This window comes from Gammaproteobacteria bacterium (genome assembly GCA_013816845.1).
In the GTDB taxonomy this organism is placed as follows: domain Bacteria; phylum Pseudomonadota; class Gammaproteobacteria; order DSM-16500; family DSM-16500; genus Aquicella.
Window position 1 is genome coordinate 1 of the sequence record JACDDU010000004.1, and the last position, 57,671, is coordinate 57,671.

The following is a 57,671-nucleotide window of genomic DNA, read 5'->3' on the forward strand; positions in this document are numbered from 1 at the left end:
AGCATCCTGCGATAAAGATCATAACTTAAACGCTGCCATTCAAGATTCACAATTTTACGAAGCTATCATTGACGCCTGGTCGATGCGTCATTTTAAAAGAGGAATGGAGACAGGACACGATCACTTTTTTAATAGTTTTAAAAAATTTCATGCCATTACCTCCATTCATCGAGGTGAAGCGCTAGCAGATATTGTTGCCCGTTCTGCTCTACAAAATGAAGTCTACCTCGAATTAATGATTCACACCGATGTTACTTTGACTGCGCAAAAGCTTCTACTAATGGCATGGAACAATGATTTTGAATCGATGTATCAGAAAATTTTAGCTGCTGATATGAGCGATGTCGTGAAACAACTATCACTGAAATTAGATACGCAAGAAACACAAATGCAAGAAATTTTAGCGTGCAACAGTGTACAAGCGCATATCGGATGTAAATTACCCGTGCGTTATATTTACCAAGTCGCGCGAGAAAATACGCCCCTCCTTGTATTTGGACAAATGGTTGCCGGTTTTGAATTCGCTAATCATGATAAACGAGTGGTTGCCATCAATCTGGTACAACCTGAAGATGGCTTAATAGCGATGCGTGACTATCGTTTACATATGGAAATGATTGCATTTTTACGCAAAAAATATCCCAACATTAAATTGACGCTGCATGCAGGGGAATTATCAGAAGCAACAGTTAATCGCGAGGATTTAAAAACGCACATCACAGATGCTGTACGCATTGCAAATGCTGATCGCATTGGTCATGGGGTTGATATTTTATTTGAAGATAATGCAACCAGTCTACTTAAAGAAATGGCCCATAAAAAAGTTTTAGTCGAAGTAAATTTAAGTAGTAATCAATTTATTCTTGATGTCAGTGGTCCCCATCATCCTCTGCTTCATTATTTAAACCATGGTGTGCCTATCGCGCTTTCAACAGATGATGAAGGGATATCTCGCAGTGATTTAACCCAAGAATTCCAACTTGCAACGGTTACTTATGATCTAACCTATCCGATCATTAAAACCATGGTACGAAATAGCCTTACTTATGCGTTTTTACCGGGTGAGAGTCTGTGGCAGGAAGGATTGGTTCATCGTTATCATTCCGCATGTAGTCAAGATGTTCCAGAGACAAAACAACTCTCGCCTCAATGTCAGGCTTTTCTATCACGAAGTGAAAAAGCAACCCTGCAATGGGAATTGGAAAAACGTTTTACGATATTTGAACATAGCTTGCGAGGATAGAATTAGCTAGAAAGTTTATCTTCTTTATCGCGCTTTAAAAAAGTGTGTAAACGTTTTAAGTCCGCAAGCTGGGCTTAATATCGTCCAGCACACCCTGAGGTTAACTTGCTCTGCAAGCTAACCTTTTCCTTTCTGTTGTTCAAACTGTCGGCTTATTGTCAATCAAGTTGATAATGCCTGAAAAATCTTTTTCGCCATTGCCTTGGTTGATATATAACTCATATAATTCGGTTGCAACTGAGCCGAGTGGCGTCATGGCTTCAACGGATTCCGCAGCATATTGACTAAGCTGTAAATCTTTCAACATCATTTTAGCCATAAAGCCTGGTTCATAATGATGGTTGGAAGGAACATTTTCCAAAATGTTGGGGACCGGACAATAACTTGTCATTGCCCAGCATTGGCCAGAGGCGTGTGAAGAAATTTCATAAAACTTTTTTGGCTCAAGTCCTAACTTACTGGCAAGCGTGAAAGCCTCTGACACGCCAATCATGCTAATACCCAATAACAAATTATTACAAATTTTAGCAGCTTGTCCACGGCCACCGGGACCTGCATGGATTACTTTTTTTCCAAGATGTTGTAAGAATGGTTCTGCACGTTTGAAATCTTTCTCATCTCCACCAGCCATAATCGTCAAGGTGGCATTGACAGCGCCTGCTACTCCACCCGAGACAGGTGCATCGAGCATGCTAACTTGGTGTTTAATCGCTTCACGATGGAGTTGCATTGTCGTTAAAATATCAATCGATGAGCAATCAATGTAGAGTACACCAGACTTAGCATTTGGAAAAAGACCGCCTTGCGACAGGCAAATTTCACTCACTTGCTTTCCGGTTTGAACGCTTGTAAAAATGACATCGCAAAGACTAGCCATCTCTTTTAATGAATGGACAGTCCGTGCGCCTTTGGCCACTAAGTCTTCCAAAGCTTGCGCATTGGTATCATAAACATAAAGCGTATAATTCGCTGACAATAAATGCAGCGCCATCGGAGCGCCCATATGTCCTAAACCAATAAATCCTATCGTAGACATTCCCTATTCCTTAGGAAACCATCGTGTGGTAACCGTTTTAAGTTTTGTATAAAAACGCACGCCTTCATCACCATACATACCGATATCAGAAAAAATGGAACGCTTCCATCCACCGAAACTATGATACGCAACTGGCACGGGCACTGGCACATTAATGCCGACCATGCCTACTTGAACTTGATCAGCAAATTGTCGTGCAGTATAGCCATCGCGTGTAAAAATAGCGGTACCATTCCCATATTCATGTTCACTGATTAAATGGATTGCTTCATCAAGATCGGCAACGGTCATAACTGAAAGAACGGGGCCAAAAATTTCTTCCTGATAAATTCGCATTTGCGGAGTGACTTCGTTAAAAACGCTCGCTCCCATAAAAAATCCAGCTTGTTTGGCTAATGATTCTAAATTGCGGCCATCCAGGATGAGTTTAGCCCCTTCACTGATACCGAGATCGATATAATCCATGACGCGTTGATGATGTTCTTTTGTAATTAAAGGGCCAATATCGACATGAGCCTGATTGCCAGGACCATATTGTAATTTGGCAATTAACGGACGCATAACAGATAAGAGTTCATCCGCAGTTTTTTCACCAACTGCCACAATGACTGAGATAGCCATACAACGTTCGCCTGCCGAACCAAATGCTGCTTCAACTATCATTTTTGCAGCTTCAGCAAAATCTGCATCAGGCATGATGACACAATGATTTTTGGCGCCACCAAAAGCTTGCACGCGTTTGTGTGCCGCAGTTGCCATTTGATAAACTTGTTCGGCCACTGGAGTAGAACCCACGAAACTTACCGCCTTAATATCACGATGTTGCACTAAAGCCGTAACCGTTTCTCGATTCCCCTGTAAAACATTAACCACGCCATTCGGTAATTCTGCTTCTTTAGCAAGTTCGATTAATTTGATTGAACAAGAAGGATCTTTCTCGGATGGTTTCAAAATAAAAGTATTGCCACATGCAATGCTTAAGGGAAACATCCATAAGGGAATCATGGCTGGAAAATTAAAAGGTGTAATGCCAACACATACTCCTAATGGTTGTCTTAGACCATAGCAATCGACACCTGTTGCAACTTCTTCCGCAAAATCTCCTTTTAAATGACTGGAAATACCACAGGCAAAATCCAGCACATCAATACCCCGTTGAATAGAACCATGCGCTTCAACAAGCGTCTTACCATGTTCCTGAGTTACGAGTGTCGCAAGTTCATTTCGATGTTGATCGAGAAGCGCTTTATAACGAAATAGAAATTTAGCACGAAAGGCGGGGGATGTTTTAGACCAAGTTTGGAACGCAACCTTAGCTGATTCCACAGCCTGATTGACTAAATTGATATCCGCCACATCTAACTCACCGGCAATTTCGCTCGTGGCTGGATTAAAAATCTGAAGTTTTTCGCCTGATCCATAGATAAAACTTCCGTCTATAAAATGGGGAACTTTGTAAACCATTTTATTGTGCCTCCCTGGTTTTTAGGGGGTTCATGATAGCGCAAGTTATCACGATGATGAAGCAATCTTTCCGTTAACTATCTTGAAATAGCTTGGATTTGTTAAGATTACCTTAAGGTAGGGCCTATACCATTTGCAGGGTCTCAAATGGAAAGGTTTTAATAAGGAAAATACAAATGGCTATCAATGCAACACCAAAGATCGTAGATGATGTTCTCGCCCCAACCCCCACAAAGAATGTTAATGATACATTAACAAATCCAATCCACGCTAATGTGCCCGTCAACCCGGTAACTGTTAATAATAATCGCTCCCTTCCGCACAACAGAGCACCGCAAACTATATTTGAGTGGATATTACAAGTTCGTGACCCAATTCAAGTTCATGATTATTTAAAGCAATTGAGAAAAGAAAATTATGCGAGCAAATTTAAACATACTGGGCCGCTCGGCACAGTTTTGCATGCTTTAACTACAAATAAAATTCAAGATGTTAATCTTAGAGAGTTAAATGCAGCCAAAGAAAACCTGGAAGCTTTAAATGCAATCCCAGCTGATGCCATCATTCAAATGATCATCCTGGCCATTACATTAATTATTAAGATTCTTGAAGCATCTTCGATGTGCAAGAAAAAAACCGAAAGAGATCAAGCGAAGGCTGAATTCATTAACTTAGTTAAAAGTATGCCTTTAATGAATTATGACAATGTATTTATCAATTTGCCCCATATGCGACTGGATAATGCAGATTTAAGTATTAAGTTAATTGATAATAATACTTGCGGTCCAAATTTAGAGTATGCGAACTTGGAAGGCGCGAGGTTAACGAAAGTAACTCTCTGTCAAGCTAACCTTAACAAGGCAAACTTACGTGGCAGCCAGTGGATAGACTCTAATTTACTCTATGCTAATACTCAAAATGCAGATATTCGTTGGGCTGACTTAAGTACGTCACAAATTAGCACACCACCCATCGGTAGCATTGCTCTTAAAACATTTTTAATGACAACATATCCAGCTCAAGTTGGCGTGCCACTCCCAAATGTTGCTCAACTTAAAGCAGCGCTTTCTTTTATTGAAGCCGATTTGACCGCTGAAAGATTATTAGGTAAAACAAACGGTTGGAATGGAAGTGCTGTAGAACATAACCATCATGCCAGAGTAACGAATAATCTTCTTCGCCTCACCAAATACCATCCGGAAGCTCGAAAAGAATTATTACTTGAAGCGGCACAACATCCTTACTTTACGCAGGAAAAAAGTGCACAAGCTATGCAAGTGGTTAACAAATGTCTTGTGGATGTAAATAAATTATTTCATCACCATCAAGGACAAACATTGGTTACAGGTTCAAGCCATCAGCGTAAGTTAATAAATGAAGCTTATCGTGAGCAACCAAGGTTAGCGCTTAAAACGTTATAAAGTTACTTCTCCGAACAGCAAGTCTTAATCGGCTTGCTGTTTTTTTTAGGTAACCTTAATTTTCATATGAAATGGTATACATACAGGATCTTTAATTTTTAATAGCGTTGCACCATCTAAATCTCGGTTCCTTGAAAAACAATAACGAAAGAGGATGATAATAATTATATTGTATTTAACAAATATTCCCCCAAGAGAATTACATCGTCAAAAATAAAAATTACGTTTCCGAAAATATTGATACAAACCCATCACAAAAAAGTTTACGACTAAATACAGTAAGCCGGCTACCATATACCATTCTATGGCTTGATAACTTTCTGTTATCAATTGTTGTGTTACACCCATGATATCAAGAATCGTTATCGTGCTTGCAAGAGAGGTATTTTTGACAATCATAATGACTTCATTCGAATAGGCGGGTGCCACAACCTGTAAAGCGCGTGGCAATACTATTGTTTTGAATGCTTGCCATTTAGTGAAACCTAAAGCGTATGCTGCGGTCACTTCATTTTTAGGTAATGAACGAATGGCACCTAAAAATAAAACAGTCGAATAACAAGCGGTATTTAGTGTCAGTGCGATGATTGCACAAGCAAAAGGATACTGAAGCACTGACCAGAGTAAGGAGTTTCGGACCCATTCAAACTGCGCCACACCAAAATAAAGTAGAAAAATTTGAACTAAAAGTGGCGTACCACAAATAAACCAAATCATTAAATCAATCAACTTACGAAACAGAGGCGGTCCGAGCTCTTTACCTATCGTAAAAATTAGCGTCAAGATCATTCCCAATATCATCGAGCCTAATGTAAGCAATAAAGTAATGCCGATGCCTTGCAAGATTTTAGGAAGATATTGCCAATATTCAATCATGACGTTGACCTTGCGACAAATGCTTGCCGTAAAGGGAAAACATAGTCTGTGAAATCGTGGTAATTAGAAGATAGATGCAAGCTGCAATGAAATAAAAAGTAAAAGGGTCTTGCGTGCTTGCCGCTGCCATTCTTGCTTGATTCATTAAATCAGACAAACCGATTAAAGTAACAATAGCGGTATCTTTGATTAAAACTAACCATAAATTTCCTAAGCCTGGCAGCGCATGGCGAAAAGCTTGGGGAATTTTAATTTTTAAAAAAACTTGTGCAGTTGTAAAACCAAAAGCCTGCGCTGCATGAAGCTGTCCTTCATGAATACTGAGAAAAGCACTTCTAAATACTTGCGATGCATAGGCACTAAAAATTAAACTAAGCGTTGAACAGCCGGCAATAAATGGACTGATATTAATATAGCCCTGTGATATTTCACTCAGTCCCGTCGTTAAGCCAAAATAGATAAAGAATAAAATTAAAATTTCAGGTAAAGCTCGCAAGATAAAAATAAAAAAACTAGTCAATCTGCGTAAAAATCGATTAGATGACGCTTCTAAAAAAGCAGCAAAAAGACCTAACAATGAGCCAATTACAAAGGCTGATAATGCTAACTGCAAAGTTAGCACCGTTCCCAAAAGCATTTGCCATAGATAACCATTCATTACATGATGCTCATTGAGATTTTATGGGTTTACCGAAATACTTTTTATATAAAGTATCATAAGTACCATTGGCTTTAATTATTTCTAATCCACTATTTAATTCTGATAATAGAGCGTTTTGATTCTTTGCCACAGCAATTGCAAATCCTTCACCGAAATATTTCGCATTGCTAATGGATTCGATAAGAGAAAAAGAAGCATGTTTAACTGATAACAACCATTGATTAGCAATGGCAGTATCTGCAAGTACAAGATCAAGACGACCGACTGATAAATCTAAAAAAGCATCTTGAACGCTTATGTAAGTGCGAATGGTAGCCTTGTCTTGGTAAACCTTACGTAGATACTGCGCGAACGTCGTACCCTCTTGCACACCTATTTTAAAAGGAATGCCTTGCGTTTGTTTTTCTTCATATTGAGACAGACGACCTACAAAGCTTCCGGTGGGAATATAATAACTTTGTGTGAAAGCTACTTGCTTAGCACGCTCAGGAGTCACCCCAATTGCTGCAATAAGTGCATCAAATTTTCCCATTATTAAGCTGGGTAACAAACTATTAAAAGCTTGATTAGCAAAAGTACATTCTGCTTTGATGGCATTACAAATCGCTTTGGCAATATCAATATCAAAACCTTGAAGTTTGCCTTGTTGATCAATGAATTCAAAAGGGGGATAAGATCCTTCGGTTGCAAAACGGATGACTTGTTGCGGCGCTGCACTTAATGTATTACAAAAAAAAACGATCCCAAGAAGGAGAAGTTTTATGATCAGCGTCAAATGAAGGGTTAGTCTATTCATAACGCGGATTCATTGCTTGAAGAAAACGTTGAAACCGCACTGTAGCTGGCTTTGCAAATACTTCAGTCGATAAGCCCTGCTCAATAATACGACCTTCATCCAGAAAAATAACGCGATTTGAAACTTGCCTTGCAAAATTTAATTCATGGGTTGCAACCAACATCGTCATGCCTGATTGGGCCAATTGTTGCATCACTAACAAAACTTCTGAAACCATTTCAGGGTCTAATGCTGAAGTAGGCTCATCAAATAACATAATATCCGGCTTCATCATTAGGGCTCGCGCAATCGCTACACGCTGTTGTTGCCCCCCAGATAACTCACTGGGGTAGGCGTATAATTTTTCGGATAATCCCATCCGAGCGAGTAATTTTTCGGCTTCGACCTTAGCTTCAGCTTTACTTTGTTTTAAAACCAGTACAGGGGCGGCAATTAAGTTTTCCAAGACATTCATATGGACCCATAAATTAAATTGCTGAAAGACCATACCTATTTTTTTTCTAAGCGCGATTACTTCATCGGCTGATTGCTCGAAATTGCCCTGTTCGAAATTGAGAATGTGATGACCAAATTTTAACGTTCCTTGATCGGGTAAATTAAGCAGATTTAAACATCTTAAAAGTGTACTTTTACCTGAACCGCTGCTACCAAGTAAGGCCAGCACATCGCCTTTATTAGCAGTAAGATCAATGCCTTGCAAAACCTTTTGCTGCTTAAATGATTTATGTAGGTTACTTACTTGCAACATCATATTCAAACGACTCGTTTTGTATAATTATACATATTTATGTATATTTAAACATAAAACCAGCCTTTTGAAAAGGTCTTTAGCTAACGTGGTAAATCGACTTGTACTGATAAAAGCGGAATTTCTTCTTCCAGTTGGCAACGCGCAAGAATCTGGCTTGTAATCGGTGCACGATTCTTTATAGCGAGGTATAAAATAATCAGGCTAAAAATACCGATGATTAAAAAATCCCAGCCAAACGGAATGACGTTTTTACCGCCAAAAGCACCTAAATACGAAATGAGAACCAACCCCGATAAATAAGGTCCCACCCAAAGTGATGATCGCAAACCTAAATTCGGTGTAGTAATACGGCCCCGTAAACTTGCGATGATAAAGAAAAGAATGCCTATACCCAAGGCGATAGATAATTTGTAAATGGTGTCCCATCCTGTCCAATAGCTCAACAAATTACAAAAATAAAAAGCGAGTGGGCAAATTAGGGTTGCGAAAGGCAGACGAAATGCTCTTTTTTTATGAGGCAATTCAAGACGCATGCATAAAAGTGCGATGGGCCCCATGGCATATGAAAGCACCATGCCCGAAACTAAAAAACTCACCATAGCTTGCCAACCCGGTAGGGGTAAAAACAAAAACATGCCAAGGACAAAATTCAATAAAATTGCAGCGACCGGAAATTTTTGTTTATTGAGATAGGAAAGCCATTTAGGTAAATAACCAATCTGGCTCATCGCATATAAAATACGCGCCGTTGATGTAACATAAATAAGTCCAGCGCCAGCGGGTGAAACCGTGGCATCAATATAGAGTAACTTGACGAGCCAGGCTAAACCTAAACCTGCGGCAAGTCCCGCGAAGGGCCCAACATCGCCAATAAAGGATAAATTTTGCCATCCGGAACTTAAACTAGAGGGTGCGATCGCACCAATGAACGCAACTTGTAGCCCAATATAAAGTAGTAAGCAACAAAGCACCGAACCGACAATAGCAAGGGGTATAGCCACAGCTTGACGTTTCGTTTCCCCAGCAAGTTCTACACCGTGCTTAAATCCAGTAAAGGCAAAAGCAACGCCTCCCGTTGCAACGGCAGTTAAAATAGCTTGCCAACCCGTCTTAGAGAAAACAGCCGTGCTAAGTCCGACAAAATTTTGCGTATAAAATTGCGTTTTAATGAGTGTGCCAATGACTAGCAAGATCACAATAACTTTAAAAGTGAATAAGAGAAAATTAAACCGGATCAGACCTTTATAACTCGCAATATTAATAATACAAAAAATAATCATTAAGAAGGCAGCCCACCCTAATCCGATCTGGGTGAGGACAGGTGCGCCATTTTCAAAATGCATGAGTGAAGTAAAGTAAGTTGACGCATATTGTAAAATCGCTTGTACTTCAATGGGGGCCATAGTTAATGCAGAGAGCCAAGCAATCCAGCTGACGATAAAACTCGTCAATGTACCATGACTTAATTGGGGAATTTGTGCGCTGCCCCCTGCGACTGGAAATAAGACTGAAAGCTCAGCAAAAGTTAATGCAATCAGTGCCGTTCCTAAACCACCAACAAGCCAAGCGATGAGCGCCCCTGCGCCTGCTATTTTAGCAGCATATAGCGGTGCAAAAAGCCACGCAGAACCGACCATGCCATTGATACTGATCATCAATAAGCTTAATGGCGTAAAACGGCGATTTAAACTCATTATTTATTTTCCTCTACCAATTCTGTAATCATGACCCTATCGAAGTGAATAAGCATTGCACCCAATAATATAACTAATATACCGATCATTTGAGTTAACGATATCGATTCATGAAGCAAAAGGAAACCTAAGATAAGGGTCACAATAGGTTCAAATACAGATAAAATACCTGCTTTCAGAGGTGATAGCCATTTCAGCCCTTCTAATAATAATTGCATTGGAATTGCAGTTCCGACAATTCCAATAGCGAAAATATTAAACCAGGTAGACAGCGTTTGAGGAAATTGAAAAGAGTGGGTCAACATCGCAACGACAAAAAATAAAATGACATTCCCTAGACAGATAAAAAAAGTTTGCCATTTAGCATCCATCAATTGCACGGTATATTTTCCCATAAACACGTAAATGGCATAGCTTAGTGCCGCTATTAACGCCAAGATGATACCTAACAATTTAAACACACCTTGCTGAGGATGCTCTAATAAGAGTAACCCAACAGTTACTGCAACAAGTGCACTAAAAGCATAGCGATTAAAACGCCAACTGCTAAAACAAAAAGCAAACAGTGCAATAAAAATGGGATAGAAGAAAAATATAACCATTGCAACACCGGTGCCCACTTCTTCGCTTGCTAAAAAATAAAAAGCACTGGAACCACTATAGGCAATAATGGCTAACATAAACGTTATGATCACAGAACTGAGTGGTTTCGTGGTGAGCCTTATGGTGTTGTTTTTGGAGAGACTTAGAAAAAGCAGAATCCATATTGAGGCAAGGCTAAAACGCCAAAACAACATCGTCTGGACGCTCATGCCAGTCCGCATGATTTCGGTGCCAAAATAACCAATCCCACCGTAAGTGATAGCCGACAATGTGACTAAACAAGTACCTTTAAGTGTGGTTGCGTTCACTCTTGAAAAATGCTGCATCATTTCTTTTCACATCACCTTAAGTTGAAGCATTGAGCATATTAAAATCAGCATTAAACTTTTTTATTTTTAGGACAATACGCTACTGCACAAGATTTTAAACTAAAATATATAATTGGTGAAAAGATTTCAAATCTTCCCCTGAAAATTGATTTACCTTCGTCCTGCTCCCTAAAAGTTTGAATTTGGTGATAAAGGGTCTTAACAAGAAAACAATTTTATTGAATTGAAGAACATAAATCGTTTAAGTTAGGTTAAGAGCTACTTGTCATCTTAATGAATCACAGTATAATGTTAAGATTAACCGAGGCACCCTCCGATGAACTCAACAGCATTTATTCGCTAACTAATCTCCAAACCAGTTTGTCTTAAGTTTTTCAAATTTTGCGAGTTACCTGATATGTCTCACACTAATCCACCACACTCTATTAAGGGTGAAATTAAAAATACGTTATCGCTTAGCATCCCGCTTGTTTCTTCCCAGCTTATTTATGCAAGTAGTGGTTTTATTGGGACTGCAATGATTGCGCGCTTAGGGGAAGATGCACTTGCTGCTAGTGTTTTAGTGTCCACGATTTGGATGAGTCTATCGGTTTTATTTTTTGGTCTTTTAAATTCAGTCAGCGTACTCGTTTCTCATAACTATGGTGCAAAAAATGATAAAGCCATTAGTGAAATCATGGGACAATCGTTTATTTTAGGCGTAATCGTCACGATTCTTATTGTCACTTTATTATTAAGTACTGGCGTTTTATTACGCTTAACAATTAAATCGCCCGCTGTATTAGAACTTGCTGTTCAATACATGCATTCGCTTATCTGGACAACGCCTGGTCTCATTCTTTTAATTATTTACGAGCAATTTTTAGCAGGTATTAACCGAGCCAAAATGGTTTTGCGCATCAGTTTATTAGTTGTGCCCGTTGAAATTCCAATTATTTATGTGCTCATCTTTGGGGTAGGCGGACTACCTAAGTTCGGAGTTGCAGGAATTGGTTATGGCTTCGCCATTACTTATACGCTAACCGCCATTGCCTTAACATGGTTCTTTTTAAATTCTAAGTTTTACGGCCGGTTTAATCTCTTTAAACATTTAAAAACAATTAATTGGCACTACCTTAAAGAATTAGTACGTATTGGCCTTCCAATGGGCTGTATGCATGTGATCGAAGTAAGCACTTTCACGATTGCCTCTTTTTGGATTGCTGAATTTGGTACAACTTTGCTTGCAGCACATCAAATTGTAATGCAGTACCTGGGATTTGTGATCACCCTCATTTTCGCAATGTCTCAAGCCGTGACGATACGGGTCGGTCATGCTGTCGGTCAGTTTGATTTATTAGGTATTCGTTATGCAACTTATGTAGGGATGATGCTCAATTTTCTTTGCATGATCGTAATAGGGATTGCTTTTTATGTCATCCCTGACTTCTTCCTCAGCCTCGATATCAAAACAGATAGCCCTGCTAATTACGACTTGATGCGCGATGCCTCCATGCTTTTAACGATCAGTGGCGTTTTAATGATATTTGATAATTTTAGAATTATTGGTTTTGGCGCATTACGTGGATTGAAAGATACGCAATTTCCAATGTATGTTTCACTCTTTTCATTCTGGGCGGTTGGACTGACTGCTGCGTATCTTCTTGGCTTTACTTTTAATTACCAAGGCGCCGGCATTTGGTGGGGTTTAACTTTCGGCATTGCTGTCGGCTCTCTTATCGTATTTTTACGATTGCAATGGGTGTTAAAACGTATTGACTTAAAGAAAATTTTATAAAATAGGTAATTTTTAAACTGAGCGGTGGACTTCCAAACAATCCACCGCTTATAAGTCAGTTAAACTTTTACATCTTGTTTCTTGGCTAACTGAAATAAAATATCACGTCCTAAATTTACAATATCCTGATTACCCACATACTTATTCGTTAAAATGACAATTCCAGATTGTTTGTTGGGGAGAACTGCTATGTAGGCTCGAAATCCTTGTGTTGCACCGGTTTTATCAATTAGAGCGTTGCCATCAAAATAGGGTCTTGTTTCAATTTCGGCAACTTTTTGCGGTGCGAGGATATTAAAATTTTTATCTGTTAAGACTTTATCGTGTTTGGTCAGCGGATGAATTTGCCATCCTAATCCTTGCGCCCAAGAAGGAAGTTTCACATAAACTGATTGAGTCATCCGCATTGGATAAAGAATACGCGTTGGCGTATTGGGTAATCCAATACTTGCGCCTAAGAAACGCTGCATGTCAGCTGGTGAAAGCTTAACATTTGCAGCTTGAAATAAGCCCGCTTCAGTTGCTTTGGCAGGGCGGTTATTTTTATCATACCCTTGTGCAAATTGAGCTTTTAAACGATTGGAAAGTCGTAAGGGAACATCATGCATACCAAGAGGATTTAAAATATGGTTACGATAAAGTTGGTTAAAATCCTTTTGGGTTTGATTTTCTAAGGCAAGACTTAGCATGCCTACCCCAAAGTTTGAATATTGCCACTGTTTATTCGTATTTAATGCAGTCCCTTTTTCGTTTAAATATTTATCAAGCTCTGCACGGTTAGTGATCGATTTTGGCACATCGATTGGAAAACCTGAAGTGTGCGTGGCCAACATCCCGAGCGTTATATGATCCATAGATAGTGGTAATTCAGGCAAAACTTGTTTCAAAGGCGTATCAAGTTGCACTTTTGCAAAATCGACCTCTTGTGCAAGCAACAAACTTGTCATTAACTTTGCAATAGATCCAACCTCAAAAATAGTATGCGCAGAAACGGGGATTTTTTTCTCTCGATTAGCATAACCAAAATAATACGAACTGGGTTCACCGCCACGATAAACTTCCACGGCGACACCAGGAATATGATGTTTTTCCATAAAAGCATTGACTGCTGTCGTTATAAGATTGTCTTGGTCTTTAGCAGCATGCGCCATCATGCTGATGATCAATAAACTTAACGTGACGACAACTTTAGGTGCAAAATATTTCATAGTGATCCTCTTTTTCATCTGAATGGACTTTAAAGATCTGTGACCATGACCGTCACAGGATGATCATCATACTCATCATGCGCAATCGTTTGAAATCCTAATTTTTCATACCAAAAAGGAAGGGTTTGATCAAAAGCAAATAAATGTAAGTTAGAATAACTTAAAAATTTCGCCTGCTGTTTAATTAAAACAACTAAAGCTTCCCCAACCTTTTTTTTTCGATAACGTGGATCGACAATTAAACTGCCTAACCAAGGAGTTAAATCCTCGCGAATCCCATCATTTTCCCGCAAAGAAGCCATGCCAATGACTTCAGCTTTATGAAGGGCTACCCATGTTAGAGGTAATGTTTCTCGATTTAAATGTTGCAGGAAAGTTTTTCTGGCACGCTCAATATTAGGATTGGCGATCCAAGGCTTTCCGATTTCGTTGTACCAAAGCTCACATAATCTTTCCATATGCTTGGGACAATCTATCAATAACTTAGTTTCATAATCAAAATGATTTGAATGAGTCGGCGCCAACATCTTAATCCTTTTTAATATAAGAACATCGTTCAGTAATTAATTTATCAACAACGGTTGCATCAGCCAAGGTTGACAAATCACCTAAATCATCCGTTTCTTGGTTGGCAATCTTACGCAACAATCTTCGCATTATTTTACCCGAACGCGTTTTTGGCAGCATTTCAACCCATTGAATACATTGCGGCACAGCGATCGCACCAATTTTTGCTCTTATCAATTTGATGAGTTCTTCTCGTAATTGCAGAGAAGGTTGCACTCCTAATTTCAACGTAACAAAAGCATAAATCACTTGTCCTTTAATGGCGTCTGTCAGACCCACAACGGCCGCCTCCGCAATTGAAGGATGACTCACCAATGCATTTTCCACTTCTTGCGTACCAATTCGATGACCTGAAACTTTAATAACATCATCGCTTCGTCCTGAAATCCAAAAATAGCCATCTTGATCTCGATAAGCTTGATCACCTGTAAAATAGCTACCCGGGAAATCGCTAAAATAATTTTGAAAGCGTGCGTGATCGCCGTTAACCGTTAACATCATACTTGGCCAAGATTGAGTTATAACTAGCTTTCCCATTTCATTTGGAGCAGTTATTGCGCCTTGATCATTAACTACTTCTGGCACAATTCCAAAGAAAGGCCAAGATGCAGAGCCTGGCTTAAGCGGCGTCACACCGGGTAAAGGTGCAATCATGATCCCACCTGTTTCGGTTTGCCACCACGTATCAACAATAGGGCAACGGTGTTCGCCAACCACACGATAATACCATTCCCAAGCTTCTGGATTAATTAATTCTCCTACTGTGCCCAACAATCGCAAAGAATGGCGTTTACTCTTTTGGACCCACTGATCACCTTCTCTTCTGAGTGCTCGAATCGCAGTAGGTGCCGTATAGAAAATATTTACTTTATACTTATCTACAATCTCCCAGTAACGTGCCGGGGTGGGATACTGAGGTACCCCTTCAAAAATAATTGTAGTTGCTCCATTCAAAAGGGGTCCGTAAACGCAATAAGAATGACCTGTGATCCAACCAACATCTGCAGTACACCAAAATATTTCAGGATGTCGATAGTCAAAGACATACTTAAATGTCATTGCAGTATAAACAAGATAACCCCCGGTGCCATGCAGAATTCCTTTCGGGGTGCCAGTGGAACCTGAAGTGTATAAAATAAAGAGTGGATCTTGCGCATCCATTATTTCTGGCGGACATTCAGCTGTGACTTTAGTTACTTCATCATGATACCAATAATCTCGTTTTGCCTCCCAAACAACCGCATCATCGCTGCGTTTCACGACCAAAACATGATTAACCTTAGGGCATTCTAAGAGGGCCATATCAACATTTTGTTTAAGTGGAATTACTTTTTTTTGACGAAAACCAACATTAGCGGTGATAACAAGACGACAATCAGCATCCAAAATACGTGTCTTAAGACTCTCGGCCGAAAATCCTGCAAAGACGACAGAATGGACCGCACCTATACGAGCACAAGCGAGCATGGCAATAACACTTTCTACAATCATCGGTAAATAAATACAAACACGCTCACCGCGTTTAATACCAAAACGTTTTAAAACATTACTCATTCTACAAACGCGTTCATACAATTCAGCGTAGGTTAACGTGTCTGATTGATTAGGATCATCCCCTTCCCAAATAATTGCAATTTGATTTTTACGCGTGGCGAGGTGACGATCCAGACAATTATAGGCTGCATTAAGTTGTGCTCCCTCAAACCATTTCGTTTTAAATTGTTCGGGGGGGCTAGAACAAACACGTTGCCACGGTGAATACCAATCTAATGCTTCGAGCGCTCGCGTTCCCCAAAATTGTTCAGGCTGATTAATCGATTGCCGGTACCACGTCTGATATTGTTCTATTGATAAGTGAGAATGCTGCATGGCTGCATCCATCACAGAATAAGTTTGATCCATCTTGTATTTCCTTAAATTGGCGTAACGCCTACCTGATCACCCATTAAATTTCTTTCGAGAAAAACTGTATTTTAGAGCTGAATGTAGAAAAATTCTCGTTAAAACTGAATTTTTTGAAACGAATAATACTCGATAAAATGATTATTATTAACTTAGTTAATAGCAATTCAGTCAGGGCAAGAATTCAAATCTTCTAAATATAATTTTCTAGGGAAGAGAAGGAATAGAAAAATTGTAGGATAGTTAGTTACTTATAAGCTTGTGACGCTTATAAAATAAAAAAGCGGTTGGTTTGCAACCGCTTAATGAAAACAATAAGTAATATTATTTTGTTACTTTAGGAGCTACTGTAATCACGGTCCCCGTTTTGATTTTTGTCCCAGCTTTTGAAGGTAACGTTGTAACAGGGGCTGGTACAGCTTGTACATTCCTAGCTGAAGTGGGCATGCCGGTCGGATTAGTAGTAGTAGCAGGTGTTATCGTGCCAGCCGGGGTAACATCGGTTGCAATTCCTATGGTGCCTCCACTAGTAGTTTGGGTATTAACAGGAATGGAACCCGTCCCTGACGTAGTCGAATTAATACCTATCCCGCCTGCCGTAGGTTGGGAGGAAATACCTATCGTGCCTGTCGATGCAGGTGTTGTGGAGTTAACATTTATACCACCGGTCGAACCAGTAGGTTGGGAGGAAATTCCTATCGTACCAGTTGATGCAGGTGTTGTGGAGTTAACATTTATACCACCGGTCGAACCAGTAGGTTGCGAAGAAATTCCTATCGTACCAGTTGATGCAGGTGTAGAAGAGTTAATGACCATGGTGCCATTAGTTGGCGTTGCGCTTGAGGTTGTTTGGGTACTAACCGTAAGCCCACCATCGCCGGTCGCCACCGCTGCATAGACTTGTCCTATACTCGTTACTAAAAAAGTCGCAAATAAAATTTTAATGAAATGTTTTGACGTCATATTACTAAGCCTCCAGATTTAAGGTTAAAACGGTCAACTTTCATTAACCGTACTCACATTGCTTACAACAAACTCCGTGAAACACACCCCTATAAAAGCGGGCTCCAGATTCACTTTTTTACTCAAGGACAATTTAGTTGTTAACAAACTTAACCATAAAAACTAAAGGGTCTAATTTATTTTCTCAAACTTAAAGTTTTCTTATACTTCTATTATAGCCAAGTTTTCTGAATTGCAACAAAATTTATACAATTTATTTGTAGAACCAAAAGATTACAACGCATAGTTAAAATGCTTATTAATCAATAGATTAGTCTTATGTGACTGGATGTATTACTAAACCACCTAACTCTTATAGTGAGTTTTAAATTTATAAAGAGTAAATGAATACCAAAAACAAGATCAGACGGAAATGATGAGCCAATTGCTCGAATTATTGAGGGTGATCAAAAATTTACTCAGGCGGTGGATACCCTCCCACCTCATCTCCTAACCTAGAAAGCTAGATTGGAAAACCTTATTGAGAACGTTAGAAATAAAATGCACCATTTGTCGATATAAAGAACCATTCGCTAAATAAGGGATCTGTGCGCAATAGAGATATCACGTAAACGGGCGAGAAAAAATAGAGAAGTCAAAATAAAAAATTAATGATTGAAAAGGAATTTAAATTAATTATTGCGCAGTTTAATTCAATTAGTAATCTAAAAGCGCATGAAAACAGAATTTTTTATCCATAGCCAGGGACTTATCCAAAATTCATCGTGTTCAGTTTATTATCTGCAAAGTCTCATCTCATAACGTCAATTTTAAAAAGATATCCACAATTTCTGGGGATAAGTTGTGGAACAACCTGTGAGCGAGCCGGTATTAATTTAATAATGGCTTTAACGAAAAATCTGACGCCAGTTGGTGACAGGGTTTGAGCCGGGAAGCACAAGACTTATGGCATTGATTTGGTTATTAGTCCCTGTACCTATATTTGACCAAACAGTTCCATCCCAATGATAAGCCGAGCCACTCGCTCCAGCTGCCCATGCATCATCTGGAGAAAAAATGCCAACAGCTAGAAAATTCGTGTTACCAAAATCAGTGAAAGTCCATGAAGTTCCATTATATATAAAGAGTCTTCCGCTAGATCCGGCAGCTACACCAAAGTTAGCAAGACCATCGTTATCTGTATCAAGCATGCTAATCGCGTTAATATCAGTTGAAACAGGCGAAGTAAATAAACTCCAGCTTCCAGTGTATTTCAGAATGACGCCATTTACTCCCACTGCCCATGCTTCACTAGCAGATACTACGTACACGCCTTTTAGATGTTGCGTCGTTGGACTGGTTGCACGTGTCCAACTTGTCCCATTATAAGTTAAGATATGCCCAGCATTTCCAACTGCAAATCCGATGTTGCCTAAACCATCCCCATTAGTATCGATCACATGGACTGCATTTAAATTTTGATTAGTTGAAGCATCTGCAGGAATAGTTGGCGCGACTGAAGGTGTTAAAGCTACCCAATTCGAACCATTCCAACGCAAAATTGTATAGCGATAGTTTCCACTTGAGGCACATGCAGGGCGATATCGACTCCCTACTGCAAAACCTTGCTGGTTTGAAACGAGAGAGACGGCAAGTAAGTGTTGGTTACTGCAAGCCCCCGCTTGTGCATTCAAAACCCATGCTGTTCCATTCCAACGCAAGAAAGTAAAATTTGTTCCGACTGCTCCTCCAACCGCAAAGCCAAACGCATTTGAAAGCATACTTACGCCTTCTAAGTTACTAGCGCTAGACCCGCCTGCCAGAGAACTATTGTTCCAATCTACGCCCGCCGGATAGTTCCAACGCATCAAACTAAAATTGTTACTTTGCTTATCCCCGACAAGCCATCCATCCTGTAATTGAACCTGCGCTTGAACGTTACGTTGATATTTGGGTGCTGCGATGCTAGGAATTCCAGCTTTTGAATCTACAGTACATTGATACTGACTTACAGGCGCTCCGACCGCATGACTTCTTACCCTACTTCCACCTGCGCCTCGCGTAACATTAATAAAATTTGTGCCCGAAACAGCTTCATAATCAATTAATTCATCTTCCACGTGAAGACGGCCATTGCCAGCAAAATTGGTAAAACTAGTAACAGCTATCGTGGATCCTGTAAAAGTGAGTGCACTGCTCAATGTCGTTACAGCGACCACCGGTGTGCCAACGGCACTTAAGGTAAAAGTCCCATTTAAGAGACTTGCATTCGTAACCGTGCTTGTACCCGTCAAAGCGCTACATACCACTCTTGCTCCAGTTCCTGTAAAAGTTGACGTAGTTAATAGCCTCGACGCAATTTCCAAACCCGATTCTGCTAGGTAAAAAGCCCGAAGACCGCCGAGTTGATTAGCACTCGTTTGGGCACGGGTCGCAAACAAGTTGACGATGACTGAACCCATCAATCCCATCACCAATATTAATACCACTGCCAATAGCGCAAAATAACCTTGCTGTGCCCGGCTTCTCGGCAATGAAAACTTCTGCCGCACCGTGTGGTTCATGGCATTGTCCTTAATCCAGCAAGACCGATAAAATTGGCACTCATATTGCTCTCGGTTAAGGTGAGCGACATTGAAATATAACGAACAGAAGAAGCAATAGCCGTAATAGCACCATTTCGGTCAAGATAACTGAGAGCAAAATTTTGGACATTATCTGCTAAGGTTTGCCCATTACGGGTTAAAGTGGCGCCGCTTAGCGCATATTGCACCGTTGTGCCACTCGTATTAACCATCGTCATTTGCGAGGCACCCATCGTGGTTAGAGTAGAAGCTGCGCGGATGGTATGAATATCATTCGTAATTCTTTCAATAGCCAGAAATCCTTGCCAATCAATGTCCGTGGTATTTTGTGCTGTTAAAAAAGTTGTATAAGATGATAATAAAACACGACCCACTACCACACTGATTAGACCAATTAAAACAGTAGTCATAACTAATTCAATAAGAGTAAAGCCCATTTGCTTACGCAATATTAGTAATTCCCGACTTGTGTAGAAAGTGAGGTTGATGAAAGACCCGTCACATTAACCGTAATAGTTTTATAATTCGTATCAGTATTCCAAGTTTTACACGCGATGCTTGCGGTCACGGTATAACCCACCGGTTTAATACAATTGGTTGTAGCAGGGGTAGTAGGGCACGCATAAGTGTCATACCCTTTCATTTTTTTTTGTTGTAAAAACCAATCCATGCATGATCTGGCAACTTCATTAGCTACCCATTGTTGGTGCAAAGATGGGGAATTTTGTAAAGCAAAATTACTTCCCAAAAGAAGGGTAGTCATGAGCATACTTGAAACGACAATAAAAATTAAAACTTCTATTAAGGTAAAACCGTGATTCAGACGATGCATCATGGTATTAAACCAAATCCAGTTTGAGGAGTAATTTGCAATGTCACCGTTTGACTTCCATTCGTGATCGGAATTGTACCTGTGACGCCGAGCGCTAAACCTGGAAGCGTCGTATCAGAATAAGGTACACCCAATGCACTAAAGGCAATAAGATCATTTGGTAAATTTCCGAATGTTCCAAAAACTATTCCAGTTGCGAATGTGGTAGAGGTTCCTCCATTGGGGAGCACAATAGGTGTCCCGTCTTCCTCAGTGATACGGTAGGTGGTACTTGAAACTTTTGCTAAACGATATCGCTCGCCAGTCGTGAGACTCAAGCTTTGAGCATAGCGTATATCATTTAAGAGGTGTCTTGCTTCAAAATTTAAGTTTGTACTGGTAGCAAGCCATTTCGGCATCACCATAACACTTAAGATGCCCACTAATGCAATCACGATGGTGAGCTCTAGAATCGTGAAACCGAATGAACTCTTCATTAACGTCCGTGTTTATCGTAGGATAATGTTTGAGACCAGGGTTCCATTTGATAAGGATTGAATGGAACTGTCAATAGATAGCAAGGAATCGTTATGCAAATTAAGGAGTGGCTGAGGAAGACAGGTGAGTGGGGAAAGCATTTTTTGGATCGAAAAGAAGAAATCTTTGATCCTAGCTATCAACTTAGTATCTTTTTGTCTTCGCAAACCGTTTCTCTTGTCCTTATTAAACAAGATGGCTTCAACGCTACGCTGATACAAACCGAATACCATGCCATTAATGATACCAACCAAGCAGTCAAAATCATTCAAGATTTCACTATCAAAAATCAAGTTGTCGGCGTAACGACCACATGGTTACTTGGATTTGAAGATTATCAACTCTTTTTAATTGAATCGCTTCCCGTGCCGAAAGATGAATTTCAAGAGGCGCTCCAATGGCGCATCCGAAGCTTAATCACTTTCCCCTTAGAAGAGGCAACTCTTGATTATTTTACCTTACCTTCTAAAAAAAATGCGCCAGAAAATCCTATGATAGCTGCAATTATCAGTAAATCAAGTCAACTTTTAAAGGGTATCGAACTAATCAAAAAAAGTAACATAAGATTAGATAAAATTGATATTCCTGAATTGGCTATGCGAAATTTGACCGCGTTTTTTGAAAATGATGAAAAAAGCTCAGCATTTATTTATTTTTCAGATGGCACGTTGATCTTAAACATTACTAGACAAAAAACACTTTATTTTACCCGAAGAATTACATGGTCCAATCCCGACACCCCGACAGTCCAAGATTATGAACAAATCGGATTAGATATTTTAAGATATTTTGATTACTTCCAAAGTCAATGGCGATTCCCAAGCCCTAATCGCGTTTTTTTAGCAAGTAGTAAAATTATTGCGGCTGATGCTGCACGAACACTTTCGGAATATTTAGCACTTTCTGTTGAGTTATTTCCATTTGAAAAGTTAGGTTTGGGTAAAAAAGAAAATGAAATTGAAATGTCAGTTTTGCTGAATATTGGCTGCCTGTTAAAGGAGAAAGACAATGTTACAGCAGGAAGTTAACCTTTTTCGATTTTTTAAAACCGCTTCAGCAAAGCATACCTTATTAGATTGGCGATCTTTATGGTTATTAAATGGGATTTTCTTATTTTTTTGTATATTACTGTATGGCTATTATATTTGGCAAAATCACCGTTTAGAAAATAAAAAAAGCGAACAGTTAGTAATCGTTAGTAATTTTGAGAAACAGTTTTATGAAGCCAAAGCCAAATTTCCCGAATTCTTTTTTACCCAAGATGTTTCCCAATCCATTGAAAAATTGCAACTCGAATTAGTTTCGCAGGAAAAATTATTAATATCGATTACTAATCAAAAAATATTTTCACAAATTTTGTTTGCATTCTCACGTACAATCGTTCCTAACGTATGGTTAACTCGCATGGTAATAAGTAAAGGTGGCAATGAGATCGCGTTAAAAGGCAATGGTTTTTCTATGACTGAAGTACAAGTTTTTCTAAACAATTTAGTTAAAGAGAAACTTTTTACTGACTATATTCTAAATATTAAAAATATTGAAAATACGGTCAAAGATAAAACCATCAATAACCTATCTTTTGAAGTGACGCTTAGTCGAAAATTATGAATGAATATCTCTTAAAAGCGCGAATATGGTTTGAAACACGCTCTATACGTGAAAAATTATTTGTCCTACTCCTTTCATGGGCATTAATCTATGCCTTCACTAACTTTCTCTTTATAAACGTAGAAGAACATCGCACTGCCGTATTACGGGCAGAAATCAAAGAAATCGAACATCGAATTAATGCCTGGAAAACTCAAATTAATGCACTTAATAAATTAGCTGAAAGTGATCTTTACAAAAAATGGTTGCTTCAGCATCAGGCATTTTCTTCACTGAGAGGCCAATATAAATTTTTGCAAAATGCATCGCCTACTAAACAATGGCAAGATGTCATACGGGCTGTTTTACAATCTCAAAATAATATTACCTTACTCAAAATTAAAAATTTTCCAGAATCAAGCTATACCACGTCCTCCACAGGCCCAACAGAACCCGCAGCGCCTGCTGCTAAACCTTCTTCAACGAACAATATTTTTCAACAACGACTATTACTCGCGGTGAGCAGTGATTATTTTGGAACTTTAAACTACTTAAAACGTTTGGAAGATTTGTTACCCAATATCCGCTGGGATCTTTTAAGTTATGAAGTTTTTCAGTATCCCTTTGCGAAAGTTGAAATGGAGTTTTCCATTCTTTATGAAAAAAATGAATAGCAGGGTCAAACGCTTTATCTTTTTTGTGGCGTTACTGCCGCTCTTATCAGCCGTTGTGGCTCCGCCCCTTGTTGATCCGACTAGGCCTCCTGATGGGCTTAACCCTTCACAAAACACAGCAACGGGCCCTCTTACAGTTTCTGCTATCTATATTTTCCCTACTTATCGTTTTGCCATGATTAACAATTTGCCGGTAAAAGTAGGAGATCGCATTGGCGGGTTTACTATTACCAATATAACCTCCTATACTGTAGAACTATTTGGAACCCAGAATGAAAAGTTAGTGTTAGAACTTGTTACGTCGATCAAACACGCGCGCTAAAGGATATGGTGCATGGATCAAGGAAGATCAAAGCTTTATTACGGCCGGTTCTTATTAGGATGGGGGCTCTGCACCTTTTTAATCAGTTGTCATACAATTTACCCAACCCATCAAACTTCAATTCAACAGACGCAATCTACTTTGGACGAAAGCATCTGTACGAATAAACATTGTGTTAAAGGCGCTTTACCGCGTCGTTACGTGCGCACGACACAAATCGATTCAACTTTATTGCCACCTTTATCCCACTATGTTCATCCCAGTCATGAGGAAGAACCACGATTTGATGTCACAGCAAATAAAATACCTGCCAAAGAATTTTTTATGGGCCTTGTAGCGGGCACGAAATACAACATGGTCATTAATCCTAATGTAGATGGGACCATCTCACTGGATTTAAAAAATGTGACACTACGGCAAACGATGGTTGCTATGCGAGATATGTACGGGTACGAATATCATAAAACATCTTATGGTTATGAAATTTCTGCCCCAAAACTACAAACCCAAATATTTTATGTTAATTACCTAGATGTCCAACGTACGGGACGATCTTTTACACAATTAACAACGGGACAAATCAGTAATAAAATCGGGACCGTTAGCGTCGGGGGCAGTGCCTATAGCAACCCGGTTACCCTACAAAATCCTGGCCAAACTGCACCAGATGCGACAGGAACCATTAGCAGCATTGAAACGAGATCAGAAGCTCAATTCTGGAAAGATTTAGAAAAAACTATTTTAGGCATGATGCCTAAAGATGATAACCATCGTGTTACAGTCAACGCTCAAGCTGGTGTCATTGCAGTACGTGCTTATCCACGGGAATTACATCATATTGGGAATTATCTAGCCAAGATACAAAATAGCTTAAATCGACAAGTGATTCTCGAAGCCAAGATTCTCGAAGTTACTCTTAATGACAATTTCCAATCCGGCATTGATTGGAATGTATTCGGGCAACCGTTTGCGCTTGATCCTGTAACGGGCCTCTCTAAAGAAGAAGGCGGCTTAGGCCAGGGGGGGAACTTTCTAAATGTCCCCGGTACAGACATCACACAATTTAATGGTATTTTTGCACTCCGCATAAATGGGAACTTTGGAGCATTTATTAATTTGTTACAAGCTCAAGGTAATGTGCAAGTCTTATCAAGCCCACATATCGCAACCGTTAATAATCAGAAAGCGGTCATTAAGGTAGGACAGGATGAATTTTTCGTAACAGGCGTATCAACCACCAATTCGGTTGTGGGTTTAAATACGCTACCTTCGCAAGATGTCTCTCTTACGCCTTTCTTTTCAGGAATTACTTTAGATGTTACACCGGAAATAAGTAGTGAAAAGGATGTGGTTTTGCATATCCATCCCAGCGTCTCTCGTGTTACTCAACAAACCAAAACCATTGGCCTTGGCTCAAATGCTAACGGTACAGCTAACAATCTTGTTTTACCCCTCGCATTCAGCACCATTCGAGAATCGGATAATATTGTTCGGGCCAAAAATGGACAAGTCATTGTTATCGGCGGTTTAATGCAAAATAACACGATAGAAACTATTGCAGGAACGCCTTGGATCAGTAAAGTGCCTTTTCTGGGATGGTTTTTCCGTCGGACACATCAAGATTCCGTAAAATCCGAATTAGTCATTTTGCTCAAACCTATGATTGCCAATAACAAAACTTTCACTGAAAAAATGGAAAATGAAAAGAGAGTCTTTACGATATTTAAACGACCCTTCCATGCCGGTGGATTATCGAAAGTATTTGGCAATGAAGCGGAACGAGAAGATCGTAATACTTAAAAGAGGTGCTTAGATGTACCAAGAATTCTTTCAATTGCAAGCGATGCCATTTAATTTAACCCCTAACCCGAATTTTTTTTGCCAACTCAAAGGCCATCAAGATGCACTAGAAACCCTATTGTTTTGTATTCAAAGTGGTGAAGGCTTTATCAAAATCGTCGGTGAAGTGGGTGCGGGTAAGACTTTATTATGCCGAAAGCTGTTAGAAAGCTTAGATTCAAATTATGTTACGGCCTACATTCCTAATCCGGATTTAACGCCTCTCGAACTACGGAAAGCTTTTGCTCGTGAATTATCTTTGGATCCGAATGCTTGGCAAGGCCAACATGAATTATTAACAGCAATCAATCAACATTTAATTGAATTATTTGCAAATAATAAAAAAGTTGTATTACTAGTTGATGAAGCACAAGCCTTAAGCGATGAGAGTCTTGAAACCATTCGTTTACTGACTAATCTTGAGACTGAGAATGCGAAATTATTACAAGTTGTTTTATTTGGACAACCAGAACTTGATGAACGACTTAATTTATCGCGCTTTCGACAATTAAAACAACGGATAACATTCGCCTATACTCTTCCTTTAATGAATAAAAAAGATTTGGATGTTTATTTGCATCATCGTTTAGCCGTTGCTGGTTTCACGCATGGACATTTATTTACGAAACGTGCACGTGCTTTACTTTATCGAGCTAGTCGTGGCATTCCAAGGCTTGTGAATATTTTATCGCATAAATCTTTACTTGTAGCTTACGGAAGAGGTGATAAAAGAATTAATCATAAGACCGTGCAAGTTGCTATTGTTGATACCCAAGCGTGTAAACAACCTATTCCCTGGCAAAGTTTATTTAATAGTGTATTTGCCACCACCATGATTATTTTACTTGCCTATGGTGCCTATTTAACAGGAAGTTTGATGTAATGAGCTTAATTAATAACTTACTGAAGGATTTAGAAAAAAGAAAACAACACGAACAAACTCAGCCTTACTTACTATTAAGTAATCATCAAGAAACTAAAAAAACTTTTTTTTCTAACCCATATTTCTGGGGATTACTAATCCTCGGGTTAATGACCAGTATTATTTTCTTTAATGTAGCCTTAAAAAGAAAACCGGTCGTCATAGTCGAACCCACTCTTATTAAAACATCTAAGCCTCGCTTGTCACCTTTTCTTACTTTATCAAAGCATGACGAGGCGCTTTTAGGCCCAGTAACCATAACAGGATTAACTTTTGATGTTAAAAATAAACAAATTCAATTTTCTTTCTTACTAGATCATATGGCTCACTATCGCGTGTCTTATACTCCAAACCATCATCAACTTATTATTTCATTTTTAAACGCGAAACTGACCGCAGAAATACCAAAGCTGCGCTATTTAAATACCGGCATTAAAACAGTCACCAGTAAAATAATCGATGAGAACTTGCAATTCAATCTGTATTTAGAAGAAGACGCGGTCATCCAAAATATTTCCGTCACACCCGATGATAAAAATCCCGCGCTCCTTGTTACGATTAGAATGCCCTTAGACGCAGACAAACCTTCTGCTACATCTAATTTTGTTAAAACCCCGGCTATTCAAAGCCTCATGCAAACTAAATATAAACAAGCGCTAAGTGATGCATCTAATGGTCTATATCAACCTGCCATTACCCATTTACAGGAACTCATCAAATTTGATCCGAGCTATCATGAAGCACGCGTATCCTTAATTGCTTTATTACTAGATCAAGGTAACTTGCTTGAAGCTAATAAAATATTGGAAGCCGGACTCAAAATTAATCCTACCTATCTTGCTTTTGTAGAATTGAAAGCACGGGTTCTAACCCATGCTGGTAAAGTCGACCAAGCTTTGTTATTGCTTCTTAATGCAGCGCCTCCCATCGCCGCAAATCCTGAGTACCATGCTTTTATAGCTGCCTTATATGGTCGCAGCAATAACGAAGAGATGGCGATTAAACTCTACAAAAAATTAGTTCAAATTCATCCAGATAATAGTAATTGGTGGCTGGGTTTAGGAGTCGCATTAGAAAAATCAAATCTGTTATTAGAAGCCAAAACTGCTTATGGTAAAGCTTTACTAGCAGGTCGACTAAGCGGCGATGCGATAGCTTTTTTGCAGACGCGACTAAAATCAATGGATGAATTACCTCATGCTACGGACTAAAAAAACTTACATTGCCGAGATGTTGCTTGAGCATCAACTTATTACGCAAGAGCAATTACAAAAAGCGATTGATTTGCAAAAAAAGACTGATAAAAAAATCGGACAAATCTTAATTGAATTAGGCTATATTGCGGAACCCAAATTACTCGAATTACTGTCTAAACAGCTTCATGTTCCCTACATTGATTTAAAAACATATCCCATCGAGCATGATCTTGTAAAAAAATTACCTGAATTTAATGCACGCCATTCGCGAGCCATTGTGTTACGCGATGAAGGTGGAGAATATTTAGTTGGGATGGTGGATCCCCAAGATTTGCTTGCGCATGAAGAAATAGAACGTCTATTACAACGTAAAATTAAAGTCGCTTTAATACGGGAAGAAGATTTGCTTTACGTACTGGATAACATTTATCGTCGCGCCGATGAAATTTCCCATTTCGCAGAAACATTGTCCGCGGAATTAAAACCAACAGACGCATTTTCAGAAAAAGAGGATTTTTCATCTGAAGACATGCCTGTCGTTAATTTAGTTCGATCTATTTTTGAAGATGCTGTGCAAATCAATGCATCTGACATTCACATTGAACCAGGTGAAAATGTTTTACGAATTCGTCTGCGCGTCGATGGGGTTTTGCAAGAGCAAATCATTGAAGAAAAAACGATTAGCCAAGCATTAGTTCAAAGAATTAAGCTTGTCGCAGGCCTTAACATCGCGGAAAAACGATTGCCACAAGATGGTCGGTTTAGTATCAATGTAAAAAATAAAACACTCGATGTGCGTGTCTCAACCATTCCCGTCCAGTATGGTGAATCGTTAGTAATGCGTCTACTGAATCAATCCTCTAATGTTTTACACATTGATCAAATTGGTATGCCAGAAGATGTTTACAAATATTTTTCGCAAGTATTATTTGCATCTTATGGCTTGCTCCTTATTGTTGGACCGACGGGAAGCGGTAAGACAACAACATTATATGGAGCATTGAATGAGCTTAATAAGGCAGAAAAAAAGATCATTACGGTTGAGGATCCTGTAGAGTATCGTTTACCGCGCATCAATCAAGTCCAAGTCAATCCTAAAATTAATTTAACTTTTGCCTCTATTCTCCGCTCAATTCTTAGACAAGATCCCGATATCATTATGATTGGTGAGTTGCGTGATCAAGAAACTGTTGAAATTGCCTTACGTGCTGCTATGACAGGTCATTTTGTTTTAGCGACCTTGCACACGAATGACACCATCAGTACCGCAACGCGACTTTTGGATATGGGTGCAGAAGGTTATCTTGTCGCAAGCGTTTTACGTGCAGTATTGGCCCAACGATTGGTTCGTAAAATTTGCAAACACTGCATTACCGATGCTCAATTAACGCCGCAAGAACGAAGCTGGCTCGCAGCTAATCATGAAAAACAGTTTGAACATACAGTTTTTAAAAAAGGCATGGGTTGTACGCATTGTCATCAAACAGGATACCAAGGTCGCGTGGGTGTTTTTGAATTATTGCCGATGACGGAAGAACTAACAGATGCTATTCGCCAATCCGATACCGGTACTTTCCAACGTCTTGCAGTTAAACAACCTCTCTATCACTCACTAACTTCCACAGCCTTAGATTTAGCTGTAAAGGGTATCACGACTGTTGAAGAAGTTATTAGTATGGCGGGTGCGATTTAAAATATTAAAGGAAAAGCATGCCTCAATTTGTATATCGGGGTCGTGATAAAGAAGGCAAACTTCGCGTGGGTCAACGCTTTGCCTTTGATATTGATAACTTAAATGCCGAACTCATTAAAGAAGGCATTTCTCCTATTCATATTGAAGCTTACAAAGTCAAAAAAAATTATTGGAATAAGTTTCGTGAATGGATGCAAGGGGAAGCTTTACACTTAGAAGAATTGGCCATTTTCTCGCGTCAAATGCAATTACTCCATCAAGCCGGTGTTCCGATGACAACTGCTTTGAAGCAGTTAGCCTCCCATACCCGTAGCCACCGATTATCGTATGCCTTAGGTGGGGTTATTGAACATTTAGAAATGGGTCAAAATCTTGCTACGGCAATGCAACATTATCCTGATGCATTTTCTCAATTAATGGTGAACATTGTTCAAATTGGTGAAAGTACGGGTCATTTGAGTGAAGCTTTTGCCCATTTACATAAATATATTGTATTTGAATCAGCAAGTATTAAACAAATTAAATCATCGTTCCGTTATCCAATTTTTGTTTTAGTTAGCATTTTTTTTGCAATCGTTGTAATGAATTTATTTGTCATTCCTAATTTTGCAAAATTTTACACGAATATGGATGTCCCTTTACCCTGGCAAACCCAATTATTAATTAGCTCGTCGAATTTTTTTGTTAATTATTTTTTATACTTAACCATTGCTTCAGTTCTTGCCCTCTTTTTCTTATTTAGATGGTTAAAAACACCACGCGGTAAATTTATGTGGCATCGTTTTCAACTTAAAATACCTGCTGTCGGTAGTTTATTGAAACGCATTATTTTGATTCGATTTTGTCAATCGCTTGCCATCGTTTTGAATTCAGGGGTGTCTGTAACCCATGGTTTAGTATTAGTAAAAAATTTACTAAAGAATGTTTACATCAATAATCAAATTTCGCAAATGCAGGAATCTATTGAACGCGGCATGGGATTCACTCAAGCCATCGCCCAAGTTGAACTGATTAGTCCACTTGAATTACAAATACTTGCGGTTGGAGAAAAAAATGGCGAATTAGGTCCGGCCTTAAGCTATATCGGTGATTTTCATAGTCATGAAATAGAATTTGATTTAAAACGCATGAATGATTTTATTGGACCTATTATGATTAGTGCCATTTCTCTCATTATTTTGATTATTGCACTTGGTGTTTATTTACCCATATGGAATATGATAAATTTAGTACATTAATTTTATATTTTTAAGGAAGACAAAATGCGCAAGCTTGGATTGCAACTTGGGTTTACCCTTATTGAGTTAGTTATTGTTATTGCTATTATTGGCATTCTCGCTGCTGTCGCCATCCCTCGCTTTATCAACCTTTCTACCAATGCGCAATCGGCGGCTACCGTTGCCGTAGGTGGTGCGCTGTCTGCTGCAAACGCTAGTAATTATGCTGCCCGTAAAGTGAATGCAAGCTTAGGCGTTCCGGTTGCCAATTGCACGGATATCACCAATGCAATGCAAGGCGGTTTACCGGCTAACTATATCATCACCGCGGCAGCGGTTGCTGTTGATGCCACCGTCGTTTGTACGCTTGCTGGACCCGGCTCTACCACCACTACGTTTACAGCAACCGGTATCTAACTTAATTTTTGGAGTAATCTATGAAATTCAAGAAAAGTATAGGTTTCACACTGATTGAATTAGTTATTGTTATCGCCATTATTGGTATTTTAGCGGCCGTCGCTATCCCAAAATTCCTTAATCTTTCAGGTAATGCACAAGGTGCAGCAACTACTGCCATTGCAGGCGCATTAGCAGCAGCCAATGCTAATAATTACGCGTCGCGAAAATTAAGTTCTACTATAGGAAGTGCCGTTACTAATTGCACAGATGTCGCAGCGACTTTACAAGGTGGTGCGCTACCGGCTGGTTATACGATTGCATCAACAACGGCAGCAGCAGATACAACGGTGACTTGCACTTTAAATGGACCGAATTCAACCACTGCCTCTTTTTCTGCGACGGGTATTCCTTAGCCCATCCTATTTAAATGCCTACTACGATGCGATTCCGCCCAGTTTGTTTCGCTTCGTAGAGTGCATTATCCGCAACCTTAACGAGGGATCCTACGGTCTTAAAAGTAGGATAATTTGAAATTCCGCCTGATAAAGTAACAAAAATATTAACATCATCTAAGGTATGGGGCGTCTCAGCAAATTTGACCCGCAAGGCTTCAACAATTTTTACGGCTTCATCAACCGCGGTTTGAGGTAAAATTACTAAAAATTCTTCTCCTCCATAACGACCAATCAAATCAGACTTACGGAGATACTTTTGCAAAAACATACTTAAATCTTTTAAAACTTTATCTCCCGCTTGATGTCCGTAAGTATCATTAACAGCTTTAAAATGATCAATATCAAAAAGCACAACGGATAGGGGGCGTTGATGCCGTTCTGCAATAATAATTTCTCGATCGAGATGTTGGTGAATCATTGTATGATTATATAAGTTGGTGAGACTATCCCGTGCCATGCGTGAGCGTAAAATATGTGAGCGCATGAGGCGATTCCGCACTGCAGCAAGCAAATGTTTAGGGTCAATCGGTTTCGTTAAAAAATCATCACCAGCAACGCTTAAAACTTCTAATTGCTTGGTACGCTCAGCAATGGTCGATAGAAAAATAATGGGAATGCCACTAAAAGATTCTTGCTGATGGACAACTTGGGCCAATTCACTGCCATTGCAATAAGGCATATTAATATCCATCAAAATTAAATCCGGTTGAAATTCTTGTAACACGGAAAGAAAAAACTTAGTATCAGAAACTTGTTGGGTTATCATGCCTGCATGATTAAGAATGGTTGCATAGTAATTAGCTAAGGCTTCAGAATCGTCAACGATTAAGATATGTTCATCATGAAATTGCTTCGCTTCAAATAAATTATCAATCGTATGAAGCAGTGTCGCCACTTCAAAAGGTTTACCAATAAAAGCTTGCCCAAAATGTCTAACGGTAAAAAGGCGCGAGGCTAGATTATCTTGAGCATCAGTAAAAACAATAATTGACATATCATCGTGTAATTTTTTAATTTCTTTTAATGGAATTTTTTCTGCTAATTGTATTGCCATAATCACCATGTTAGGACTATGTTGCGAAACCGCCTTTAAAAATAGAGCAACATCATTAAAAAATTTAACCTTATAATTAAATTGGATAATTTGCTCAAATTCGTTTGTAACCGATTCGAGATTTGTTTCTAATAAATAAATATCTCGCCTATCAGTAGTGGTTTCAAAATTAAGATTTAAGGAGGGAATAATTTTTTCTTCCCGGGTATGCAAAATAAGTTGATTTAAATCAGCCAGCATATTATCAACTTTTGCTTCAAAATGATGAGCTGGTTCAGACAATAATTTTTGAAATTGAACTTCAAGTTTGCGCGCTTCTTGGCTGACTTGTGTGTAACCGTAAGTACCCGAAGTTCCACATAGAGTATGAGCTTGACGTATTAATTCATTCAAAAGCATGGCGTCTGGTTTTCTTTTAAAGTTCAACCAGTCTTTTTGCATATCTTTAACTTTATTGGGCAATTCTTTTGCGTAGCGTGCTGAGAGAGCTTGTAGTTTTTCTTCAACCTCATTATGCATAATGATGATCCCAAATTTCTGTAATTTTCTGTGCAAGTTGCATTGGATCGAAGGGTTTAGTAATTACATCGATAGCACCCAGCGCTTTATATTCCTTAACCTCAGCAGCTTGAGTCTTAGCAGTCATAAAGATAATAGGCGTTTGTTCATAAGCTGGAATTTTTCTAATTTCCTTGAGTAAAGTTGTCCCATCCATTTCCGGCATCATAACATCTATAAGAAAAAGATCTGGTTTAAAGCCCTCAATCGCTGCTAAAGCAAGCGACCCCGAGTTACAATATTTGAGCTCAAACCCACCAATATCTACTAACGCGATTTGTGCGATAGCAGCAATATCAGGTTCATCTTCCACATACAGTATTTTCTTTAATGGCTTTGTCATTTCGTTTTCCCCACAGAGATAGCAGTTTCAATGGCTGATAGAAGTTGTTCATTGGTAGCGATTGACTTTAGTAAAGTATTTTTAACCATAGCCGAATATTTTTTGGCCAAAATATCGACCGAGAAAACAATAACCGGGATCGGTTCTTTAGTTCGATAATTAATACAAGGTAAAATTGATGCCCCATAACCATCAGGTAAATTTAAATCTAGAATGACAAGATCAAATTCATGATCTTGCAAAAGTTTTTTAGCTTTAGCAATGCTATTTGCATTCCAGACACTTGCTCTATCCTGCAACATAATACTTATTAAACGCGTCACATCCATTTCATCTTCAACACTTAAAATATTAGCACTTCGATTGGTAAATTTTTTATTAATGTAATCGATTATGACTTGCGTTTCTTCTTTGTTTTTTGGTTTTTGCATCCAATCTACGATCGGATAATTAATACCACGCCATTTTTTTTCTTCTTCTGCTTCGCCTGAAATGACTATAATAGGGGTTTCTTGTGTATTGGGATTTTCTCGTAAGTATTGAATGAATGACGCGCCTGCTTCATCGGTTAAAAGCGGATCTAAAGTAATCGCAATGTAATGATGTTCGCTAATTAATTTTTTAGCTTGTTGCACATTAGAAGCAATATCGACGTGAACATTTTTTTTCTGAATTAAATCTTTAAGAGAATTAGCACTTTCTACATTTTGGTCACAAATAAGCAGCCTTAAAGGTGTGGCGTGTGTAGGTGCCATTGTATTTGTTTTTGTTTTTTCTAAATGGAGCTCAAAATAAAAAGTACTGCCTGCGCCTTCCGTACTTAAAAAACCTATCTGACCGCCATGTTTTTCTATAATCGCTTTAGAAATATTTAAACCTAAACCTGTCCCACTTTTTTGACGCGTATCTGATGAATCAGCTTGAGTAAATTTACCAAATATTTTATCTTTGAAAGCGTCGCCTATTCCTGGCCCATTATCAATAACGGAAACCCGGACTTTATTTAACAAATTTGTGATTTGTATTTTTACCACGCCATTTACTGGAGAATAACGGATAGCATTCGATAGTAAATTAGTTACAACTTGCATAATTCGATCATACTCAGCTCTTACTTCGATATCTTCATCATTAATCAATTCAAGCTTAATATTATATTTTGCCGCCAAACTCTGATTTGACTCAATAGCTTCCTTGAGCAATTGATTCAAATGAATTAATTTAAGATTAAAATCCATTTTTCCTGCTTCAATTTTTTCAATATCTAAAATGTCATTGATTAATCGAATAAGTCGCTCACAATTAGTGTTGGCGATCTCTAATAATTGTTTAGCTTTTTCAGAAAGCGCACAAAATGTTCCACTGGCAAGAATACTGATCGAACCACGAATAGAAGTTAATGGGGTTCTCAATTCATGACTCACAATAGAGATAAATTCATTTTTCATTTTTTCAATATTTTTGCGCTCACTGATGTCCCGAGTGATTGAGGAGCCACCAATCACTTTACCTTGCTTATCTTTCATGGGAGAAATTAAGACTGAGACGGGAATAATACGACCGTCTTTATTTAAACGTTTGGCATCGTGGTTATGGATATGCTCACCCAATTTGATTTTATCTAAGAGGGAGAAAAGCTCTGTTTTATCTTCTTCCGTATAAATCGTATTGATTGATTTACCTTCAATTTCTTCTTTTTCATAACCAAATATTTTTTCTGCGCCCCGGTTCCAAGTCATCACTTGGCCGTTTAAATCGACGCTAATAATAGCATCGTCTGAGGCGTCAACAATGGATGCAAATCGGGCTTCTTGTTCTTCGGCTTGCTTTCGTTCTGCAATGTCTCTAATAAAGAGGTGATAAGTTATTTCTCCATCAAGAACAATTGCAAAAATGATGAGTTCAATAGGAATAAGGGTTTGACTGCGGTTTCGCCCCATTAACTCGACTGCCTTGTTCATGACGATGCTTTGTTTATTTGCAACAAACTCCGTGATTTTTTGGAATTGACTATCTCTATTTTCGGGCGCAATGATGAGGTCAAATAATTTTGCACCTAAAACTTCTTGTTTTTTCCAACCAAATAATTTTTCTGCACACGGGTTCCAATCCAAAAGACGGGTTTCTTTATCCATTGCAACGTAACCTTCGTTAACGGTATCAAGAATACGTTGCAAACGGAGTAAGGCTTTTTCTGCTTCAAGCCGTGCGCTATTCATTTTCCGGGAATATCCATGCAACTTATCGAGAATAAAAAAAATGATAAGCAATAACATGGAAAAAATTATGCCACTCACTAAAACTACTAAAGGTAACAATGTAAAAGATTGATCTAATAATTTTTTGGTAGGCCAGATGTATAAGTGCCAAGTAATATTTTGTATTTTTAGCGCCGTTTTTTTAACAGTATACAAATCCAACACTTTAGTATTGGTTGAAAAAACTGGATCTGAATCCTGATAGATGGCAATACCAAAATCATCTCCCATATTGGAATTAAAAATTTTTCCGAACAGTTTCTTCACATCCACTGCGCCCACAATGTAACCTTCAAATCCTTTTGCATGAGATAAGGGAATGATAATGAAAAATCCCTTTGGGCCTTGGAGAAACTCGAGAATTTTTGAAAGCGTGGGTTGATTTGTTTTGCGCGCAAAGGTTAGGGCTTCATATCGGGAAGGCATTTTTGAAAAATCTATTCCCTTAATTTTTGGTTCGAGCTGAGCGGGTACAACCCACTGCACTACCATATTCTGGTCAATCCATTCTAAAGCTGAATAAATTTTTGTCCCTGTATAATATTGTTCAGCATCAGCAGTCCACAAAGCCTCTGACGTACCCTGCGTGAGTTCCCAACGCTTTCCCATGGCCGCAAGGGATTGGATATGATTTTCAATAATATTATAAATAGGCGTTACGATGAGGGCAGAAGCTGCGGTAAGTTTGTTTTCTACATCTTGTCTTTCATTTTCTCTTAATTTATCCCATAAAAAGATGGAAATGATTAAAATAAGAGCAGCTGTGGGTATGCCGACCCAAAAAAAGCTACTCCAGGCTCTGCTCGATGTTGGTTTTTCCTCAACCATTCGTCCGAATCCATGGTGTCCCATGGATTCATTATACTCTAGTTCAACAGCTAATCTGGCCCACTCGGCACATACCGTCCAAGAATTGCCATAGCGATATCGCTGCTTTTTTTGTTGCCACTTCAGCGCGTGCCGGATCAGCATAACGATTAATGAGTTCCGCCACCTCACTCGCATGTTCCACATCGTAAGCTTGATGGGCGACAAAAAACTCTAGAGCTTTTTCATCCGTTAAGCCATAGAAATCCTTTAATCCTTCGATTTTTGACTTTGATACATCCGGAACTTGGCATTCATAGGCATATAATGCACAAAGTCCATCCTGCCAATTTTCATCAGCCAACTGATAATAAGTGTCAACCATTGCTTCGGTTTCAGGAATCATGTCTTCATTTAATACAACATCTTTTGGCGTGCCTAAACCTTCTGCAAATTGCATCCACAATGCGGGATGGTCAGTTCCATGAATTTCTTCATCAACAAGATTTTTTAAAAGTATCTTTCTCGCATCAATTTCTGGACAGTGGGTATGAACACGAGAAATAAAACGGGGGAAAGATTTAACTTGATGATAATATTGTGCAGCATATTTCTGCAAAATTTCTTGGGACAATTCCCCTCTTGACCACATCTGATAAAAATTGTGTTTCAGTAAATGAAATTCAGCGATGATTTGATCGAGACGCTCAATTAATTGCATGAATAGGCTCCTTAATAACCTGATAGTTCGACGTAAGTTTTGCATTATCAACATTCTTCTTTGTAGAATGCAAGTCGTGCGTCAAACCAGTCTCTTAAGTGAACAAGGGTCATGCAACATTATAGCGACCTTCTTTAACAATGTGATTTGCTTTGTGTCCATCACTTATTTCTTCAGCAAAAAATTCGACTGCATCACCAATCGCAAGTTGCGGGTAAATTACGCTTGTTATGCTAAAATAATATTCTTTACCATCAGCACCTTCGATAAATCCAAAACCTTCTTCAGTTACAAGTCGTTTAACCATCCCATGGATCGTTTCCTCATGTCTTTTAACTTGGCCATTGCGCTTATTTGCTAATTCTTCAAGTTTTCTTTCTATCACCTCAAAGGCATCACGCATGGCCACATAGATATCCTCGTGATGTTTTTTGGTCGAGACTATTTCTTTTCGAGGAACAGAGACCGCAATTCGAAAATTAAATAATTTTCCTTGATGTTTATGTTTTTGAGCAAATTCCACAACGATACGACACTGAATAATGCGCTGATAAAATTGTTCTAATTTTTCAGCTCGTTTTTTAATGGTGTCTTCTAATGCAGTGGATTGTGGAAAATCGCGGATGGTAATTTGAATTGGCATCATACCCTACCCCTCAGCTTACTGGTTTTCATTATAGGTATTACAAATAAGACGTTTTGCTAGTTTCTTATTTAATTATATACCTTGCAGGGGGTTGTATATTAATTGCTAAGCAGTATCTTCTACCGCCTGGAAATAAGAATCTACCAATTTATCAGTCACTAAGATTAGACGACTGGGTTGCCAATGTGGCCGCTGATCTTTATCAATAATAACTGACCGGATACCTTCAAAAAAATCATGACCTTGCATAAAATGTTGGGTAAGACAAAGGTCCTGCTCCATGACCGCGTTAAAATCCTGATGACGAGCTTTCATTAAAGCCTTGAAAGTTACTTTTAAACTGGTTGGAGATTTTTTTTCCATCTCAGCAAGTATCGCTTGCGCAAGTGGATTTTCATGATCCGCTTCCAGACTATGCATAATATTCTCAACGCTTTGTTGGGAGAAAGCCGATTCTATTGTTGGATAGGTAGGGGCAAGTAATGCAGGACCTGCTTCAACTTGAAACTTACTAATAATGCTGTCGACTATTTTTTTAGGCTCACTCGATAAAGGGGTGTCTGCTAGCATGGCAACTAAGGTAGGAATTTTTTCGCTTGGAATCTTGAATTGCGCAATGCCCAGCGCTACACAATCATCGCTTGCTATTTTGGTTCCTGTTAAACCTAAATAAAAACCAGTGAAGTGAGGTAACCGCGATAAAAAATAGCATCCGCCCACATCGGGATAAAAACCAATTCCGACTTCTGGCATTGCAAAAAGCAAACGTTCTGTCGCTACCCGATGGGAGCCGTGAATAGAAATACCTGCGCCTCCTCCCATAGTAATGCCATCCAGCAAAGCAATATAAGGTTTGGGGTAATGAAAAATAGTCCGGTTTAGTTCATATTCATCGATAAAAAATTCGATCAATCGGGCATCATCATGATGGAAGCGCTGGTATGTTAAACGCAAATCACCACCAGCACAAAATGCGCGACCAGGTGCTGCGCGGATAATGACCGCTTTGATCTGCGGTTGATCGGCCCAAATCTTTAATTGACCATCCATAGCTTTAATCATGTCATGGTTCAATGAATTTAAAACTTCGGGACGATTCAGCGTAATAACACCAAGATCACCTTCACGTCCAGGCAGCGTTTCAAACAAAACCTCTGAGAAGGTAGGCACGTTTACTCTCCACTAAATTGGGGCTGACGTTTCTCAAGAAATGCATTAACCCCTTCAGCTTTATCTTTGGTACTACAACATAGACCAAAATACGCAGCTTCAAGGGCCAGCCCTTCATCAAGCGGCATCGCAGTGCCTTGATAAACCGTTGCTAATATCGCTTGAATGGCAATCGCTCCATTCACAATTATATCTTTCAGCTTTGCATGTGCTCGTGATAATAAGTTTTCAGCATCTGTAAGTTCTGTAACAAGTCCCCATTGAAATGCTTCTTCTGCGCTGAACTTTCGACCCGATAAACAGAGATCTAAAGCGCGTCCCATCCCCACTAATCTCGCTAAACGCTGGGTACCGCCGAAGCCAGGAATGACCCCCAATTTAATCTCAGGTTGCCCGAAAACTGCATTGAGTGTTGCGATGCGCAGGGTAGTAGACATTGCAAGTTCGCAACCCCCGCCTAAGGCATACCCATGGATTGCAGCTAAAGAAGGTTTGCCTAATGTTTCTAATTTTCTAAAAACAGTCTGACCTAATTGCGCAAAAGCTAATCCTTGGGCCCCATTTAAGGATGCCAAGCCTGTGATATCGGCACCAGCACAAAATGCTTTGCCTTGACCTGAAAGGAGAATCCCTTTAATGGACACATCAGTCTTAGCAGCATCAATCAGTTGATCAAGTTTTTGTAATACCTGAGCATTAAGCGCGTTTAATTGGGGTACGCGATTAAAAATAATGTGTAAAATCCCCGGCGACAAAGTTTCCGTTTTAATAATCGGTTGATTATCATCCATAAAATTTTCCATTTAATGAGATCAATTTAAAAAGCCATGGGAAAGGTAGGGCTTAAGCTTCCTCAGGAACAGCACGCGGTGTGCTTTCTTTGGGTTGGTGCTTAAGTTTCTGACGCTCAATCGAATAACTTGCTTCTTCAGCTGAGACTGTACCTGCCGAATTACCATCTAAATCAATTCGGATGGCCTGGGCCACCACGCTGCGATGGTAGTTTGCAGTGTTGACATAATAAGAAAGACTTTTCACCATACAGGCTTTGTCTTCGATAACAATATCAGACAATGTACTCAGACGTTTTACCAGATCCTGTTTAATACCTTTCTTCAAAGGCTTTATTTCATTTCCAGATTTAAACCCTTCGGGAAAGTAAACTTTCAAGAGTTCAACGCCATATTGAACGTAATCCAACCACCTTGGTTTGATTTTTTTTACTTTTTCTTCTTGGAAATTTTTTTTGGGTCTTTTCGACTTGTCGGTATTGTCAGACAATTGAGAAGCGACAGCCTGCAATTGTTCTTTAAAACTCGCATTACTCATTTGTAAAACTCCTAAACAATATCATACGCACATTTCGTTACGCCCCAAAAAATGACATTGCAAACAGTAGTTGAAAACTTTGCAGGAAACGCTCGCCTTTTTCTAAAGTTGCATCTTGATGGGTTGCTAGAGGGTTACTTTAAAGATTTGCTTTGCTTAAATCAATATGCATCCGAAATTGAGTATCCTATCTGTAGACTTTTAAAGTAGATCAGTGTTAAATTTTAACATCTTAAGTCTTTCAATCTTTATAGGATAAATGCATATGCCACGAAGAAAATCCGCTAAGCGCACCTCAAAGCGCCAGCCAACCAGCCACACGTCCATTACTATGCAAAAAATGGAAAAGGATTTTTCGACTGCACCATCACGATTAAGCGCACAACTTTCTACCGAAATCCAAGCAATTAAACAAAGAGAAGCAAAGTTAAAAAATTCTCTAGCTAAAAATAAAGGCCAAATTAAATCTACAGAAGCTCGCATTAAAGCGACTAAAGGCAAAGGAACAGCTGCTTCCAAAAAGCAATTGTCCAAATTTAAGAAATCTCATGGCTTACTTTTAAAAGACCAAAAAGTGTTAACCAAAGGATTAACTGAAACTTCAAAATCATTGGATTCCAGCAGTAGTAAGCAAGCCAAATTGGTTGCTCTACGCAAACATCTCAGCCAATTTGAAAAAGAATGGGCCTTGAATAGCAAAAATAATAAAAATAACAAAAATAATAAAACCAAAGTTCAAGCTCAAACCCGTAAAAAAACCAAAAAAACGACGACTTCAGCTAAACCGCGTCAAACCACCAATGCACCTGATACCCAAATGACTGAACCCCGCACAGATTCTAGAATCTATGATCGAACCATGGATGAAACAATTGATGAGAGCACAGAAGTAACTTCTTAAATTGTCGGTTTCTCACACTTTGCTACACATTAATCTCCATTAGCTAATGGGAGTTATAACATCAAGGATAGATATTATAAAACTATGGAGAGTATGGAGTTTTTAATATGAATAAGAAAATATCTATTGTAGAAGAGTTAGACTCAACTACTTTAAAGCAAGTTGTTAAGAATACTTTGCGTAATTACTTTACTAACATTGCAGGTGAGCAGCCCGTGGATTTTTATTCAATCTTGTTAGAAGAGATTGAACGACCATTGCTTGAGGTTTTAATTAACCACACGCATTACAACCAAGTTAAAATGGCCAATATCCTCGGTATTTCTCGCGGTACATTACGTAAAAAGTTAAAGCAATATGGGATGCTTGATTAGCCCAGTTGGTATGACATAAAGCCATGCGCAATGCATGGCTTTTTTTAATGTCTCACCCATCAAATGTCCCATCTGCGGGTCTCTGCGGATGCGTCATTTTCTTTTTATCGTTTCAAAATTGATAGGCTAGCGTATGGAAATTATTATTTCATCTGACGAGTTACAATCTTTAGGTCTCACCTCGGAAACAGCTCAATTATTGCAAGATGAATTGAATGCTCAAATTAAAAGTGCGCCCACCGCTGAGCAAGCGTGGCTTGCGATCAGTCGGAACCTATCACGCTATAAATATCCGTTTAAAGTTCATTTATTTATTTACAACCTACTTTTTCCCAATTGGCGCACTCATCCCGAACTCGCGCCAATTGTGATCCCTACCGTACAGCAAATAGGGACCGCTAACATCACACAGTTTATGAGTGAGATCGGCATTACTAATGTTCAAAATTTCCATCAGTGGACAGTAAAAGATTATGGACATTTTTGGGAACGAATCACAAAACAGTTGGGAATTATTTTTAAAAAGCCGTACCAATCGATTTGTAATTTAGAGAAAGGGATTGAAGTACCACAATGGTTTGCAGGGGGTAAGTTAAATATTGTAGATAGCTGTTTTCAGGGTGACTTAAGCCACCCTGCTGTAATATACCAAGACCAAAATCAGCACATTGCCGAACTTAGCTATGATGAATTAAATCGATTATCAAACCGTATCGCTAATGGTTTACGAAAGCTAGGTTGCAAGCCTCTTGATCATATTGGCATTTGTATGCCCATGACTAAAGAAGCGGTGGCTATTTATCTCGCCATTATCAAATTAGGTGCAGTCGTTGTCGCAATTCCCGATAGCTTTTCAGAGCAAGAAATTTCACTCCGCTTAAAAATTATTAAAACATCGTTGATGTTTACTCAAAATTCTCTCCATTGGAATAATAAAACCTATCCACTTTACAAAAAACTACACGGTATACCAGACTTATCTTGTGTTGTATTACCTTTGGAACAAGAAAATATAAACTTACGTCAACAAGATCAAACGTGGGAATCGTTTTTATCCCCCGATGATACCTTTACCACTTATGCTTGTGACCCTGATACCTCCTGTAACGTTTTATTTTCTTCAGGAACCAGTGCCGAACCGAAAGCTATTGCTTGGACGCATACAACCCCAATCAAAATTGCAAGTGATGCATTTTTTCATCAAAACGTTCAAGCGCAAGACCGATTGCTGTGGCCCACCAATCTCGGTTGGATGATGGGTCCGTGGTTGATATTTGCGGCTCTGATCAACAAAGCAACGCTTGTCCTTTACAGTGATGTACCTAAAACGCGAGCTTTAGGGGAATTTATTCAAGACGCTAAGGTAACGATGTTAGGAGTGGTGCCAACTATTGTGGCAAGTTGGCGACAAACAGAATGCATGGAAAATTTAAATTGGGAAAATATTAAAGTATTTAGCTCCACAGGCGAATGTTCAAATCCAACTGACATGTTGTATCTTTCTGCTTTAGCGGGGTATAAACCTGTCATTGAATATTGTGGTGGAACAGAAATTGGTGGGGCTTACATTTCAAGCACTGTCGTAGAGAACTGTTATCCTTCTCTATTTTCAACGCCTGTGATGGGAATTGATTTTATGATCATTAATTCAAAAGGTAAAGTTGCAGATTGTGGTGATGTAGCCCTTCTACCCCCTTCAATTGGTTTATCTACCACACTTCTCAATGCGGATCACTATAAAATTTATTATTCTGATATGCCTAAAATTGACAATCTTCTGTTGCGCCGACACGGCGATAAAATTAAACGTTTCTCAAATGGTTATTTCTCTATTTTAGGACGCAGTGACGACAGTATGAATTTGGGTGGAATTAAAATTAGTGCTGCGGAAATTGAGCGAGTTCTTAGCCCGCTGCCGGAAGTTGAAGAACTTGCAGCTATTGGGGTTTCGCAGTCAAAAATGGGGCCCCAACAATTAATTATTTATGTGGTTGCCAAACCACATCTGGATGAATCAGTCTTATATAGCAAGTTACAACAGCAAATTAATAAAGAACTTAACCCTTTTTTTAAAATCCATGAAATCATTGTCGTTGATGCCTTGCCTAAAACTGCTTCTAATAAAATTATGCGGCGTCAATTAAGGAATGAATATCAGAAAAGAATTATTCCTTTGTAGTAGCTATCATTAACGTATTTTCTGCATCAGGCACAGGATGTTTTAAAAAAGTCGTCATGGCCGTATCAATTAAAGGATGGGTTAAATAATAGCCCTGAATTTCTGTGCATCCTTCCTTAGCTAAAAATTCGTATTGTGCGCGGGTTTCAACGCCCTCTGCAATGGATCGAATACCAAGTTTTTTAGACATGGCAATAATTGCACTTATAATAGCATCTGAGGTTTCATCGAATGAAATTTGTTTAATAAAAGTTTTGTCAATTTTAATTTTATCAACCTGTAATCGTCTTAAATTATTGAGTGACCAATATCCCGTTCCGAAATCATCAATGGCAATTTGGACACCCAAATCTTTTAAAGCATACAAAATACGTAAAGTATTTTCCGGATTTTCCATAATGATAGCTTCCGTAACTTCAATCTCTAGACAGTGAGGTGATAATCCAATTTTATTAAGTGTTTGAAACACATCATCAATAAAAGTTGCTTGTTTAAATTGGCGTGAAGAGCAATTAATAGCAATGGAGAGTGGTTGAATTCCCATATCATGCCAAATTTTTAATTGCGAACATGCTGTTTTTATTACCCAATCGCTAACAGGAATAATTAAACCCGTTTCTTCGGCAATACTGATAATTTCATCCGGGGTAATCATGCCGTAATCTTTATTTTGCCAACGTAATAATGCTTCCACACCCGTAATGCGGCGAGATTGTATCTCCATCATCGGTTGATAATGGAGATTAAATTCATTTTTAACGAGCGCATGTCCCAATGCATTTTGTACAGACATTTTCTTTTGTGCTTTACTTGTCATTTCTACTGTATAAAATTCATAATTATTTCTGCCATGTTCTTTTGATCGGTATAATGCAAGATCCGCATTTTTCATTAACGTTTGCATGTTTTGGCCATCCAAGGGATAGAGACTAATCCCGACGCTCGTAGTGATATAAATTTCTTGTCCCTTAATGACAACTACTTTCATAACATTTTCTAAAATTTTCTGAGCAATGATCGCAACCGACTCTTCCTTCTTTACATCCGTTATAAGAAGTACGAACTCATCGCCACCTAATCGAGCCACCATATCTGTGCTGCGTACCGTGCTTCTTAGTCGTTCAGCCATAACTTGCAACAACATATCACCTGCTTCATGGCCGATGGTGTCATTAATATTTTTAAATCGATCTAAGTCGAGAAATAACAAAGCAAACCCTTGTTGATGTCGCCTTGCTGAAGCAAGGATGTGATTAATAAATTGTTCAAGCTTATTGCGGTTAGCAAGCCCTGTTACAGGATCGTGATACGCCATATGGCGTAATCGCTCTTCCGCTTTTTTCTGTAACGTAATATTTTGAATTTGTATAACAAAATGGACAGGATTATTTTCATAATCGCAGATGAGCGACAACGTAGACATGATCCAGAGTGTGTCGCCATTTTTACGAAAACATTGCTGTTCAGATTGGTAAGATTTAATTTTTTTATCAATAAGTTGCTGGATGTGGATTTGTAAATCGCCCAAATCATTCGGATGGATAATATAATAAAAATTCATCATTAAAATATCTGACTCGGTATACCCTAACAATTCACATAAGGGTTGATTAACCCGACTAAGTCGACCATCTAAAGCAAGTAAAGCAATACCAACATTGGCGTGTTCAAATAATGTTTCAAAACGATTGTTGCTATCAATTAATTGAAATTCTGCCTGCTGTTTTGTAGTGGTTAGACGGTGTATTTTATAACCCTGTATTCTTACTTTTCGAAATAGATAAAGCGTTACAATCGCGAAGCTTCCTGCTAAGAGGATAACGATTGTTAAAATGAGATGAGCATTAAGGATGAAGTTATTAAGCGTCCATAGATAGAAGAACAGACTTAATACAAGTCCGGCAATACAACCTGCAAAGACAGCTACAGCCGATCTTTTCATAAGTTGTCCCGTTGCGTCCTTCTCTTCACTATACAATAATTGCTACGATCGCAGCTAATGGGCTAGCGATGTAAGATAATTAACTGGTTGTAAGTATTATTAATGTTTCACACTTACTTAAGAAAATTTTGCAAATATTTTGTGATAACGCAGCGCCGCAATGGGTGCTCCTGGACAATTCTTTACCTAACTTCCCTTCCAGCAGAAGCCCATACAAATAGAGCTCTACCTCCGAAAACTAAATACTAAGGAAATGAACCCATGATGCGCCGCGAAAATACTCAAACAAACATTTTAGTTCAAGATGAAGCGCTATTTACGGAAGCTAGACTTGGTAAAATCGAGGAAGTGTTTCAAATGATTGAAGCTCGCGCTGATTTTTTGAGCGCCTTAGCCGGAGCGATCGTCGGTGGGCAAACACTTCTGACCCAGACATTATTGGGAAAAGTTAATATCAACGCTCAAATAAGAAATTTAGTATTACGTTCTGCAAATACTGCCGGCCTCTATTTTTCGCCGGTCAAAATTTTAGATTTAATTGCAGTAATTGACGATGCTCCTTTAAAGAAAAATTTAATTAATCATGCACGAACTGTAAATCCATTCCTTCATCAAGCATTGCTCAAATTAGAAGTCGAAACTGCGCATCATCAAGGAGAAAATTTAAGTTTATTTTTTCAACCCGCAGCTGAGAAAAAACCTGAACTTGAAATGAATCGGTCCACGCTTTCTTCACCGTCTGTGTAAAATCATTTCACGGTGAGGAACGCCACCTCACCGTGCCCGATATACTATTTTTAATTCAAATTTTTTATAACTGCTGCTAGAAATCGTGTGGCTTCTCCACCCGTTACTGCGCGGTGATCAAAAGTTAAAGACAGGGGTAAAATCCGTCCAGGCTTTATTATACCTTCTTTTACCATTGCAATTTCTCGACTTCTGCCACACCCTAAGATCGCGACCATGGGAGGAACGATAATGGGTGTTGCATAACGTCCTGCTATAGTACCGAAATTGGAAAGCGTAAAAGTTGCACCGGTCATGGCATCTGCCGGTAACGTGCGATTTTTAACACCTTCTTTAATGTCATTAATTAATTGTCGCAACTCAGCATCGGATTGTTGACCTATATCTTGTAAAACTGGAACAAATAAACCCTCATCTGAATCAACTGCTAAACCAATTTTCACTTCTTTAATTAGCTTTCGCGTTAGTTGCTTGCCATCAAACCATGCATTTAAAGCTGGCTCAATGTGGAGAGCTTGGACAATAGCGCGGAGTACTTTTAGTGTTAAATCCGTTTGAGAAGGTAAAGCAGAAATATCTGCATCCTCGATAATCGTCACAGGCACTATTTCTTGATGAGATAAGGTCATCGCTTGTGACATTGCCCGCCTTACTCCACGCAAAGGTTCACCACCCTCGAATAAATGCTTTGAAGAACTCGTATTTCTTTCAGCGTTAAATCGCTTCACATCTTCAGGTGTGATTAATCCGCGTGGTCCTGAAGGTATAACTTCTGCTAAGTTAATTTGTAGTTCTTTTGCAATTAATCTTGCTGCAGGCATTGCTTTAGGTGTGGTGGAGGGATTTGCGTTATGGCCAACAATCATTTCATCATCAAGCTTATGCACGCTTTCCTCAAGTGATCCTACGACGCTATTTTTAGGGCGGACTTCGGGTTCGTCTTCGTCACTCTCAAAACTAATTAATTCCCCGTGTGTGGGAATGATGTCATTGGGTTGACCGTAAAGCTTAATAATTTTTCCTGCATAAGGAGAAGGAACATCCACAACCGCTTTTGCTGTTTCCATCGAAACCAAAGGTTGATCAACGACAACTTCTTCGCCTTCTTTAACATACCATTCGCGAATTTCAGCCTCAGCCAATCCTTCACCCAAATCCGGTAAATGAAATATTTTCATGTGTACTCCATCAATCGATGTACTGCATCGATAATTCTTTTTTCACTAGGTAAATAATATTTTTCTAATCGCGCATAAGGCACAATCGTATCGAAACCTGCAACCCGCTCTGGTGGCGCTTTTAGCGAGTACATAACTTTCTCTGCTACTTGGGAAATGATTTCAGCTCCCACCCCACAAGTCAGAGGCGCTTCATGAATCACAATACAACGTCCAGTTTTTTCAACAGAGGCCAGGATCGTATCGATATCCAGTGGCTTAATTGTTGCAACATCAATTATTTCAGCACTAATGCCTTCTTGTTCTAATAGCTTGGTTGCAGCCAGCGTTTCTTTCACCATCGCTCCCCACGTGACTAAAGTGACATCTTCCCCTTTGCATAAGGTGAAACAAACATCCAAAGGTAAGGCTTTACCATCGTTGTTAACTTCTTGACGTGCATAACGATAAAGACGTGAAGGTTCCAAAAAAACGACCGGGTCAGGATCACGAATCGATGCTAACAATAAACCGTACGCTTTAGCGGGCGATGATGGAATAACAACTCGCAATCCGGGAGTATGAGCAAAATAGGCTTCAGTACTTTCAGAGTGATGCTCGGGTGCATGAATACCTGCACCAAAAGGTGCACGGAAAACAATTGGACAATGAAGACGACCACGCGTTCTGTTACGCATACGTGCAGCATGATTAATAATTTGATCTAAAGCGGGATAGATAAAACCCATAAATTGAAATTCAGCAACAGGCTTTAATCCACGCACTGCCATTCCTACCGCTAAACCACCAATCATTGACTCTGCAAGGGGTGTGTCCAACACGCGGCTCCCACCAAACTTTGCCAACAAGCCATCCGTTGCTCGAAATACACCACCGTCTTTTCCAACATCTTCACCTAAAACAATAATGCTATCATCTGCAGCCATCTCGTACGCTAAAGCTGTGGTAATCGCCTCAACCAAGGTTATTTCAGCCATGCTTATTCATCTCCAAATTTTTCAATTGCTCAAATTGTTCTTGATAGGCGCGAGGTAGCGTTGCATATAAATAATCAAACATGGAGGATAAGGGTTGCGGCGTGGTGCATAAATATTCTTTGACAACCACATCAACTTCTTCAGCACAACTTACACGTAAAGCTTCTTCTTTCGCTTCATCCCAAGCATTTTGTTTCTCTAAATAATGACGCAGTCTTGCAACGGGTTCTTTAACCCATTCTTGTTGACGTAAATCTTTGGGTTCATAGCGGCTAGCGTCATCTGCCGTCGTATGGTCATGGTGCCGATAACATACCATTTCTAACAGCCGGGGTTGATGTTCTTGTCGAGCGAGTTTAAGTGCCTCAACTGTGCGATGCGTAACGGCAATAATATCGTTACCATCAATTTGTTCGCCGACAAAGCCTGCTGCAATGGCTTTTTGAGCAAGTGTACGCGCTGCGGTTTGCACATGTCTTGGCACTGAAATAGCCCATTGGTTATTACAGATAACGAAAACCACAGGTAATTTCATCACGCCCGCAACATTCATGGCTTCATAAAAATCACCTTGTGAAGTTGCACCATCACCACAAATTGACACCACGGCGCGATCTTCATTGCGATATTTAATTGCATAAGCAGCGCCCGCTGCATGGAGTGGTTGACTTCCTACCGGAACGCTAAACGGAAAATCTTCGCTGTCATTTAAAAAAACATTGCCACGTTCATCCCCACCCCAATACAGTAAGATTTGGGATAATTTAACGCCACGTTGGATCAAGGTGCCCATGTCGCGATAGTATGGAACCAATACGTCGGTGGCAGCCATCGCCTTACCTACGCCTACAAAGACTGCTTCTTGACCACGTGTTGAAGGATAGGTTCCCAATTTACCAGTACGCTGTAAGGCTATTGCTTTCGTATCCATAGTGCGAACTAAAACCATGGTACGATATAAATCAAGAAGGGCTTCGATATCATGAGCAAGTGGTGGCGAGTCATCTATCAATTCACTGTTTTCATCGAGGTACTGAAAATACTCAACCTCAAAACGATCAATTATTTTCACAAAATAGAACTCCCTTTTTCTAACAGGTGCATTAGATTCATCCTTATCAGAGCAAAGCTGTAGAATATTGTTAAGTTAGGTAAAAAAGATTTGGCCACAAGATTATCTATCAGGGAAAATAGAGTCAAGCAAGGAGATAATTTATGTCAAAAAGGATTGCAGTGGTAACGGGTGGTATGGGTGGAATTGGACAAGCCATTTGCCAAACGCTTCATGATCAAGACATGTATGTGGTCGCAGCTTATAGTCGCCCTCACGAAGCGGCAACCGCATGGCTCGATCTCCAAAAACAGCAGGGCTACCATTTTGACATTCAGTATGTCGATGTAACCAATTTTAAAACGTGTGAAGCACTTGCGCGATTAGTAGAAGAGCAAGTGGGTCCCATTGATATTTTAGTCAACAATGCGGGCATCACCCGAGATCGTTCTTGTGCCAAAATGAATAAAGATGACTGGGATATTGTCATTAACACTGATCTCAGCAGTATTTTTTATATGACGCATGCCATTATTAATGGCATGAAGGAAAGAAATTTTGGGCGTATCATTAATATTTCTTCAATTAATGGTCAGAAAGGGCAATACGGACAAGTTAATTATGCTGCAGCTAAGGCTGGCATCCACGGCTTTACTAAATCTTTAGCACTTGAAGTTGCCAAACACGGCATTACCGTTAATACCGTTTCGCCTGGCTACGTCAAAACAGACATGATCATGAGCATGGAAGAAGAAATACGTCAGAAAATCTTACTAGAAATTCCCCTGGGTCGTTTTGCCGAACCACACGATGTTGCCCGCGCAGTCGCTTTTTTAGCGGATGAATCAAATAGCTATATTACCGGTGTAAACTTAGCGATCAATGGTGGTCATTATATGTGCTAAGCTTTTTAACGCCAGGGATGGGTAGGCCCAACATTTTAATTTGATATTTTATATGTTGTAGATCAAAGGCTTACCCAACAATTTTGCCCTCCATCCGTTTGACAAATTCTAGGCTTCCCCCTTACATTGGTAAAAGAACATCACACATTCCAGTGTAAAGATGGAGGTTATTATGTATACCGAAGGATTCGATCAATTGTTTAAGATTAATAAAAATCTTACGACCCCTTTAAATGATGCAACCCGTCTTGCTGCAGAAATTTGCAGAAGAAACGCACAAAAGAATTTGGAATTAGTCGGTGAGAATGTTCTTTTGTTCACTAATCAGTTAAAGCGTTTGAGTGAAATTCGCCAACCTCAAGATTTACTCTACCTACAAAAGAATGCCATGACTGAAGGTCTTGCGATTGGTATGGATACTTTGCAAAAAGTTATCAACTTATCCATGGAAAATATTGCTTCGATGACGAAGTTGTATGAAACAGTTAAAGCTCCAGCCACTTCTTTGGTTGCAAAAGTAGCCCGTACAGCTGATGCGCAAATCAAAAAAACCGTAACACGCAAAACTAAAACCACAGTTAAAAAGAGTCGTGGTAAAAAAGCGCAACGCAAAAAATAAAATGTGAGCTGCAAAGGATTGTCGAAGAATTACCCCGTCTAAGTGAACAGCGGGGTATTTTATTGACCTGAGGTGCGTCTCAAGGAAGTCATTATGCGTAAGGAAGAAGCTACTCTTTCGCCGGAAAAAAAATATTACGAAGCTTTAGACCGTTCGTTACAAATTGCAACAAGTCGCGGTTCAGGCGGTCTCTCCCCTGCAGCACTTGCACTTGCATTTTATGATTTGTGGCTACATGTTCAATCCCATCCTGCCAAACAATTCGAATTAACGGAACGTGCACAAGACAATTTTTGGTATCTTTTCAGCCAATATTTTTGCGAAGCGACAAGCGATGAAAAAAGTGGATTGTGTAAAGCTATTTGGCAAGATAAACGTTTTAGCAATCAACTCTGGCAACATTTCCCCTATAGCTTTTTGTATGAATCTTTTTTAGCAATGCAAAATTGGTGGCAAGAGGCTACAACTGATGTGCGTGGTCTTAGCAAGCACCACCAAGATGTAGTGAACTTTAGTCTTCGACAATATCTTGATATGCTCTCACCTTCAAATTCACCCTTGCTTAATCCTGAAGTTCAACAGGCAGCCTTAAGTACTAACGGTGAAAACTTTATTAAAGGTTATGAAAATTTTCTTGATGATTTGAAACGGTATCAAACGGGTGCACCGCCCCATGGTGCTGAAAATTATGTCGTTGGAAAAAATATTGCCGTAACGCCGGGCAAAGTTATTTACTGCAATAATCTCATTGAACTGATTCAATACTCCCCCACAACAAAACAAGTGTATGCCGAACCGATCTTAATAACACCTGCTTGGATCATGAAGTATTACATCCTCGATTTAAGTCAAAAACATTCGCTTGTGAAGTATTTAGTTGATCAAGGTCATACTGTTTTTATGATTTCGTGGAAAAACCCGAAATCGAAAGATCGCGATTTAGGGATGGAAGATTATCTCCAACTAGGCATTTTGAATTCACTGGATGTCATTAATGCAGTGGTACCAAGACAAAAAATTCATTTAGTGGGTTACTGTCTCGGTGGTACGCTTGCTGCGATTGCTGCAGCAACCATGGCACGCGATGATGATCATCGACTTGCCAGCATGACTTTATTTGCCGCTCAAGTTGACTTCACTGAGCCTGGCGAATTAGGTTTATTTATTGATGAAAGCCAAATCGCCTATCTTGAAAGTTTAATGGCGGAAAAAGGTTATTTAGATACACACCAAATGGCAGGTGCCTTCCAACTGTTACGTTCGAATGATTTAATTTGGTCGCGCATCATTCGTGAATATCTCTTAGGTGAGCGGAAACCGCTAACTGACTTAATGGCATGGAATGCTGACGCAACACGCTTACCCTACCGCATGCATTCTGAATATTTACGTCAATTATTTCTACATAACACGCTTGCAAAAGGTAATTACTTAGTCAAAGGCAGGCCCATTGCCCTAACAGATATTAACATTCCCATGTTTGTCGTCGCAACGGAACGCGATCATGTCTCCCCTTGGGCTTCAGTATTCAAAATTAATATATTAACAAAAGGTGACGTTACTTTTGTGCTAACGAGCGGTGGACATAATGCCGGTATTGTCAGTTTGCCAAGTAAAAAAGCGACACGGTATTTTCGGATTTCAACTTTAAAAAAAGTAGATCACTACATCGATCCCCAATCTTGGTATGAACGCCTTAAGCCAAAAGAAGGTTCTTGGTGGCCCGCATGGGAAACATGGATTGCAAAACTTTCTCCCAAAAAAAAGGCGCCGCCGACAATGGGAGCGCCACAAAAAGGTTATGCGCCACTACTTGATGCGCCAGGAAAATATGTTAATCAAAAATAATTATTCTTCAGAAGCAACTGTGTAAGCTTGCACAATGACCTTGGTACCTTGGTAATGATTATTTTCATTAGGCCCCTCGACAAAATCATACCGCAACCATTCCGCATCATTAACATATAACCGTACACAACCATGGCTGGCGTTGTAACCAGGCAAGCCATTAGGCTCACCATGGAGCGCTTGGCCACCATGGAAATACATACAATAAGGCATCGGTGCGCCACCATCAGGTAAGGGGAATTTGGTTGAATAACAATCGCTGCTGCCGAGGGAAAAGATACGAAATGCTCCCGATTGGGTGAGGCAGGATGCATCAATATCATTACACCAATCGCGTCCCCCAGAAATGGGTCCCCAACGAACCAAGGAACCATCTATATCATAAGCACCCCAAGCAAGTTCCACTGGATCAACTACAATTACTTTTTCTTCCGGAGCACGTATCTGACGGGGAAACGGTGCAAAATCCATAATATCTCTATTTTCAATATCATCAGGTATGGCAATCACTAAGCCAGGATAAAGATCTGTATTCATGCGATTAAGGCGCATCGCAATGCCGCGGTCATGTTCGGATGGAAATAGGGAAAACCAAGATTGGTTTCCTTTAATTTTTTTGCACCGAAAACCATCCGTTTTACATAAAGTACGTCCGTAAGTTCCTGCGTAACCTGCGGTTATCATAAAAAACAATGTAGATAATATTAAAACTATTTTTATAATCAGCCGCATGGTTTACTCCTGTTATTATTATATTTTACCCTAAACGTCTCTCTCACGTGACTGCACTTCCGCAAAGCAAGATGAGGAAAAATTTTGACGCTTCTTACTTTCTCTGTTTTATTATTGTTCTTCTCTTTCGCTGCCGGGTTGCTCGGAGCCTTAACAGGTTTAGGTGGCGGTGTTGTCATTATTCCCGTTTTAGTTTTACTTTTTCACATCGATATCCACCTTGCTATGGGTGCATCACTTGTTTCAGTTATTGCCACTTCCTCGGGTAGTGCAGCAGCCTATATGCGTGAAGGCTATACTAATTTAAGGCTTGGTATGTTTTTGGAAGTACCCGCAGTCGTCGGTGCCTTATTGGGTGCGCTGTTGGTCGCGAAGATTTCCACTGCATTATTGAGCCTTATGTTTAGCTTGGTCTTATTCTTTTCTGCGTACTTAACCATTACGCGCCAGGAAGAAGACTTAAAAACGCTTGCCCATTCCAGCTCTTGGGCAAAAACGCTCGCATTAAACAGCACCTATCCTTTAGGGCTCCAATTAAAATCTTATGAAATTTACCATCTTCCGCTTGGTTTTATGATGATGGGAATAGCAGGTATGTTTTCCGGATTATTAGGCATCGGTTCTGGGGCTCTCAATGTTTTAGCCATGGATCAAGTTTTAAAATTGCCCTATAAAGTAGCAACAACGACAAGTAATTTTATGATTGGTATTACGGCTGCTGCTAGTGCAGGAATTTATTTTGCGCATGGCTACATTCATCCAACCGTCATTGGACCTGTATTAATTGGCGTTGTAATAGGTTCTTTTTGCGGAGCTAAGTTATTAGCAAAAATACATTACCGTTTACTACGAATTATATTTAGTTTCGTCATTTGCTTGGTAGGATTACAAATGCTTATTAAATCGTTCACAGGTTAACCCATGGCTTCAAAAACTTTACAAACTTGGATTAGCGGGGTTCTTATCTTTGGGATAATTCTTGCTGTTGGGTTGGTCTCATTCGGTTACACAATCTATTTAGTGCGTCACGCGCATGAGGCGTATGCCTTCAGCATAAGTTATAACTTTGCATCGCTTAAACAATTTTTTGATGGCTCACAGGCTTTTTATTTTTCTTCACGGAATTTAATCGAGCTTGGTTTTTTAACCCTTGTTGCATCGCAAATCGTACGAATCGGTATGCTTTTATTTCATTATCTTTATAAGAAGGATTGGCGATTTAGTTTAATTTGTAGTTTTGTTTTATTGATCCTGGTGTCAGGTTTGTTTTTTCAAAATTGATCCTGTCTTTTCAATATCCTTTGGCGTCCGCATCAAAACGACCAATGTATTGGGCACAACGTTTAACCCCCGTTTCCCATGTTCCATCATCATTGAGATCAATCCAACGATAACCGGGTGGCAAAAAATCAAGGGCAAAGTCACGCTCTTTGGGTTTAAATTGAATACACGTTGAAGGCGTCGAATAGCACCAAATGCCATTTTCTTTTTGCTCAAAAACTTGGTGCACATGACCAAAGAGAACGAGCTTGAGGTGTGGATAGCGTTTAATAATATCCCAGAATGCAGGTTTGTTTCTTACCCCTAGCCGATCTAACCAGCGGCTCCCTACGTCCACCGGTTGATGATGGAGCATGACGATGGCATGGTGATCCGGATAATCTTTCAACGCTTGGTCTAAATACGTTAATTCTTCCTCATCGATGAATCCTTCGACGGCCCCTGGTTTCTGCGAATTGAGCGTGATAATTTGCCACTTATTAAAGAAGACTTGCCGATCGGTTTTAATTGGGCCAATAGGATAGGTACTTAGTAAATTTTTTTCGTTATCATGATTGCCAGGCATCACATAAATGGGCATTTTTAAAAATGCCAACATACTGGCCAGTTTAAAATAGCTTGTCGAAGCACCATCTTGCGTTAAATCGCCTGAGAGGAAGATAGCGTCGATATTTTCTTCTTGATTAAACATCAGACTAAGGACGGCTTGAAAACTGAGATGAGTATTAACTCCAAGTAACTCTTTGTTAGCATCATGAAAAATATGCATATCGGTTAACTGGATGATTTTTAATTTACTCACGCCAATCCTTGTTGCTAAAACAATAGTTCATATTTTAGTATACTTGTTCTTAATTCAATCTTTAAGTATTATCGCTGCAAAATTTAACACCAAAGTAGCCCATTATCTATGCAAAAAACTTTAGTTATTTTAGGCTTAGTTCTTATTTTTATTGGACTATTCCTTCCCTGGTTGACCAAACTTGGCCTCGGACGCTTACCAGGAGACCTTATTGTTAAGCGAGGTCAATTTTCACTCTACGTTCCTATCATGACTTGCATTATCCTAAGCGTAGTTATAACCGTCTTATTATGGTTTCTACGTAAGTTCTAATCTCAACCCACCGAACCTCCCTAAGGACTTTCATGATTCTTTGCATCGATATCGGTAATACCCACTTATATGGGGGTTTATATCGCCAAGAAACGTTATTGGTACAATTTCGCTATCCTAGCTCAAATTCCATGACATCTGACCAACTGGGTGTTTTTCTAAAAATGGTACTTCGGGAAAATGATTTAGATCCGCAAGAAGTAAAACAAATTGCAATATGTTCTGTTGTGCCTGCGCTGAATTACACGATTCGCGCAGCTTTTCTTAAGTACTTTACTTTGGATCCCTTTTTTCTCACTTACGATAAAATAACATCACTAAATATTGATTACGCCCATCCAGAAGAAATAGGAACAGATAGGCTCAGTAACGTATTAGCGGCATCTCACCTTTTTCCTGATGAAAACATCATTGCTATCGATTTTGGTACGGCGACCACTTTCGATGCCCTTGATCGTCGTAGGACTTATTTAGGGGGCATGATCATGCCCGGCCTTTCTATTGCTATGAAAGCTTTGTCAGAGAATACTGCCAAACTTTCCCCCGTTAATATTGTTAAGCCTCAAATTGTGATTGGTCAAAACACAACTACAAGTATTCAATCTGGGCTCTACTACAGTCATTTAGGAGCGGCCCGTGAAATTATTAATAGAATTGCTGACTCATTTACCGATAAGCCACCCATCATTGTTGGCACAGGGGGCTTTGCGCATTTGTTTGAAGACGAGCATCTTTTTACTACTTTAATTCCTGAACTTGTTCTTACAGGGCTTTACCTGTCCGTAAAAACTAGCGAAATTTGATCGATTGTTCTATGTGAAACATTCGCTAGGCAGAATCCGATTCAGCCTAGCGAATGTTTTAAGATGTGAGGTTTGATGTGACATCTATGGGACAAGGTTTCAAAACATTTCTATTGAATTAAAATTAATGAATTCCTTTATTTTCAAATAGTTAGGCTATACTTCGGTGACCGAAGTGGGCTGTCTTAGTAGACGCTGCATAATGCTCGCCCGAATCAAATTGCTTTTAACCCCTTCAATACTAGGGTATTCCTTACGCACCTGAATAACCGCTTTCTCTAACCGCAGCATAAGTGGTTCTGGTAAGCGAATACTAACCATATCACTCAATTGATCCATATCTTCTGCAATGGCTACGAGAGTAGGAAAATCAGTGAGTGCTAGTAAAGACTCAATTGATTCGATAATCCATTTGCTTTTACCTCGCATCCCATAACCGTCCACAATGATGCGTTGCTGTAATCGCTGATGTAAATTTTTTTGCAGTTTAATTGATGTCATCACTTTCTTAAAATCGCTCATAGGGACTTCTCAGCCTCAAGGATCTCGATTAATTTTTTAAAAGCTTTCGTTGTTTGCCGTAGATCGGCCCAATCTACTTTTGCAAAATACTCATTATATTTTTGG

Annotated in this window: 57 protein-coding genes (1 of these 57 running past the window's edge); 25 read left to right on the top strand and 32 right to left on the bottom strand. The window is 39.3% G+C overall.

Going from position 1 to position 57,671, the window contains the following annotated elements; all coding sequences use genetic code 11:
* Positions 1-1,243: adenosine deaminase (locus tag H0W64_08275; GenBank protein ID MBA3661707.1), on the top strand; the 1,243-nt coding region annotated here is incomplete at its 5' end.
* A gap of 139 nt (positions 1,244-1,382) precedes the next feature.
* Here H0W64_08275 and mmsB read toward each other — a convergent pair.
* Entirely contained in the window at positions 1,383-2,279 is an 897-nt protein-coding gene (mmsB, locus tag H0W64_08280) for a 3-hydroxyisobutyrate dehydrogenase (protein ID MBA3661708.1), read from the bottom strand.
* Between the two features lie 3 nt (positions 2,280-2,282).
* Positions 2,283-3,743, bottom strand: coding sequence for a CoA-acylating methylmalonate-semialdehyde dehydrogenase (locus tag H0W64_08285; protein ID MBA3661709.1), 1,461 nt, complete (start codon positions 3,741-3,743; stop codon positions 2,283-2,285).
* A 176-nt stretch (positions 3,744-3,919) separates the two neighbouring features.
* Here H0W64_08285 and H0W64_08290 point away from each other — a divergent pair, with 176 nt between their 5' ends.
* Entirely contained in the window at positions 3,920-5,164 is a 1,245-nt protein-coding gene (locus H0W64_08290) for a pentapeptide repeat-containing protein (GenBank protein MBA3661710.1), read from the top strand.
* 207 nt (positions 5,165-5,371) lie between these two features.
* Here the strand turns inward: H0W64_08290 and H0W64_08295 are convergent, their stop codons facing one another.
* From H0W64_08295 to H0W64_08320, 6 genes are all read right to left on the bottom strand, one after another.
* On the bottom strand, positions 5,372-6,040 hold the full coding sequence (locus H0W64_08295; protein MBA3661711.1) for an ABC transporter permease subunit: 669 nt from the start codon (positions 6,038-6,040) through the stop codon (positions 5,372-5,374).
* Positions 6,033-6,698: an ABC transporter permease subunit gene (locus tag H0W64_08300; GenBank protein MBA3661712.1), complete on the bottom strand. Its 666-nt coding sequence runs from the start codon at positions 6,696-6,698 to the stop codon at positions 6,033-6,035. The genes H0W64_08295 and H0W64_08300 overlap by 8 nt, the downstream gene beginning before the upstream one ends.
* A gap of 10 nt (positions 6,699-6,708) precedes the next feature.
* On the bottom strand, positions 6,709-7,497 hold the full coding sequence (locus tag H0W64_08305; GenBank protein MBA3661713.1) for a transporter substrate-binding domain-containing protein: 789 nt from the start codon (positions 7,495-7,497) through the stop codon (positions 6,709-6,711).
* The gene (locus H0W64_08310) at positions 7,490-8,245 is read right to left on the bottom strand and encodes an amino acid ABC transporter ATP-binding protein (GenBank protein ID MBA3661714.1); all 756 of its coding nucleotides are present in this window, start codon (positions 8,243-8,245) and stop codon (positions 7,490-7,492) included. Before H0W64_08310 ends, H0W64_08305 begins: the two co-directional genes overlap by 8 nt.
* Positions 8,246-8,328: 83 nt before the next feature.
* Positions 8,329-9,942: an APC family permease gene (locus H0W64_08315; protein MBA3661715.1), complete on the bottom strand. Its 1,614-nt coding sequence runs from the start codon at positions 9,940-9,942 to the stop codon at positions 8,329-8,331.
* Positions 9,942-10,874: a DMT family transporter gene (locus H0W64_08320; GenBank protein ID MBA3661716.1), complete on the bottom strand. Its 933-nt coding sequence runs from the start codon at positions 10,872-10,874 to the stop codon at positions 9,942-9,944. The genes H0W64_08315 and H0W64_08320 overlap by 1 nt, the downstream gene beginning before the upstream one ends.
* A gap of 397 nt (positions 10,875-11,271) precedes the next feature.
* Between H0W64_08320 and H0W64_08325 the strand changes: the two genes are divergently transcribed.
* Complete coding sequence (locus H0W64_08325; GenBank protein MBA3661717.1) at positions 11,272-12,651, top strand: MATE family efflux transporter; 1,380 nt, start codon at positions 11,272-11,274, stop codon at positions 12,649-12,651.
* Positions 12,652-12,710: 59 nt separating this feature from the next.
* On the opposite strand, the gene H0W64_08330 is transcribed toward H0W64_08325, so the two are convergent.
* The 8 genes from H0W64_08330 to H0W64_08365 all read right to left on the bottom strand — a co-directional run bounded on the left by H0W64_08330 (position 12,711) and on the right by H0W64_08365 (position 21,163).
* Positions 12,711-13,859 carry a serine hydrolase gene (locus tag H0W64_08330; GenBank protein MBA3661718.1) on the bottom strand — a complete coding sequence of 383 codons (1,149 nt, stop codon included), beginning with the start codon at positions 13,857-13,859 and terminating at the stop codon, positions 12,711-12,713.
* 29 nt (positions 13,860-13,888) lie between these two features.
* Entirely contained in the window at positions 13,889-14,386 is a 498-nt protein-coding gene (locus tag H0W64_08335) for a GNAT family N-acetyltransferase (GenBank protein ID MBA3661719.1), read from the bottom strand.
* A gap of 1 nt (position 14,387) precedes the next feature.
* Complete coding sequence (gene acs, locus H0W64_08340) at positions 14,388-16,328, bottom strand: acetate--CoA ligase (GenBank protein ID MBA3661720.1); 1,941 nt, start codon at positions 16,326-16,328, stop codon at positions 14,388-14,390.
* Positions 16,329-16,652: 324 nt separating this feature from the next.
* Positions 16,653-17,291, bottom strand: a complete 639-nt coding sequence (locus H0W64_08345) for a hypothetical protein (GenBank protein MBA3661721.1) — start codon at positions 17,289-17,291, stop codon at positions 16,653-16,655.
* An 887-nt stretch (positions 17,292-18,178) separates the two neighbouring features.
* Complete coding sequence (locus H0W64_08350) at positions 18,179-19,834, bottom strand: hypothetical protein (GenBank protein MBA3661722.1); 1,656 nt, start codon at positions 19,832-19,834, stop codon at positions 18,179-18,181.
* Entirely contained in the window at positions 19,831-20,265 is a 435-nt protein-coding gene (locus H0W64_08355) for a hypothetical protein (GenBank protein ID MBA3661723.1), read from the bottom strand. The genes H0W64_08350 and H0W64_08355 overlap by 4 nt, the downstream gene beginning before the upstream one ends.
* 41 nt (positions 20,266-20,306) lie before the next feature.
* Positions 20,307-20,690, bottom strand: coding sequence for a type II secretion system protein (locus tag H0W64_08360; protein MBA3661724.1), 384 nt, complete (start codon positions 20,688-20,690; stop codon positions 20,307-20,309).
* Positions 20,687-21,163 carry a prepilin-type N-terminal cleavage/methylation domain-containing protein gene (locus tag H0W64_08365; GenBank protein ID MBA3661725.1) on the bottom strand — a complete coding sequence of 159 codons (477 nt, stop codon included), beginning with the start codon at positions 21,161-21,163 and terminating at the stop codon, positions 20,687-20,689. Before H0W64_08365 ends, H0W64_08360 begins: the two co-directional genes overlap by 4 nt.
* Before the next feature lie 93 nt (positions 21,164-21,256).
* Between H0W64_08365 and H0W64_08370 the strand changes: the two genes are divergently transcribed.
* The 11 genes from H0W64_08370 to H0W64_08420 are packed head-to-tail and all read left to right on the top strand — an operon-like array spanning position 21,257 to position 31,465.
* Positions 21,257-22,231: a hypothetical protein gene (locus tag H0W64_08370; GenBank protein ID MBA3661726.1), complete on the top strand. Its 975-nt coding sequence runs from the start codon at positions 21,257-21,259 to the stop codon at positions 22,229-22,231.
* A complete protein-coding gene (locus H0W64_08375; protein MBA3661727.1) occupies positions 22,212-22,811 on the top strand; it encodes a PilN domain-containing protein in 600 nt (199 codons plus the stop codon). Before H0W64_08370 ends, H0W64_08375 begins: the two co-directional genes overlap by 20 nt.
* The gene (locus H0W64_08380; GenBank protein ID MBA3661728.1) at positions 22,808-23,464 is read left to right on the top strand and encodes a hypothetical protein; all 657 of its coding nucleotides are present in this window, start codon (positions 22,808-22,810) and stop codon (positions 23,462-23,464) included. The genes H0W64_08375 and H0W64_08380 overlap by 4 nt, the downstream gene beginning before the upstream one ends.
* A complete protein-coding gene (locus H0W64_08385; protein MBA3661729.1) occupies positions 23,457-23,786 on the top strand; it encodes a hypothetical protein in 330 nt (109 codons plus the stop codon). Before H0W64_08380 ends, H0W64_08385 begins: the two co-directional genes overlap by 8 nt.
* 12 nt (positions 23,787-23,798) lie before the next feature.
* Complete coding sequence (mshL, locus tag H0W64_08390; GenBank protein MBA3661730.1) at positions 23,799-25,586, top strand: pilus (MSHA type) biogenesis protein MshL; 1,788 nt, start codon at positions 23,799-23,801, stop codon at positions 25,584-25,586.
* 13 nt (positions 25,587-25,599) lie between these two features.
* A complete protein-coding gene (locus H0W64_08395) occupies positions 25,600-26,508 on the top strand; it encodes an AAA family ATPase (GenBank protein MBA3661731.1) in 909 nt (302 codons plus the stop codon).
* Positions 26,508-27,758 (top strand): tetratricopeptide repeat protein, encoded by a 1,251-nt coding sequence (locus H0W64_08400; GenBank protein ID MBA3661732.1) that lies wholly within the window; start codon positions 26,508-26,510, stop codon positions 27,756-27,758. The genes H0W64_08395 and H0W64_08400 overlap by 1 nt, the downstream gene beginning before the upstream one ends.
* Entirely contained in the window at positions 27,745-29,436 is a 1,692-nt protein-coding gene (locus H0W64_08405) for a type II/IV secretion system protein (GenBank protein ID MBA3661733.1), read from the top strand. The genes H0W64_08400 and H0W64_08405 overlap by 14 nt, the downstream gene beginning before the upstream one ends.
* 17 nt (positions 29,437-29,453) lie before the next feature.
* Positions 29,454-30,674 carry a type II secretion system F family protein gene (locus tag H0W64_08410; GenBank protein ID MBA3661734.1) on the top strand — a complete coding sequence of 407 codons (1,221 nt, stop codon included), beginning with the start codon at positions 29,454-29,456 and terminating at the stop codon, positions 30,672-30,674.
* Positions 30,675-30,698: 24 nt separating this feature from the next.
* Positions 30,699-31,070, top strand: a complete 372-nt coding sequence (locus H0W64_08415) for a type II secretion system protein (protein MBA3661735.1) — start codon at positions 30,699-30,701, stop codon at positions 31,068-31,070.
* Between the two features lie 20 nt (positions 31,071-31,090).
* Complete coding sequence (locus H0W64_08420) at positions 31,091-31,465, top strand: type II secretion system protein (protein ID MBA3661736.1); 375 nt, start codon at positions 31,091-31,093, stop codon at positions 31,463-31,465.
* 10 nt (positions 31,466-31,475) lie between these two features.
* Here the strand turns inward: H0W64_08420 and H0W64_08425 are convergent, their stop codons facing one another.
* From H0W64_08425 to H0W64_08460, 8 genes are all read right to left on the bottom strand, one after another.
* The gene (locus H0W64_08425) at positions 31,476-33,080 is read right to left on the bottom strand and encodes a diguanylate cyclase (GenBank protein MBA3661737.1); all 1,605 of its coding nucleotides are present in this window, start codon (positions 33,078-33,080) and stop codon (positions 31,476-31,478) included.
* Complete coding sequence (locus H0W64_08430) at positions 33,073-33,462, bottom strand: response regulator (GenBank protein ID MBA3661738.1); 390 nt, start codon at positions 33,460-33,462, stop codon at positions 33,073-33,075. The genes H0W64_08425 and H0W64_08430 overlap by 8 nt, the downstream gene beginning before the upstream one ends.
* Positions 33,459-36,692, bottom strand: coding sequence for a PAS domain S-box protein (locus tag H0W64_08435; protein ID MBA3661739.1), 3,234 nt, complete (start codon positions 36,690-36,692; stop codon positions 33,459-33,461). The genes H0W64_08430 and H0W64_08435 overlap by 4 nt, the downstream gene beginning before the upstream one ends.
* A complete protein-coding gene (locus tag H0W64_08440) occupies positions 36,592-37,248 on the bottom strand; it encodes a CADD family putative folate metabolism protein (GenBank protein ID MBA3661740.1) in 657 nt (218 codons plus the stop codon). Before H0W64_08440 ends, H0W64_08435 begins: the two co-directional genes overlap by 101 nt.
* Positions 37,249-37,357: 109 nt before the next feature.
* Positions 37,358-37,894, bottom strand: coding sequence for a ribosome-associated translation inhibitor RaiA (raiA, locus tag H0W64_08445; GenBank protein MBA3661741.1), 537 nt, complete (start codon positions 37,892-37,894; stop codon positions 37,358-37,360).
* Between the two features lie 105 nt (positions 37,895-37,999).
* A complete protein-coding gene (locus tag H0W64_08450) occupies positions 38,000-39,064 on the bottom strand; it encodes an enoyl-CoA hydratase/isomerase family protein (protein ID MBA3661742.1) in 1,065 nt (354 codons plus the stop codon).
* 2 nt (positions 39,065-39,066) lie between these two features.
* Positions 39,067-39,855, bottom strand: coding sequence for an enoyl-CoA hydratase/isomerase family protein (locus H0W64_08455; protein ID MBA3661743.1), 789 nt, complete (start codon positions 39,853-39,855; stop codon positions 39,067-39,069).
* 52 nt (positions 39,856-39,907) lie between these two features.
* Entirely contained in the window at positions 39,908-40,393 is a 486-nt protein-coding gene (locus tag H0W64_08460; protein MBA3661744.1) for a ProQ/FinO family protein, read from the bottom strand.
* 265 nt (positions 40,394-40,658) lie between these two features.
* Here H0W64_08460 and H0W64_08465 point away from each other — a divergent pair, with 265 nt between their 5' ends.
* From H0W64_08465 to H0W64_08475, 3 genes are all read left to right on the top strand, one after another.
* Positions 40,659-41,294: a hypothetical protein gene (locus H0W64_08465; protein ID MBA3661745.1), complete on the top strand. Its 636-nt coding sequence runs from the start codon at positions 40,659-40,661 to the stop codon at positions 41,292-41,294.
* A gap of 107 nt (positions 41,295-41,401) precedes the next feature.
* Positions 41,402-41,668: a DNA-binding transcriptional regulator Fis gene (locus H0W64_08470; GenBank protein ID MBA3661746.1), complete on the top strand. Its 267-nt coding sequence runs from the start codon at positions 41,402-41,404 to the stop codon at positions 41,666-41,668.
* A 133-nt stretch (positions 41,669-41,801) separates the two neighbouring features.
* Entirely contained in the window at positions 41,802-43,847 is a 2,046-nt protein-coding gene (locus H0W64_08475) for an AMP-binding protein (GenBank protein ID MBA3661747.1), read from the top strand.
* On the opposite strand, the gene H0W64_08480 is transcribed toward H0W64_08475, so the two are convergent.
* Entirely contained in the window at positions 43,834-45,789 is a 1,956-nt protein-coding gene (locus tag H0W64_08480) for an EAL domain-containing protein (GenBank protein ID MBA3661748.1), read from the bottom strand. The two genes, H0W64_08475 and H0W64_08480, sit on opposite strands and share 14 nt — an antisense overlap.
* 261 nt (positions 45,790-46,050) lie before the next feature.
* Here H0W64_08480 and H0W64_08485 point away from each other — a divergent pair, with 261 nt between their 5' ends.
* Positions 46,051-46,536 carry a hypothetical protein gene (locus H0W64_08485; GenBank protein ID MBA3661749.1) on the top strand — a complete coding sequence of 162 codons (486 nt, stop codon included), beginning with the start codon at positions 46,051-46,053 and terminating at the stop codon, positions 46,534-46,536.
* A gap of 50 nt (positions 46,537-46,586) precedes the next feature.
* On the opposite strand, the gene H0W64_08490 is transcribed toward H0W64_08485, so the two are convergent.
* From H0W64_08490 to pdhA, 3 genes are read right to left on the bottom strand one after another with little or no spacing between them, the layout of a single operon-like run.
* The gene (locus tag H0W64_08490; protein ID MBA3661750.1) at positions 46,587-47,714 is read right to left on the bottom strand and encodes a 2-oxo acid dehydrogenase subunit E2; all 1,128 of its coding nucleotides are present in this window, start codon (positions 47,712-47,714) and stop codon (positions 46,587-46,589) included.
* On the bottom strand, positions 47,711-48,691 hold the full coding sequence (locus H0W64_08495) for an alpha-ketoacid dehydrogenase subunit beta (protein ID MBA3661751.1): 981 nt from the start codon (positions 48,689-48,691) through the stop codon (positions 47,711-47,713). Before H0W64_08495 ends, H0W64_08490 begins: the two co-directional genes overlap by 4 nt.
* A complete protein-coding gene (gene pdhA / locus H0W64_08500) occupies positions 48,684-49,763 on the bottom strand; it encodes a pyruvate dehydrogenase (acetyl-transferring) E1 component subunit alpha (GenBank protein MBA3661752.1) in 1,080 nt (359 codons plus the stop codon). The genes H0W64_08495 and pdhA overlap by 8 nt, the downstream gene beginning before the upstream one ends.
* 143 nt (positions 49,764-49,906) lie before the next feature.
* On the opposite strand from pdhA, the gene phbB reads away from it, so the two are divergent.
* From phbB to H0W64_08515, 3 genes are all read left to right on the top strand, one after another.
* Positions 49,907-50,647: an acetoacetyl-CoA reductase gene (gene phbB / locus H0W64_08505; protein MBA3661753.1), complete on the top strand. Its 741-nt coding sequence runs from the start codon at positions 49,907-49,909 to the stop codon at positions 50,645-50,647.
* Between the two features lie 172 nt (positions 50,648-50,819).
* Positions 50,820-51,266 carry a phasin family protein gene (locus tag H0W64_08510; GenBank protein ID MBA3661754.1) on the top strand — a complete coding sequence of 149 codons (447 nt, stop codon included), beginning with the start codon at positions 50,820-50,822 and terminating at the stop codon, positions 51,264-51,266.
* 93 nt (positions 51,267-51,359) lie between these two features.
* On the top strand, positions 51,360-53,114 hold the full coding sequence (locus tag H0W64_08515) for an alpha/beta fold hydrolase (GenBank protein ID MBA3661755.1): 1,755 nt from the start codon (positions 51,360-51,362) through the stop codon (positions 53,112-53,114).
* Here H0W64_08515 and H0W64_08520 read toward each other — a convergent pair whose 3' ends face one another.
* Positions 53,115-53,846, bottom strand: coding sequence for a L,D-transpeptidase (locus H0W64_08520; protein ID MBA3661756.1), 732 nt, complete (start codon positions 53,844-53,846; stop codon positions 53,115-53,117).
* A gap of 84 nt (positions 53,847-53,930) precedes the next feature.
* Here H0W64_08520 and H0W64_08525 point away from each other — a divergent pair, with 84 nt between their 5' ends.
* Positions 53,931-54,764 carry a sulfite exporter TauE/SafE family protein gene (locus H0W64_08525; protein MBA3661757.1) on the top strand — a complete coding sequence of 278 codons (834 nt, stop codon included), beginning with the start codon at positions 53,931-53,933 and terminating at the stop codon, positions 54,762-54,764.
* A 3-nt stretch (positions 54,765-54,767) separates the two neighbouring features.
* Complete coding sequence (locus H0W64_08530) at positions 54,768-55,127, top strand: DUF1634 domain-containing protein (GenBank protein MBA3661758.1); 360 nt, start codon at positions 54,768-54,770, stop codon at positions 55,125-55,127.
* A gap of 10 nt (positions 55,128-55,137) precedes the next feature.
* On the opposite strand, the gene cpdA is transcribed toward H0W64_08530, so the two are convergent.
* Entirely contained in the window at positions 55,138-55,929 is a 792-nt protein-coding gene (cpdA, locus tag H0W64_08535) for a 3',5'-cyclic-AMP phosphodiesterase (protein MBA3661759.1), read from the bottom strand.
* Positions 55,930-56,037: 108 nt separating this feature from the next.
* Here cpdA and H0W64_08540 point away from each other — a divergent pair, with 108 nt between their 5' ends.
* Both H0W64_08540 and H0W64_08545 read left to right on the top strand, forming a co-directional pair.
* The gene (locus tag H0W64_08540) at positions 56,038-56,241 is read left to right on the top strand and encodes a DUF2905 domain-containing protein (GenBank protein ID MBA3661760.1); all 204 of its coding nucleotides are present in this window, start codon (positions 56,038-56,040) and stop codon (positions 56,239-56,241) included.
* Positions 56,242-56,273: 32 nt separating this feature from the next.
* Positions 56,274-57,044, top strand: a complete 771-nt coding sequence (locus H0W64_08545) for a type III pantothenate kinase (protein ID MBA3661761.1) — start codon at positions 56,274-56,276, stop codon at positions 57,042-57,044.
* A 156-nt stretch (positions 57,045-57,200) separates the two neighbouring features.
* On the opposite strand, the gene H0W64_08550 is transcribed toward H0W64_08545, so the two are convergent.
* Together H0W64_08550 and H0W64_08555 are read right to left on the bottom strand one after the other, a co-directional pair.
* A complete protein-coding gene (locus H0W64_08550) occupies positions 57,201-57,566 on the bottom strand; it encodes a hypothetical protein (protein ID MBA3661762.1) in 366 nt (121 codons plus the stop codon).
* Positions 57,563-57,671, bottom strand: the 3' portion of a protein-coding gene (locus H0W64_08555; GenBank protein MBA3661763.1) for a ParB/RepB/Spo0J family partition protein. 902 nt of this gene lie beyond the right edge of the window; the window shows 109 of its 1,011 coding nt (coding positions 903-1,011); the start codon falls outside the window, past its right edge — the gene reads right to left on this strand; it ends in the stop codon at positions 57,563-57,565. The genes H0W64_08550 and H0W64_08555 overlap by 4 nt, the downstream gene beginning before the upstream one ends.

Coding starts and splice junctions, on each gene's coding strand:
- H0W64_08430 (MBA3661738.1), bottom strand. CDS start 33,462: ATGACAAAGCCATTAAAGAAAATACTGTATGTGGAAGATGAACCTGAT.
- H0W64_08545 (MBA3661761.1), top strand. CDS start 56,274: ATGATTCTTTGCATCGATATCGGTAATACCCACTTATATGGGGGTTTA.
- H0W64_08350 (MBA3661722.1), bottom strand. CDS start 19,834: ATGAACCACACGGTGCGGCAGAAGTTTTCATTGCCGAGAAGCCGGGCA.
- H0W64_08520 (MBA3661756.1), bottom strand. CDS start 53,846: ATGCGGCTGATTATAAAAATAGTTTTAATATTATCTACATTGTTTTTT.
- mmsB (MBA3661708.1), bottom strand. CDS start 2,279: ATGTCTACGATAGGATTTATTGGTTTAGGACATATGGGCGCTCCGATG.
- H0W64_08285 (MBA3661709.1), bottom strand. CDS start 3,743: ATGGTTTACAAAGTTCCCCATTTTATAGACGGAAGTTTTATCTATGGA.
- H0W64_08400 (MBA3661732.1), top strand. CDS start 26,508: ATGAGCTTAATTAATAACTTACTGAAGGATTTAGAAAAAAGAAAACAA.
- H0W64_08540 (MBA3661760.1), top strand. CDS start 56,038: ATGCAAAAAACTTTAGTTATTTTAGGCTTAGTTCTTATTTTTATTGGA.
- H0W64_08325 (MBA3661717.1), top strand. CDS start 11,272: ATGTCTCACACTAATCCACCACACTCTATTAAGGGTGAAATTAAAAAT.
- H0W64_08345 (MBA3661721.1), bottom strand. CDS start 17,291: ATGACGTCAAAACATTTCATTAAAATTTTATTTGCGACTTTTTTAGTA.
- H0W64_08380 (MBA3661728.1), top strand. CDS start 22,808: ATGAATGAATATCTCTTAAAAGCGCGAATATGGTTTGAAACACGCTCT.
- H0W64_08510 (MBA3661754.1), top strand. CDS start 50,820: ATGTATACCGAAGGATTCGATCAATTGTTTAAGATTAATAAAAATCTT.
- H0W64_08495 (MBA3661751.1), bottom strand. CDS start 48,691: ATGGCTGAAATAACCTTGGTTGAGGCGATTACCACAGCTTTAGCGTAC.
- H0W64_08315 (MBA3661715.1), bottom strand. CDS start 9,942: ATGAGTTTAAATCGCCGTTTTACGCCATTAAGCTTATTGATGATCAGT.
- H0W64_08370 (MBA3661726.1), top strand. CDS start 21,257: ATGCAAATTAAGGAGTGGCTGAGGAAGACAGGTGAGTGGGGAAAGCAT.
- H0W64_08470 (MBA3661746.1), top strand. CDS start 41,402: ATGAATAAGAAAATATCTATTGTAGAAGAGTTAGACTCAACTACTTTA.
- H0W64_08300 (MBA3661712.1), bottom strand. CDS start 6,698: ATGAATGGTTATCTATGGCAAATGCTTTTGGGAACGGTGCTAACTTTG.
- H0W64_08435 (MBA3661739.1), bottom strand. CDS start 36,692: ATGCTGATCCGGCACGCGCTGAAGTGGCAACAAAAAAAGCAGCGATAT.
- raiA (MBA3661741.1), bottom strand. CDS start 37,894: ATGATGCCAATTCAAATTACCATCCGCGATTTTCCACAATCCACTGCA.
- H0W64_08410 (MBA3661734.1), top strand. CDS start 29,454: ATGCCTCAATTTGTATATCGGGGTCGTGATAAAGAAGGCAAACTTCGC.
- H0W64_08415 (MBA3661735.1), top strand. CDS start 30,699: ATGCGCAAGCTTGGATTGCAACTTGGGTTTACCCTTATTGAGTTAGTT.
- H0W64_08515 (MBA3661755.1), top strand. CDS start 51,360: ATGCGTAAGGAAGAAGCTACTCTTTCGCCGGAAAAAAAATATTACGAA.
- H0W64_08290 (MBA3661710.1), top strand. CDS start 3,920: ATGGCTATCAATGCAACACCAAAGATCGTAGATGATGTTCTCGCCCCA.
- H0W64_08465 (MBA3661745.1), top strand. CDS start 40,659: ATGCCACGAAGAAAATCCGCTAAGCGCACCTCAAAGCGCCAGCCAACC.
- H0W64_08440 (MBA3661740.1), bottom strand. CDS start 37,248: ATGCAATTAATTGAGCGTCTCGATCAAATCATCGCTGAATTTCATTTA.
- phbB (MBA3661753.1), top strand. CDS start 49,907: ATGTCAAAAAGGATTGCAGTGGTAACGGGTGGTATGGGTGGAATTGGA.
- H0W64_08360 (MBA3661724.1), bottom strand. CDS start 20,690: ATGATGCATCGTCTGAATCACGGTTTTACCTTAATAGAAGTTTTAATT.
- H0W64_08365 (MBA3661725.1), bottom strand. CDS start 21,163: ATGAAGAGTTCATTCGGTTTCACGATTCTAGAGCTCACCATCGTGATT.
- H0W64_08320 (MBA3661716.1), bottom strand. CDS start 10,874: ATGATGCAGCATTTTTCAAGAGTGAACGCAACCACACTTAAAGGTACT.
- H0W64_08295 (MBA3661711.1), bottom strand. CDS start 6,040: ATGATTGAATATTGGCAATATCTTCCTAAAATCTTGCAAGGCATCGGC.
- H0W64_08475 (MBA3661747.1), top strand. CDS start 41,802: ATGGAAATTATTATTTCATCTGACGAGTTACAATCTTTAGGTCTCACC.
- H0W64_08310 (MBA3661714.1), bottom strand. CDS start 8,245: ATGTTGCAAGTAAGTAACCTACATAAATCATTTAAGCAGCAAAAGGTT.
- H0W64_08530 (MBA3661758.1), top strand. CDS start 54,768: ATGGCTTCAAAAACTTTACAAACTTGGATTAGCGGGGTTCTTATCTTT.
- H0W64_08420 (MBA3661736.1), top strand. CDS start 31,091: ATGAAATTCAAGAAAAGTATAGGTTTCACACTGATTGAATTAGTTATT.
- H0W64_08330 (MBA3661718.1), bottom strand. CDS start 13,859: ATGAAATATTTTGCACCTAAAGTTGTCGTCACGTTAAGTTTATTGATC.
- H0W64_08490 (MBA3661750.1), bottom strand. CDS start 47,714: ATGAAAATATTTCATTTACCGGATTTGGGTGAAGGATTGGCTGAGGCT.
- mshL (MBA3661730.1), top strand. CDS start 23,799: ATGGATCAAGGAAGATCAAAGCTTTATTACGGCCGGTTCTTATTAGGA.
- H0W64_08405 (MBA3661733.1), top strand. CDS start 27,745: ATGCTACGGACTAAAAAAACTTACATTGCCGAGATGTTGCTTGAGCAT.
- H0W64_08480 (MBA3661748.1), bottom strand. CDS start 45,789: ATGAAAAGATCGGCTGTAGCTGTCTTTGCAGGTTGTATTGCCGGACTT.
- H0W64_08305 (MBA3661713.1), bottom strand. CDS start 7,497: ATGAATAGACTAACCCTTCATTTGACGCTGATCATAAAACTTCTCCTT.
- H0W64_08460 (MBA3661744.1), bottom strand. CDS start 40,393: ATGAGTAATGCGAGTTTTAAAGAACAATTGCAGGCTGTCGCTTCTCAA.
- H0W64_08455 (MBA3661743.1), bottom strand. CDS start 39,855: ATGGATGATAATCAACCGATTATTAAAACGGAAACTTTGTCGCCGGGG.
- H0W64_08395 (MBA3661731.1), top strand. CDS start 25,600: ATGTACCAAGAATTCTTTCAATTGCAAGCGATGCCATTTAATTTAACC.
- H0W64_08550 (MBA3661762.1), bottom strand. CDS start 57,566: ATGAGCGATTTTAAGAAAGTGATGACATCAATTAAACTGCAAAAAAAT.
- H0W64_08375 (MBA3661727.1), top strand. CDS start 22,212: ATGTTACAGCAGGAAGTTAACCTTTTTCGATTTTTTAAAACCGCTTCA.
- H0W64_08385 (MBA3661729.1), top strand. CDS start 23,457: ATGAATAGCAGGGTCAAACGCTTTATCTTTTTTGTGGCGTTACTGCCG.
- H0W64_08335 (MBA3661719.1), bottom strand. CDS start 14,386: ATGTTGGCGCCGACTCATTCAAATCATTTTGATTATGAAACTAAGTTA.
- H0W64_08485 (MBA3661749.1), top strand. CDS start 46,051: ATGATGCGCCGCGAAAATACTCAAACAAACATTTTAGTTCAAGATGAA.
- H0W64_08425 (MBA3661737.1), bottom strand. CDS start 33,080: ATGCATAATGAGGTTGAAGAAAAACTACAAGCTCTCTCAGCACGCTAC.
- H0W64_08355 (MBA3661723.1), bottom strand. CDS start 20,265: ATGACTACTGTTTTAATTGGTCTAATCAGTGTGGTAGTGGGTCGTGTT.
- acs (MBA3661720.1), bottom strand. CDS start 16,328: ATGGATCAAACTTATTCTGTGATGGATGCAGCCATGCAGCATTCTCAC.